Source organism: Halorubrum ezzemoulense, from assembly GCF_004126515.1.
Lineage (GTDB): Archaea > Halobacteriota > Halobacteria > Halobacteriales > Haloferacaceae > Halorubrum > Halorubrum ezzemoulense.
This window is the reverse complement of the sequence record NZ_CP034940.1, coordinates 2,724,637-2,781,509: the sequence shown is the minus strand read 5'-3', so window position 1 is coordinate 2,781,509 and position 56,873 is coordinate 2,724,637. Positions and strand designations below refer to the sequence as shown.

The following is a 56,873-nucleotide window of genomic DNA, read 5'->3' as shown; positions in this document are numbered from 1 at the left end:
GGATCTTCGTCCCCGGGCAGTTCGGTACGTTCCCTACAGCTCACTCACAGAATGGATTTCGGCCTTACCTCGGGACTGGCCTTCCCGAGGTCGAAGCCTATGCCGATCTCTTCGTTCACCGACGCCCAACCCATCGGTGGCTGTTGGACTCCCGGCCGCGAGACGCGCTGAACACCCACGACATTCGTGTTCATAGCGGACAGCCGGGGTTCGCACACGAAACGATCATGGGACGACCGGACGACGCGCGGAAACAACAACAGACGACGAAGTGGTACCTCAACGCCTACCTTCACGCCGATCGCGATGATGTTCTCCCCCTTGAACAAGAGGTACTTGATGGGCTCCAGTTCGGCGGGAAGCGCAACTATGGGTACGGAACGACTCGGTTTAAAGAAACGCAGCTTGTTGATCTCGACGCGCTTGATTACTCGCGGGTTCGTGAGAGCGAACGTTTTCGTCTCGAACTCGTGACGCCATTCGTGCTCGAATCCGAGTACCCGAACACCGTCGATGTGGACGTGCCGTGGTGGTGGAGTGTGGAACGGGACGCGTTGCGGGAACGCACCGAACAAATCGTCGAACAGCGTGACACGTACGCGCTTCGGACGATCGATCACGGGCAGGTTGTGGCATATGCGGGTGACCGCCCGGTCGAGACTGCCAAGAAGGGTGTCCTTCGTGTGGGCAGCCACTCGAAGTACGGGTTCGGTGAGCTGCGAGTCGTGCCCGCTGACACCAGCAACTAGAGCTCGTGTGTGACGGGGGTATTGCGGTGTCGTTGGAACTCGTGGAGGCGAGAGAAAATCCGAACTCTCCTACCGAAACGTCCCTCCTGAGAGGACGGACGATCCCCCCGGTAGCTAGACCAATACGCGAGGTCTCACTGGGAGTTGTCGATGGTCTGCTGATAGACGTGTTCAGCCTGCTCGGCAACTCGATCCCAGTCGCATTTCTTGGCGTGTGTCACGGGCGATGTCGGTGGGCGGCTGCCCTCTAGTGTGGCATCAAGCTTCCGTGTAAGCGATGTGACTGTGGGTTCAATGAGAAAACCCGCGTCACCGATCACCTCGTCGGCAGCTGAGTCGGGGTGATCGGCCGCGATCACGGTACAGTCTGCCGCCATCGCCTCGGCAAAAGTTAACCCAAACCCTTCCCGCGTACTTGGAGAGACGAAGACGTCCGCGGCTCGCATGTGACCGAGTACATCCTCATAGTCGTCGAGAAAGCCGAGGAAGTCGACACGGTCGGCATGCGTGAGCGAGTTACGTTTCGTTTCGAGCCGATCTCGTTCAGGACCGTCACCGATGATTCCGAGGGTGACATCGTGCTCGGCAGCGATGTCATCGAACGCATCAAACAGGACGTCCACATTCTTATGCTCGATGAGCCGGCCCGCAAAGAGCACGTCATAGCGCTCCTGTGGGAGTGGCGCCGTTGTGATCTGCGCAACGTCGATCCCGTTCGGAATGATCTCGATGGTTTCGCGGGCAGGGCCGATGTCGGCCAGATTATCCGCGGTGATCGACGACACCGCTATCGGCTGTTGCGGTACTCGTGCGGTGACGCGCTCGGTGATTTTTCCAAAGGGCGCGAGGTGTCCGAGGTACTCCTCCCAGTAGTCGCCCCACACCTCGTGCCAGGTCGTGACGAGGGGCGTGTCCGTCCGGAGGCTCGCGAGCTTCGTCGAGAGGACCGGGAAGTACGGGAAGACGCTGGCGACGACCACGTCGTGTTCGTTGTTCCGGAGCCGCCTGCGAAGGGGCGGCAGCGCCCGGGCCGCGAAGTCGACCGCCTCGGTGATGGAGCGCCGGTCCTCGGCGTAGAGGTCCGCCTCGGGCGCGACCGCGCGGAGCGTCATCCCCTCGTGGGCGATCTCCCTCGGCCCGTCCCAGAAGTGCCGACCGTACACGGTGACCTCGTGGCCCCGATCGGCGAGGCGCGTGCCGATCTCGTGGATGCGCTTTTCGGCGCCTCCCGTTATGTACGGATATACAACATTACTCACAAAGGCTATACGCATTATAATATTAGTGTATTTATTATTATAATAATGTTCCGATCTTATATGTGAATATAATTAGTATGTTTATTTACAGAATCTAAACTCCCCGAAACTATATCGGTGATTCTATGTGAAATGAGTCTGTATTGGACAAGTGATGGCAAGTCATATGAAAATTGTTCATTTCTATGATGGTCATGAAAAAACGTACAGGGGACGGGGTTCGGTTCCAACCGTTGTATGGAACATAGCAAAAGGAGTGTCTGATATCGGTCATGACGTTTCTATTATTGAGCGTAAGTGGGACAAACTAAGTTCTAAAACTATCAAAGATGGAGTTAATTTTCATAGATTAAATTTGTCTATAGGGTCAGATGAACCTTGGATAGATATACCATATGAAATGGTAGGTACACTTAAAGGAACTATTCGTCTAATATTTAGCCGGTTAGAATTTGCATTGAAAATAAAACCAATATTAGAACGGTTAGATCCGGATATAATTCATTGTCATTTACCCTTTGCTGCAAATTTAATTACCCTATTTTTCCCAAAATTTCGACATAAAATAATATACACTGCTCATCTTGGAGAAACCAATAAACGGGTGACTGAGCCGATGTTTTCACCAGATGTTTTCTTAGCAAAACGATCTAGTATTACAACAGTTTTGAATGAGAAAATGAAAGGTGCTTTTGAAGAAAGTGGTGTGGACGAACAAAAATTGCGTATAGTTCCAAATGGTGTTGACATAGACCAGTTTATGTCTAAAAAGGACTACAATAATGAGAAGCCACTTGTGCTATTTGTTGGAACAGTAACCCCCAGAAAACGAGTTATAGATCTTGTCGAAGCAGCCTCCAGAACCAAAGATATTGATTCAAAATTTATCATCGCGGGAAAAACAGACATTGATGAAGAATATTATTCTAAAGTAAAACAAAAAATATTAAAATATGGTTTAGAGGACCGATTTGAATTTACTGGATTTGTATCTAATGAGCACATTCAAAAATTATACTCTAAAGCAGATATTTTTGTTTTACCCTCACAAGAAGAGGGTTTTGGGATGGTTGTAACAGAAGCAATGGCTGCAGAGACACCAGTAATTGGAACACATGTAGGTGGCATTCCTCTTCAAATCAATAATGGAGTAAATGGGTTTTTATATGACCCTGGCGATGTCAATGCCCTCTCGAGCAGTTTACGGGAACTCCTTTTAAATCCAAGTATGCGTAGAAAATTAGGGGAAAGAGGACGTGCGATCGCAGTTCAAAATTTCTCTTGGGAATCGATATCAAGGAAGTTTGAGAATATATATCAGGAAATATCAGATAGTACTGAATAATAAACAGATCTTCTTAGAGTTAAAATATTCCAAGAAAGACGTAATAGACGAATATTTTCATTTTGCTGAGACATAATCAAGATCTTAGTAGTACTATACAGATGTCCATCTGGAATACTTAAAAGAACTACGTGGAGTACCAGATAAATTTTCTCAAGATTATTACTAATAGCCTTCTTACAAGCTATTTATATCCTAATGCTTGGAGGTGTTCGTCAAGGTCTGGATCATCAGCCGGTTCTTTTTCAGCAATATTGACACTATGTGTTTTATTGTCTGTTGCACTTGTTACAACCCAAGGAACTTTTTTCAACTGGGGATGTGGGAAACCTGCAGCATGACCGATCCCAAATGAAAATAATTCTCCGTGATCTGCAGTTATTACAACTTTTTCGGCATCCAAGTTCTGCAAGAGTAACTCTACAGAATCTAAAACGTACCGGAGATTGTCCAGATATGAGTCCCATACTTTATCTTTTGAAACGCCATCTCGTATTGCCCAGAACGGGGTTTTTTCGTAATCCCTCATTTTGCCTTCATTGAGGGCATGATAAAGATATGGTGCGTGAGGCTGCATATAGTGGACAATCAGCCGTTCCTGGTTTCGTTCACGGCCTGCTTTAATAGCATGGTTAGTAAGGTCCTCTGCAAATGGAGCTGCGCCGAACTCATTATTTTCTGATAACTGCCAAAGTTCTTCTAAATGGTGAAAATCGTTAGCATCGACAAGGTCTCTCCGAAGTAATTTATTGAATTTTTTATTAGACCGTATATATGTATCTTGCGTCACCGTAAATGACATATAGTCAACTGGATCTTCTTTAAGCCAGCGTGTGAATCCATTCCCAGAAATATATGTGGTATTCTGAATCTGGTCAAGGTATTTCTCAGTAAAGGTCTTTAGGAGCCATTCTTTTGACGTACTCCCGACAGACCATTTAGCCTCAACATCTTCTATAAGATCATATTCATCAGAGACGGCTCTAAGTACATCAACTCTGCATGCGTCAAGCACAATTAGCGTATCCCAGTTAGTCTCAAAAATATTCTTCCCTAACGGAGATCTCGTTGTTACCCACATCCAAGAAAGAAGATATATCGAATACATTTGTCGTGGTAATTGGTTTGTAAATATTCTTTTCTTTAATTTTTGTCTAATTCCCATACTACCGATTGCTGACTATTCGTGATAGTACTTTCCCTTTTGTAGAGTGAATTTTTGATACTGGAGATCTAAGTCAAAAAAGATATTTCCGCATCAGCGGTGGTTAACCGCGACTGAAGCGTTTTTATGGATGTAGCGAACCTGTTCCAGTGCGTTCGCCGGTATAATGGTGTTTCCTTGTTCCTGCTAACATTTTACCGAATAGACAGAACTGAAAGTATAGAGTATTAGCAGTGACTGTGCGAAAATTCTGCTTGTATAGTCAATAGTAAAACCGAGAGATCTCAATTGCTTAAAAACATATTCAGCTAACCTGACTCATTTATTTTCGTCACCGTAGTAGGGTCGCAGATAGAGGTCTGAACAGACCTCCACCTGCTAGGGGGCAGTTCGTCAACATTCTGCCGGAAGAGTGTGTTAGCGACTTGTTCGATCCGTTCCAGCACGAACTTCGTCCGCAGGTAGTTGGGAATCGTGTCTGTCAATGGTGAGATTTCACTGGAGTTGCAGAGGGTGGAGATCAAGGTATCGTCAGCGGTTGTACCGAGAAGACCACATGACCTCTAATCGAATTCTATGTTGTTGTGAGAGAATATTCCTCGACAAATCGGCCGACGAAGAATTAAGTAGGTTTTCATGGGATTTCACTATCTGCTTGCTGCTGGTGTTGGTCACCTCGTCCGCAAGCAGACATCTAATTAACTAGCTTAGTGGGTACTGGATCCGGATCATAGTATCGTCAACCGTGTAATGTAATTCAAACTCAGACTAGATTCCGGATGTAAATTACTTGTGAACCATGAACTGTAGATCGAATCCAATCAAAACAAATCTCCCAGAAAATAGGATAGAATTTAAAAATAACACGACAAATTAACTTGAATACTGAGCTTCATTACCAGCTTTGCTATTGCTTCTCACTTCACAAAGTTCAATTCTCATCTGAACACTACACGTTTAACTATTGTGATCTAAAAATCAGAATAAAATTCATATACTTTCATATACGATACGAACATAATTATAATTGTCGATATAATATATCATGCTTTGAGGCAACCGATCGAAAGCTATGATTATCACGATACTGTCTTAGACGCTCTCTTAAATAGTCTTGATGTTGATCTGATTTAATTAATGATTTTATCTTTTTACTAAAATCTGATGGGTCCCCTTCCTTAGCAAGTTCGATACAATCCCAGTCTTCATTAATTGAGCAAAAACTTTCGCAATCACTTGCTACGACTGGTAACGTATAAGCAGCACACCAATTAAATATACCACTTTGATTAACACGATTTACTATACCTGACATTTCAACTGTTTTATAAGGTAATACTGCAATATCACCCGCAATAAATGCAGCGTGAAATCGTTCTTCTGGTAAATGACCTGTGATCTCTAAGTTCGACGGTGCATTCTCTCTAAGATATTCTGAATATGGAGTACTCGAAGTTGATGTACCTCCAGCAATCATGAAATTGTACTCCGGCAATTCCTCTGCTATCTCAATAAGAAGATGGTTTCCCTTTTGCTTGCTAATATATCCCGGTTGAACTATTAGTGTTGATTCTGTGTCTATTCCCAGTTTTTTTCTTGCAATCTCTTTAGACATATTATATGTCTGGGAAATCGGAGAACCGTGAGGAATTATCTGACTATCTACACTACCGGACCTAACTTGAAATCTATCCCGTGATTGTGTAGATAAAAATATAATTTCGTCAGAACTAGCTACTATCATACCATTTAGAAAAAGAATATAGTATTTTTTTATCTCTTGAAGATGTCCACTGACAAGATCGGGATTTAATCCTTCATGGATCGTAATTACAATGGGAATAGTAAATATTTTTTTTGCTATTAGAAGAGATAAAAAGAAGGGGATCATGTAAACTGCTCCTGTCCCGAATAAGCCATATTCATGCTGAATATGAACAATATCTCCCGTCTGATATGATTGAAATACAGCTCTTATATATCTCAATGGGTTTTTACTTTTGTGTGGTAAATGGACTATTTCAGTAAGTATTTTCTCTTTTGTATGTTCACTATTACGCTCAATTGACTCAGAAAGATCACGTGTATATGAACCTATTCCATTTGTTTCAGAATCTTTTGGTGCTATTATTGCAATTTTTTTCATTTTAAAATTATTTAAATTGTTCTTCTGGTTCCAATTCGTATGTCAACAAACCAACTCAGAACTATATTAGACTTACGAACAACATTGACTACCTCAATCAATTAAAAAACACTCCTATAAGAGAGAAAATGTATTCTAATTAGTTCTAATACATTCTAACGTTAGATCAACATTGAGTTACAGCTGACGAGTCTATTTCTATCGTTTGAATACAAATAGTCACCCATACCAATATTCTTCGTAGATTTTCCACTAAATCCAACTTTTAGATAGGTTTCTGATGCTGGTCCTGTAAATATCAATGAATCTTTACATTTTGAATCTATTATCCAAGAAGAGTCAGCCTTTGAGACTGTTTCTACTGAGCTGTGTTTTAACATAGCTCGATAAGGCTGGGTAGGGGTTATCGGCGTAGTACTATATTTTTCTGTCCATGCTAACGCAGCAGGATCTTGCTCTGTATATCCAAAGGCTGGCTCCCCAGCTTCAAATTGCGGATCAGCTTCGATATTTACGTGATGATATGGAAATGCAAGTAAATTCAGCAATATCAATACATATGCTATCTTATACATATAGTCTCTTGATACAGATTTGCTCAGAATAATAAAGAATAAAGGTATAATAAATACCCATGAGAAGTTCACAATTCTCCAACCTCCAAGTACAGAATTTGTTGTCCAGATAGTGACAACGATGGCAACATGGGCACAAGCAGCTAATAAAAGGAAAATTTCAATATCAGATCCGAATAGTAGTTTCTCCTTTTTCAATCTGAATAGGTAGAAAGCAATAATGAGGAATCCGATGCAATACACCTTCCAAGATCGCCATTCCAATCGAAATGTAGTATACAATGAGTCTGGTGAGAGTGTTGCTCCTCCAGCCTGGACAAAATTGGTAGATATTCCGAGTACTGGTCTAATAATTGGAGTAATACCCAAGCTAAGTGGGGTTGTATATATCAGCGACCAATAACCTAATACTATTATAAATATCGAAATGATTGGAGTTATTCGAACTTGGAGAGTGTTTTTAACAGAAACTCCCACCTTTGTTAAGAGGTCTCGACTGTGAATAGTAATGATTAGAGATATAGCAGTTATTAATAAGAGTAATGTAGACAGATGATGAGTAACTACTGTTGTTAGTGTTATAACTGGGAGAATGTATATCATTCTAACATCTGAAGTTCTGAAATAGATTAGTAAAATCCAAGCAACAAAAATAGCAAGGGGAAGACCGAGTGTTTCTTTAACAACGTACGAATGGAACTCAATAAACCACCAATTACTAAGGATAAAAATGCAGATTAAACTGGGTTTTGTTTCTGTTAGTTCCGTACACCACAAGAATAGAAATACCGAGAGAATTCCAACAAGTGAAATAGCAATTAAATCAAATGAATATCTGATATTGAGTCCCAGTATTTCAGAAAAGAGTGCAAAAAAATGCCAAGAGCCCCCTTGAGATATAAATTCACCTTCTGCCACAGATCTTGTGAAATAAAGAGAAGATGGTTCATCCCATCCAAATAAGAAATATGCTGGAAAGCGGTTCATTCCCGCTAATATTATTGCAAATACTGGTATAGAGATCATCTTGAGGATTTTATTATTTGCATAGAAAAAAATACCTATGAGAGAGAGAATAGGTCCAACCCCGAAGAGCAATTGTCCCGCGTGTATACCATTTACTTGTGGTACATTAAAAATGCCAGAGAGGGCAGAGAAGGCCAATCCTAAGCAGCAAAAAATAACCAATTTTTTTGTAGAACTAGTAACACTGTACATCTTGAATTTGGATCGGTGTGCCATGCTTATTAATGTACTCTCTTTCTATGGCGGGTTCAGATAAGAATGAAGAGTGAGGCGGCGTTTTGTTTTCTGAATTGCTCATGACAAAATATTCATGAATCAATAGTAATACTGTGAGGAACAAGAAGAGACACTGAGATCGTTGATGAAGCCCTGTATTCAGCTCCAATTCGCCAGGTTAATACTTTCGAATACGTTCTATTCTTGAGATATTCGGTGTCGAGTATGCTCGATCAACTGTCCATAATCGTGTTGGCAAGCCCGATCTGCACCCCCAAAGCTAGGTAGTGTCTGGGTTATATTGCAGTTGACAATGCCGTAATTCAGATTAACGATAACACGATTTGCTGAACACTGCTGCGGATCCTCAATTAAACGGGATTCTACGTATGAAAGATGGATCTACAAAAGTACATGTGTTCCCAGAAAAGTTTTTCGAATAATTCCGTGGAAATACGATATAGATGACGCGATCTTCCTAGTTGATGGTGCGGTTTCTCTTTATTGAGGCCTCTCCCAAGCACAGCCGTAATACGAATGGCATAGAAATCGGAATAGTACTAAACATATATTTTGTGAGGTGACACGACTAATGTTCCTATTTCTCAAACTGTTTCAATAATACCAAAGCAAAAACTGCTGACGAGTGGCTTATATCGTACCTTTTGCCCTGGAATCAGTTTACCTGAACACTACTCTTAGTCAAAGATTTTATTATACGGGTCTCTTCATTTGAAGTATGAACTCACCAAATATCGTATTTTTGTTATTGGACGCTGCACGTGCTGACCACTTTTCTTGCTATGGTTATCACCGAGAAACTACACCATATATTGATACGCTCGCTAAAGATGGAAGTTTTTATAATAACGCTTACTCCAATTCTATTTGGAGTCTCCCAGCATACGCATCTCTTTTTACAGGAAAATATCCCTCATCTCATGGAGCAGTAGATTGGAGCAAATCAATCGATCCTAACTCAAATATATTAGTTAATAATATTAACAAATATGGTTATGAAACCTCTGCAGTTACGACTCATTTACTCACTTGCGGTCACGGAATTGCTGACGCATTCGACCAGGCTACATGGATTAAAAATCCTAGCAGACTTCCATACCCTGACGACCCAGTTATCGAATCTATTGAAAGAGATTTATACTCCGGTAAGAGTTTGATCGATTCAATACCTAGTGCATTAAAAACTCTATATAAAGATCGTTCCTTTGAAACATTACCAAATGCTTTTTCATATACCCTTCGTGAAGTAAAATATAGAACTGGTTACTGGGAAGATGATGGTGCATCTAACATTATCGAACAATCAAAACACATTATCGATGAAGCGTCGGATCCATTTTTTCTCTTTGCTAATTTTGTTGAAACCCATGACCCTTATCGTCCTCCAAAAAAATATATTGACAAGTTTCTACCAGAATCAGTAAGTATTTCTGAGGCGAATCAGGTTGCTCAAAATAATATGGTTGATCTTTCTCTAGGCATTGATTCAATTTCTAGTCGAGAAAAAAAGATTCTGATCGCTCTTTACGATTCTGAGATTCGATATATCGATGATAAAATTAAGGAACTTTCAAACTATCTTAAAAAACAAGGAAAGCTTGATAATACTGTGTTTGTAGTTTGTTCTGATCATGGCGATCTCTTTGATGAATGGGGCCTATGGGGACATCAAGGAGCTATACACCGGAACCTTTGCCGGGTCCCTCTTATTGTCTCAGCCCCTTGGGAACAAAAAGACGAATATCATCATCCGGTTGAATTGAGACAGCTAGCAGAATACCTTCCAAAAATTGCATCAGGTAGCCAGATGTCAATACCGGAGAAAGAGGGGGCAGTTGTAGAATATCATGGTTGGGATTGTCAGATATCTAATGATCAATGGGATAAATTTGACGAAGATGAAAAGAAAAAATGGGGGACATACTCATCAAGCTACTTGACGAGAAACTGGCAGCTTCTGATTGATGCAAATGGAAATAAGAGTCTGTATTCTCGTGACGAGAAAATAGACGAAATAAATAATGATCACACCTCTAAGATTAACAAATTTGAAAATATAATTTTGGAGTCAGTTGGGAACCCGAGAGATAATCACGACACATATAGAGCGGAAGCAAATAAAAGCGAGAAAATTGAAAATATGAGTGATGAAGTTAAACAACACCTGAAAGATCTGGGTTACGCATAAAATAGACTAATCTGCTATGTAGAACATAAAGAGATAGTGTGACTCTAAAGGTAGAAGGAAGTAGAGAGTCGAATGTGACTCACGTTCTCCCACTTCGTTAAGCAATCCACGCCTCTAGCTCAAACGCTCTTGTGTAGCACATTGTTGATTTCAGAGAGTAGCTTTGATGGCGTGTTTGAGCGCTTTCGTCCGGGTTTGCGGTAGAGTTCTCGTCTGAGTTGGAACGCTCGGAGATACTGTGTGAGACGATCTTTTGAGATGCCTCGATGCGGCGAGAGCCACCGTCGCGCTAGCGACGCGTGGCTCTCGCAGGTGTTCACGTGGATCGTCTCGTCGGCGTACTCACCGTCTCCGTGAACGACGTATTCGCGGTCGAATTGATCGTCTTCTTCAAGCGGATCGTACGGCAAAATCCGTCGGTATAGACGGTGAGAGGCTCCTGCTGGCGGTCAGCCAGCAGGAGCTGAATCGTTGATTCGTCTGCGGATTTCGCCGGCACAACGTACCGCTGCTCGGTGCCACGATCCACGAGAACGAACACAGGCGGTTTGTCTTGATCATACGTTCCACGTCCGCGTCGAGAGAGGCCGCGAGCGCGACCAGCGGTCGCGCTCTCGCGGCCTTTTAGGCCGGCAGAGACGTAGAACTCGTCAATTTCGACCGGACCACGGAGCTCGAGTGACGGCGCGTCGAGCGCTTCGGTGAAGCGCTCGACACGCCTGTGGATCGTTTTGTAGGTAACTTCGATTTCGTACTGTAACTGCCTGAGACTCGTGTTAAACCGCAAAAACGCGTAGATCGAAAACAGCCACTTGCGGAGCGCAATCTTCGAATGAGCGAAGATTGTGCCGGTTTTATCGTTGAATGTGCGGCCGCAATCCTTACAGAGATACCGCTGAAACTGCCCATAGCTGCCGTTTCTGACCGTTCGGTCAGAACGGCAGCGGGGACAGGAAACACCGTCACGCCAGCGAACCTGTTGGAGCAGATCCGCTGCGACCGATTCCGACCCAAACGCATCTAGCGGAATCATTCGTGTCGGACACCGCTGACGCGGTGTCCTTGTCCTCTTCGACTCGATAGCGACAGCTCAGCAGTATCAACAATCTCCTACGGAAGAGCGTTCCCGGAAGCCGTCCGGTCTGAGGGCGTCTGATTCTTACTGCATCACGGCTGTTCGCACTACAATCACGTCCAACGCACAGTTGGAAAACAATTTAAACGACCAGCAACAGGTGCCGGAACTTCTTTTCGATTATTAAGGTGGATTCGGCCCGCTGTCCACCTTGTGCTTACTCCCGCGAGTTCCGGGAATTCGTTTTAACTGCCGTAGTTTACGACCTCGAACAGACATTCAGATAGTGATCTATGCCATCATCGGATTCAACGAAGGATGTTAATCAAGATTCCAGATACCGAACACATTGGTGCGTATCTTGGTAGATGATAGGGTAACTCCAAAGTAGAATAGAGCAGTAATTGTGATACTTATTGATAGTCCAAATACTGTGTAAAGATCAAATATCTCTTTAGTAAATAATACCAAAATAACTACAATTGCGCTATATGAAGACGTTTTAATTGAAGTTGATAAAATAGATATATTCACATACATTTTTAAATAATAATAATGTAATAGGGTATTTAGCGTATATGCAATTATAGTAGCGATGGCAGCACCGATAGCTCCATATCTAGAAATAAATATGTAATTTAAAAAGAGATTAGTAACAGTGCTATATCCACTTGCCTTTGCAGCTGCCGAGGGTAGGTTAATTGCATGTAATGCTTGTCCAACAATTGCATTAATGGATAAGAGAAATTTATGTACAGCTAAAATTGCTAATATAGATGCAGCAGCAGTATACTCTGATCCAAAGATTACAAACAGTATTTCATGAGAAATAAATATTAGCCCAACAACTGCTGGGATAGAAAGGTATAATGATGTAAACAAAGATCTGGAAGTGATTTCTTTTACTTTATCTAGTCGATCATGAGAAGATGCTTCGCTAACAGCCGGAAAAATCGTTGTACTAATTGCGTTAGCAATAATAGCAATTACCCCTGTAACTCTCCAAGCAGTCTCGTATAGCCCAACAGCCGTAGGATTAACCAGTAAGCCTAACATTGCGACATCAAGCCAACCAAATGAGAACCCGCTTACTGAGCTAATTAGATTATATTTTGAGTAATCTATAATAGAATTAAAAGAGTGTCTGTCTGGAATCGATATACCTACGTCGAGATAATATAAACCAAAGAGTAAGGCTAGAAAAGTCCCACATATATAACTAATAATAAGATATTGTATAGCGGTTCCTATTTTTATTATCAAAATGATACCTAGAAAAGCCCAAACAAATCTGTTGATAAATTTCATGCTTGCAGAAACTCCAATTTTTTTCTCTCCTTGAATAGCAAATAACACCGTTTCATACAAATTGAATATAACCACTGATAATAATACTAATGGAAAATAGTTTAGGCCAATGTAGTTGGTGACAAACTCACTAAAGATAATAAGTAATAGAGAAGAAACAAGTAACGCTATAGATTTCAGCATTAAACCAGAAGTAAATTCTTTAGAGTTTTTTCCATCTTCACTTATCCTCTTTTTAATTCCACCTTTTATGCCTAGATCAGCAAATATTGAAGTAAATATTAAAACTGATTCAAATAAATAGAAGGATCCAATGTTATCTGGTCCAAGAATTGATGCAAAATATGCTGTCGCAATGAAATAGATTATTTGACTAGCGCCTAAGGAAGTAAAAAGTTTGGACGCTTCTTTTCCGATGTTCATGCCGTTAGATGTTATACATCATGCGTTTAAGTGTTCGGTTCGCAGATAATAATCGTATCTCAAACTTGAATCTGTGGATTTATTATCGTTGAATATCTTATTCTTACATGTTAATGGAACAAGTTCAAGTAGTTCATAAATACGGAGCTCCGAGGCATTATTCTGCCCTTGAAAGCAAGTATAATGTGAACTATTTAGAATATTTGCCATCTTCAGGTGGAAGAAAGTATATTCGTGATCTTATTTCGATCTCAGACGCCTTTATTTCTGGAGAGAAAAATATAATAGCTGGGTTTGAACCTTATAGCCCCCTTGTTTATTTATTCGATAAATTAAGAAAGAATAATAATTTCATATATCATACAAGTTGGCCATTCTGGGACGATAATCGCTTACCGGTAAAAATCAAATCGAAAACAATCGAAAAAAAATGGGAAGACTTCTTATCTGAATCCACAATAGTAACAGTTACGAATTCTGCTAGGTCATCTCTCGCCTCACTAGGTATTGAAGCAGTAACAATTCCACATTCTGTAGACACAACCACATTTTTTCCCAAAAATGATAGTAATAATGGAGATCTTGATGTTCTATTTGTAGGCGTCTTAGAAGAACGAAAAGGTGTTAAAGAAATTCTGAATATCGTTGATACTGTTGAAGGAATTGACTTTACCTTTGTAGGTGATGGACCACTCTCAGGTTTAGTATCTAAATCTTCTTCTCAACACGATAATGTAACTTACCATGGGTATATTTCAGATCAAAATTGTCTTGCTTCAATATATAGAAATTGCGATATTATGGTACTACCATCAAAGAGAAAAGAACACTGGGAAGAGTTATTTGGAATTGTAATTATTGAAGCAATGGCTTCTGGTTTGCCTGTTATTGCATCAGATTGTGTTGGTCCAAAAGAGGTTGTAAAAGATGGTAGAACTGGACAATTAATATCTCAAGGAAGCCAACAAGAATTACGTACAGCGATTCAGGAATATCGAGATGATAAGGCCCAAAGAATTAACCATGGAAGAACTGCTAGAGAGTATGCCCTTAGAAAGTATAGTGAAGATGTCGTGATTTCTCAATGGTTGGATGTCATAGAATAGTTAACTGGCCTTATTTAGACATAATAGAGGTAGAATTATTGGTACTAAATTACTGTCTACGTTAACGCTACTTAACTTCTGGTCTTTCCTTTGGATAACGGCCTTTACCAGTGTGACCTTGTACACCATCAAACATCCCTGTCCAAAGAGCGATAGTTGACTTCCAATCTTTCTGTAAAAGTCTATAACACGTTAGCAAGGTGATCCACCACAAATAGAACATTAATGCCATCACTCGATTGACGCGATCCCAATGACGCTGGATAAACAATTGATAATTTCTTGCTGTGTAATATGATGCAGTTGGAGAAGTTCGACCTCCTGAGCTTGCGGATTCGTCATGATTAACATTGACTTGAGTATCTGTAATTATCTGAAAACCGTCATCTAGTACTTTGGTACAATATTCAACATCTTCAAAGTACAAAAAGTACTCTTCAGGAAGTAACCCAATTTCGTCGTAAACATTTCTATCAATCATTACTGCACAAAGAGGAACATATTCATTTTGTATAAATCTGTCGTCAATCTTTTGCTTAATTTTTGTCACACCACTGGTTATAGATCCAGCCGAATTAGCATGTGATGAGGCTCCTGTAGTCCAATTTACTAACCCCTTTCTAAACCAAATGTAATCCCCTTGTGAATCAAATATTTGGGCGCTAACGATGCCGATCTTTTCATCACTATCTAGTGTTTCAGATAGAATCCTAAGCGAATTATTCTTTTGTAACTCTGCGTCATTATTTACAAGAAATACCTGATTTGCTCCATTCCGGAATGCACTATTCATGCCTTGGTTTGCTGCTGTAGGAAAGCCTAAGTTTCTATCATTCCGGATTATATTTATATCTTGGAATTTTTCTTTGATTCTCTCGGATGAATCATCAGTTGAACCATTGTCCACGACATATATTGTTGTCTCAATATCCTGTCTTTTTATAGATAAAATACAATCTCGTGTCTGCTCATAATTGTTCCAATTAACAAGTACAACACCGACTGAGATCTGGAATGTCATGTTACTATGATCACTAACTCATCCAAGTATATCAATTGGTGCCTAGCGTAACTATCATATCTTATTTGATAAATTTCTTATAGAATCCTATTTGTAAACAAATAGATTATATTTTGTTTGAATATAAAAATTAATCATTTTGTTAATTAAATCTAATATTTGTGTATGGGTCACGATCTGGTTGATTATTTAAGTTAACAGTCGATCGCAGCTGACACCATCACGCGGAACATACGATATTCTAGACGTTAAAATAGATAGCAAATCACAATCGATAGATAATAGTCAAAAGATAGTTTCATCTAACCGAGGTGGACATATAAACCACTGTCTAACAGCGTATAATGGGAGTGATGTAGTACCTGTGTACAATATTGTTATATATTATGGACGAAAAGGCAATCACTGTTGAAATACAATCTTTGTTTACAAAATTTATATTTCTAAAATATATAAATTAAATAGAATTTAATAAATATAAACACTTATCTACGCCGTGACCGCTGCTAGCGAAATATTTATTATCCTCATTACTTTGAATATAATTGAAATGATTAGCCAAGTAGAGATCAGAGATTTGCAAGTAAATACCGACGAACGCGGCCACCTCGTCGAAGTCTTCCGTGAAGAATGGGACGAGTACGATATCGATCCGGCGATGTCCTACTACTCGATGACGTATCCGGGGATCATCCGGGCGTGGCATCGCCACCTCGAAGGACAGATCGATCACTTCGTCTGCCCGCAAGGCCGCATCAAGGTCGGCATCTACGACGATCGCGACGACTCCCCTACTCAAGACGAACTCAATACGTTCATTATCGGCGAACACAACCAACAGCTGATCCGCATTCCCGGTGACTGCTGGCACGGCTTCAAAGCGATCGGCGACGAACCGTCGCTCCTCATCAACTATCCGACTGAACTCTACGACTACGAAGAGCCGGACGAGGTGCGACTTCCATATGACACTGACGAAATACCTTTAGACTGGGAGGAACCACCTCACGAGTGAAACATGAAAGGCGTCCTACTTTCTGGCGGCACGGGCTCACGCCTCCGCCCGATCACCCACACTGGCCCCAAACAACTCGTCCCGGTCGCGAACAAGCCGGTCCTCGAATACGCCATCGACGATCTCAAAGAGGCCGGCATCACCGAGATCGGCGTCATCCTCGGGAACAAGGGCCGTGACGAGATTCAGGAACTCCTCGGCGACGGCTCGAAGTACGGCGTCGACATCACCTACATCGTCCAGGGGAACCCGCTCGGGCTCGCGCACGCCGCGGGCTGTGCCCGCGACTTCGTCGGCGACGACGACTTCGTGATGTACCTCGGGGACAACATCCTCAAGTCGGGTGTCACCGATCTCGTCGAGAGCTTCGAAGCCGGCGACTACGGCGCGGGCATCGCGCTCCAAGAGGTCGACGACCCCCAAGCGTTCGGCATCGCGGACGTCGACGACGCGGGCAACGTCACGGAGCTCATCGAGAAGCCCGACGACCCGCCGACGAACCTCGCGCTCATCGGGATGTACGTCTTCTCACCCGCAGTCTTCGACGCCATCGACGACCTCGAACCCTCGTGGCGCGGCGAACTCGAAATTACGGACGCCATCCAGGATCTGCTCGAAGACGGCTACGCTATCGACTCACACGTTGTTACCGGGTGGTGGAAGGACACCGGGAAGCCCGAGGACATCCTCCACGCGAACCGGCTCGTCCTTGAAGACAAAACCCTCGAGACTGCAGGCACGATCGAGGACAGCGCAGAGGTCGACGGCCGCATCGAACTCCACGAATCGTCGGTTATCGAGGACGGCGCGGTCGTCCGCGGCCCGATATCTATCGCGGAAGACACGGTCATCAAGGCCGGCACCTACGTCGGGCCGTACACCTCGATCGGCGCGAACTCCACACTGGAGAACGTCCACATCGAAAACAGCGTCGTCATCGGCGACTCGACGATTACGGCATCAGGCCGGATCGTCGACAGTCTCCTCGGCCGGAGCGCGAACGTCGAAAGCGCCGAGAATCTCCTTCCCGAGGGCCGTCGGCTTGTCGTCGGCGAGAACTCCCAGCTCAAACTGTAACCATGCGCATCATCACTCACTCCTGTCCGGACTGTGGCACTGTCGTCGCCGCGAACGAGCTCGAGTCCAACCGCGTGATGAAGTGTCCGGGACTCGGCTGTCAGGGAGTCCTTCGGTTCGACGACCTCCCAGAGGAGGCACGTGACCACTTCCTCGAAAACCGCGAGCGTTACGAGATCTAGCGCACGGCGTCCCAGGTTTCTTTCACATCTTCTTCGAGGGTTGGCTGTGGCCGACCGAGGCGTGACTCGACAGCATCCACGTCGAGACAAGAGTACGTCGGGCGTGTCGCATCTCGATCGATATCGTCGGTCGATCCCTCTTTGAGCAGCGCTGTATCTGCACCGAGCTGGTCGGCAAGCACCTCGCCGAACTCGTAGGGCGTGACACAGGATCGACACGCAACGTGGTACAGTTCGGTTGCACCCGCGTCGATCAAGTCGAGCAGCGTCGCAGCAGCCTGGCCCGCTCGCGTCGGCGTCACCCACTGATCAGTAAAGAGCGGGACAGAATCACCCGACACCAACTGGTCGCGAACCCACGCTGGGAAGCCGGTAAGTTCACCCGAACTCCGATCGACGCCCCACACGAACGAGAGCCGCGCAATCAGGTGGTCCCCGTCAGCTTCTTGGACCGCTCGCTCACCCGCCAGCTTCGACTCGCCGTACACTTGGACGGGATTCGGTGACGCCGCCTCGCCATACGGGTCGCGTGCGGTGCCGTCGAAGACGTAATCGGTCGAAACGTGGACGAACTCGACATCGTTGGCCGCACACTGCGCCGCCAAAACGCCCGGTGCATCGCCGTTGAGCACGTTCGCCCGCTCCAGGTTCGTTTCACAGCCGTCGACATCCGTCATCGCGGCACAGTTGACGACGAGGTCCGGATCGTGTGTCTCGAGTACCTCGTCGAACGCCTCATATTCTGCAAGATCGAACTGTGTCAGCGGAATCTCGAACTCCGGGCGTGTCGAATGATACGTGCCCATAACGGTCCAGTCGCGCTGCCGGCCGACGTGAACGACATTGCTACCGAGAAGCCCGTTCGCTCCGACGACGAGAAGACGCATAGGTCGATTTTTCAACAGAAATATAAATAGGTGCTGTTGAGGGGAGAGTAGTATGCGAATTCTCGTCACAGGCGGGGCCGGCTTTATCGGATCCAACTTCGTCCACCACGTACTCGACACCCACGAAAACGACGAAATCGTCACCTTGGACGCACTGACGTATGCGGGCTCGAAGGCGAACTTGGAGGGCGTCCTCGACGACCCTCGCCACGAGTTCGTCGAAGGGGATATCCGTGACCAAGAACTCGTCACGGACCTCGTCGCTGATGCCGACGCGATCGTTAATTTCGCCGCGGAGTCACACGTCGACCGCTCCATTGAGGGCGCAAAACCCTTCGTGAGCACAAACGTCCAGGGGACGCAGACGCTACTCGATGCGGCCAACGAGGTCGGCATCGATCGGTTCCTGCAGATTTCGACCGACGAAGTGTACGGCCAAGTGCTCGACGGCACCTTCTCAGAGGACGATCCGCTCAACCCGCGCAACCCCTACGCTGCAACGAAGGCGGGCGCAGATCTGCTCGCGAACAGCTTCCAGACGACCCACGACCTCCCCGTGGTGATCACCCGAACCAGTAACAACTTCGGTCCGCGACAACACGCTGAGAAGCTCATCCCGAAGTTCATCCAGAATGCGGCTACCGGGGAGGCTCTCCCGGTGTACGGTGACGGATCAAACGTCCGTGAGTGGATCTACGTCGAGGACAACTGCCGGGCGCTCGATCTCGTGCTTCGAGAGGGCAACATCGGCGAGGTGTACAACATCGGCAGCCACGCGGAGAAGACGAACCTCGAAGTCACCGAGGCGATCCTCGATGCCGTCGGCGCCTCCGACGATCTCATCAAATTCGTCGAGGACCGTGCCGGCCACGATCAGCGATACGCGCTCGACACCGACAAGATCGAAGCGCTGGGCTGGGAACCCCAGTACTCCTTCGAGGAGGGACTCGAACGGACCGTCGACTACTACCTCGACTGATGGCCGACACGGACAACCCGATCCCCGACGACGAATGGGAGTCGATCGTCGCGAACGTCCCGCTCGTCTCTGTCGATCTCGTGATCGAACACGACGGCGGCGTGCTCCTCGGTAAACGTGAGAACGAACCCGCGAAGGGCGAATGGTTCGTGCCCGGTGGGACGGTGTTCAAAAACGAATCTCGCACTGAGGCTGTTCACCGCGTGGCCAACGAGGAACTCGGTGCATCCGTCGTGATCGACGACTGTCTGGGCACCTATGAGCACTTCTACGAGACGGCTGATGTCGACGGTGTCGAATCAAAACACTACCTCGCGACCGCCTATCGCTGTCACTTCGAACGAGACGATCCTGAGATTGTTGGCGACGACCAACACAGCGCTTTCAAAGTCTTCCGGCCGCCGTTTGAGAATCTCCATCCGTACGTCGAACGGTATCTCGACGATCGCTAGCGCGACTCCAACTTCCCTACTCAGTCCCCGTCCGCCGCCTCCACAACCCCCTCCTCAAACTCACCTTCCAAACGTGCCTCCGCCTCCTCCCGATCTTCCGGATACCCGACATCGACGCGCCACCCGTCCAACGGAATAGCGTCGATCGTGCGCCCGCTTTGGATCAACAGGTCGATCGCGTCCGAGATCTCGTACTCGCCGCGATCCGACGGCTGCACGAGGTGACACGCGTGGAAGATCGCGGGACTAAACGTGTAGAAGCCGGTCATCACCAGATTCGACGGCGGGTCGTCGGGCTTCTCGACCACATCCGTAATCTCGCCGTACTGATTCGTATCACACACGCCGTACCGCGACGCCTCGTCCCACGGCACCTCCTCGACGAGGAACGCGGCGTCCGCCCGGTCCTCGCGCTGGCGCCGCACCACGTCCTGGAGGTTCGCGTCAAAGACGTTGTCCCCGAGGATGAGCATGAAGTCGTCGTCGATGTGCTCCTCGACCGTGAGCAGCGCGTGGGCCAGCCCCTTTTGTTCGCGCTGGTGGGCGTAGGTGATCGGGACGCCCTCGTACTCATCGCCGTAGTGGTCGATAATCACCTCCTTCAGGTAGCCGACGACGACGACGAGCTCGTCGGCGCCTAGCTCGATCAGCTGATCGAAACAGTGCGTGAGCAGGGGTTCGTCCGCGACCTCGACCATTCCCTTCGGTTTGTCCTCGGTGAGGGGGCGGAGTCGCGTTCCTTCGCCGGCCGCGAGTACGACTGCCTTCATGTCAATAGCGGAAATGGTACTCGGTGATAGGTCTTTTCACAGACGCGCACGGTGGGTGGTCGTGACCGACGCCTCGGATCGCTCTCGGCTCACTCCCGGTGGGACTGGTCCTTCGTCGGGCTGGCTCCATCGAATGATGGCCGATCACGTGTGGTCTCCAAGAGAGGATCGCGGCTGCTGCCAGTCCCCTCGTTGGCGTCATGGTCCGCGACGGGCTGGCATGTAGGACGAAAGTGTGTATTCGGGCACCGACTTAGGGACATGAACTATCGGATTGATCACACCCCTCGGCGGGCCCGGTTCCATTTTAGTCATTCCCTCGGAGCTTCCGTTTCGGGCGGTAACCCTGTCACTGTCCATGAGGGTGAGAAACCCCCTCGACAATGGGAAAAGTTGGTCCCCTGGAGGGCCCCTCAACCCCCCGGTCGGTAGGAGTTGCGTTGGGTTGCCTCGACGGTGCTGTCACTGTCATAAGGGGGCGCCGGCAGTGATCGCACCTATCAGGCCGATGGTTCGGCGGTGTCGTCAGCGGTCACGCCCGGCCAATTGACGTCATCACCCCCGCCGATCCCGTGTATCCGTGGTAGTTGTCGCCGACGTGATGCTGTAGGCGTCCTAGGCGGGCTCGTTCGGTGAGAGCCCCTTCCAACGAATAATTGGCTGGATGTATCGAGAAAGTTGGTCGGGGCACCTCCGATGTCCACACGTCCTCCCCCTCCCACCCTTTGCTGATACACCAGTTTACTCCGAATATTCGGACTTCTGCCCGGCAAAAACGCCCGGGAAGCCACGAGGCGACTCGGCCAATTCTTCGATATCCTCCCGACCAATTTTTCCGGCTCGAACGAGCGCCCCGATCTCGGCGTCAGTCAACTCCCGACCGTTCTCAAGCCGTTGGTGGAGCTTTTCGATGTCAGGGTTGTGTTCGACCGAGATCGACACGTCCGCGTTCGTCGCCCGTCCGGACGACTGGAAGAGTTTGTCGACGTTCTCCCCTTGGAGGATGCCGCGTTCGATACAAGCTTTGAGCCGGGGCTGATCCCCGTCCAATCCGAGATACGCGAAGGCGAACATCGCGGAGAGTACGTCATCTGTTTCCTCGGGGCCGAGCTCATCGAAGACCTTCTCACGCTCTGCTGGTTCGAACAGTTGGCCCAAGAGCAGGAAATCCTTGAGCCCGTTACCAACTCGTTCTCGGATCGCTTGGCGCCGGTTGGCGTCCGTCTGCGGCTGGGCGTACTCCTTCAGCCCACAGAGGTATTCTCGGTCGGTGGGAGAGAGGATACCCCTCGATCGATCCTCCAGCGTGAATACCGGGTCAGTATCATCGTTACGGTCCGTAACATCATCCACGCCGGTGAACAGTTCGTCAGCAGGATCCTCCCGGTCATCATTCATAGTTAGGCAAGAGTAGCCTAATTTCATATGTGTTTTCACTCGGTACTACTTTGTCGGACCCCGGCGAATCTATGACACGGATGGAGCAGATGTCACAGGAGATCCGAGCCAACACATCCGGTCATCGATGTACTCCGCACCCGATGGTACACGGAGAACGAGTAGCGACGAAACGAGGGAGAAGCCAATGAGTGGAACTCATAAGAAGGGAGGAAACGGAGGTTACAGGGCTGCTACCCGAGTGATAGCAACACCAGCCAACCGTCAACAGACCCCGACTTCCGACCAACTTCGATCATCGCTTGGCACCCTATGTTGGCCGGGATCCGCGGCCAATTATCGGGGCCAGACACAGGTAGACTACCCAGCAGACTCTGATGGGGCTGTTCGGGGAAAACGGACTACAGGTACCCGGATGGGACTCCGGGCGACGACATGCCCACCCCGGCCAATATCCGATACAATTGGTCGGGCCCCGGGTTCGATCGTGGCTCTGGTCCACCAACTGCCGGCCAATTGTGCCCGTGAGATGCAGCGCACCACAGGGAGGCTCGAATCGTGACGGATTCGAACGAAAATCCCGACCAATTCGAGGAGAACGGTGAAGGTGACCCTGAGGTGAGGACCGACGGCGGGGAGGTCGTCCCTGAATCCGTCCAGGGAACTGAACACCAGCCCGACGGCGCTGCAACTCCAGGTGACTCCTCCCAAGACAAACCATGGGAAGCCGCCGGACCTACCCAGGCCACAGAAACAGGGACAGGCCAAAACATGTCTTCGCCCGGTAATTGGTCCACTGAGCCGGATAATTCAGCAGCCAGCACAACAGCCGATGATGTGTTCTCCGGTGCCGCCTCGGTGGACGATGTCATCGAGTTCTACCTCGAAATGAATCCGTGGGGTGTGCAGGCGAGCACGGTCAAATCATACAAGTCGCGTCTGAAGCATTTCCAAGCGTTCTGTCGGGAGACCGACATCGAGGAACTTGAAGACCTACAGCCGTCGCACATCGACCAATTCCACAACTTCCTTCGGGCCAATCCAGGACTCGGGTCGCGATCGTCAGTGAAGAGCTGTCTGGCCACGTTCAGGAAGTTCCTCCGGTACTGCGAGCGCCGAGGCGTGTTTGAGTCCGGGTTCCACAAGCTGGTCATTCTGCCGACGCTCTCGGAGAGTGACGCCGTCGACGAGACGATCCTCCCCCATGAAGACGCCGAGGAGATTCTCGCCCATCTCGCCAAGTTCAAGCCCTTCACGAAAGAGCACGTGGTCTGGGCGCTCCTCACCGAAACAGGGATCCGACAGTCCACGCTGTACGCGTTCGATCTCGACGATTATGACTCCGAGGAGCGATACATCGCAGCGGTCGATCGTGAGGAGACAGGCACACGGTTGAAGAACGGGAAGGCCGGCGAGCGTGAACTCAGTATCTCACCTGAAGCGGCAGAAGTCCTCGATGGGTACATCACGGCCAACCGAAAGAACGTGACCGACGAGCACGGCAGGGACCCACTCATCACGACGCGGAACGGCCGCCTCCAGAAGAGCTCGATCCGTCAGTACGTGTACGGCTGGTCGCGCCCATGCGCCATTGGCAAGGCGTGTCCGGTCGAGAAGGACCCAGACACCTGTGGGGCCGCGCAGACGAACAACGCCGCGTACGACTGCCCTGAGTCCGTCTCACCGCATCCCATTCGGCGGGGCTACATCACACACCTGCGGGCCAACGGTGTCCCGACCGCCGACGTGATCTCGAAACGGTGTGACGCCAACCCCGAGACGATCGAGCAGTGGTACGACCTGAGCACGAAGTCGGAGCGACGCGAGGCGCGCCGCTCCCACCTCGAGGACCTCTAGATACTGTCGAGGAACTCGCGGCGCTGTTCCATCTCCTCGAGCTCCGTCCGTTCGTCGTAGTGCTTTTCGATTACTTGCTCGGAGACGTCGGCGCGGTCCGAGATGACACGCGGCGGGACATCAGACCGAAGCCAATGGGTGATCGATCCGCGACGGAATGGGTGCGGTGAAACCGACTCCGGACAGTCTCCAATCTTCTGGTGAGACGCCGCCGCACACGACTGTTGATCGCGGCCATCGACGGGACACTCGCCGTCGTACTTGCAGGGCTGCGTGTACTTGTAGGCGTAGCCTCCGATCGTGGAGCCGTGGAGACGGCCATTCTCGGTCGAGAGAAGAGGCTCTCGGCCGTACTCGTCGACGACTTCCGGACGCTTGTAGTCGATCCAGTCGTCCAACAGCTCGGCGATGGAGTCCGACACTGCCATGTACCGGTTCGACTTCTCCTTGTTCTTGAGCGGCGTGCCGGACTCTGGCCGGTGAACGAAGTGGAGATGCTGGTCCTCCGCGTCGTAGTCCTTCAGATCGAGCGCTCGGACTGCACTCCGGCGACACATCGTGTGCCAGATCAACGCCAGCGTCACGTGTTGGGGAGAGCAGTAGTGGTACGTTTCCAGGTTGGAAAGCACCTTCTCGGCCGTCTCCGAATCGAGCTCGGTGTGTCGGACGTTTTCGTCGCCGTTGAGCACCGGCGACTGGATGCGCTGTGAGAGGTTGGCCTCCACGGCCTCGATGCCTTCGGCCCACCGAACGAAGACGCGAATGGTATCTAGATTTGACTTCTCGGTCGAGGATGCCCAGTCGGACTCCTTGCGCCGGTGGAGGTTGTACTCTTTGACGAGCCGCCCGGTGAGTTCGTTGAGGTTGTCGATGCCCCGTTCGTCGAGCCAATCGACGAAGGACGACAACCGCGATCGGTGCGCTGTGGTGGTGGCTTTGGACTGATGACTCTGGCGGTCATCGAGGTACAGTTCGAATGCTAATTTCGGGTCGATTTCTTCGAGTTCTGTCATAGTTTTGTTACTCATTTTCAGGTGAGCAAACCACCAGACAGCGGCGGTGATACGGATCGCGTTGAAGGCGAAAGTATCCTGCAGTGCATCCGACAATCTGTGCCAAAACAAATACATCTGCTAGCAATCGCTATTATACACAGACACTGACAGATTTGAGTTGCTTGGCTTCCTCGACGGCTGCGAGGATATGATCGGCCACAGGCAGTCCACCGACAAGGTGATCGCCGACGCTGGCTTTTGTATCGATCCGACGACCGACGCGATCGCCGAGCAAACCCTGTCCACCTACCAGCGCGCGATCGACGGGCGTGGTGATGAGAGAGCACGAGCTGAGAGCTCCCGCTACGCGCTCGTGGAGGCGCTGTCGGCGTCGCGATCGATGAGCGGGTAGTCGATGTGGATCGCGCCGCTGGGACCGCCCGCTTCGATGGTGAGGATCCCCAGCACTTCGAGCTGCTTCAGGTCCGAGTGCACATCAGACACGTCGCGATCGACGAGGCGGGTCGCCTCGCGCATACTCTCGGGGGTCTCTGCTGCGATCGCCCGGATGTGTTTGCTCTGGCGGAGGGATTTCACGACGATGTTGACTCCGCTCCGTCTGACGAGCGTGTGTATCGGGTCGCACTCGGGTTGTATGATCCCGCTGGAGTCACTGTAGTCGCAGAACATGCCTCATGTGCTCCAGACACTGCCCGGCGGTACCTCAAGCGGCTTGAAAATATTGGGGTCGTCGAAGCAGTGTCCGAGACGCCACTCACCTACACGCGGAACGAATCGTACTTCGAATGGCGGCGGCGAAACCGCCTCGAGAACCTTTCGTCGAGTGAGCTGCGGGACACACTCTCCGAACTTACGGCTCGGGAACGAGCGTTTCGAGACCAGTTCGGGCTCGACGCACCAGGCAAGCGGCACGAAATCGAGATTTTGTACTCTCACAGAAACGCAGGCTACTCGACGGCGCCAACAGCACCGCTGCGATGCTCAGTTCGTGAGTGCTCGACCGCGGCCCCACATAGCCTGGCCAGCTGCGATTGTGGTCTGGGCTAACTCACGAACGCCTACCAGAAGCACGTACACCACCATCCCGGTGAGACAGAGCCAGCCGATGACAAAATTGCGTAACATCGTGTGTAGCGACACCTAGACCGTGCTGTGACGTTGTTAGTTGCTTGTTACCACGACTATGAGATCGCACGTACCCTGGATCAGAACACGTACATCAACGGGGTCAACCCACCACACAGCTCAATCGCATCTCCAACACTAGGGAGGCGAACAGAAACCAACGAGAAAGAGCCAGAGATCAGCCAGCCGTCGCTGACTAGTTCACCGCACTCAAGAAGAACGACGAGAACACCAGCTGGATACCGACGACAACGGCGGTAAACGCAATAAGCGCCGCAGACGTGAACGGCACGGACCCAAACCCGCTCAGGATCCAGTCGCCGATCAACCAACTGGCATACGTGCCACCGGCCGCAAACACGAGCACGCCAGCCGTCGCGCCCCGCTCGAGCGTTGCATAGCGGGTGATCCCTGATGTGATCGGGTCTTCAGGCCGCTGGATCGGATCGCTCGCCACCGTCGCGAAGACGCCCAGCGAGCCGACCTGTGTGCCCACAATCGCTGCGAGACTCCCGGCGATCATCGAGTTCACGCCAAGTGTGATCTCGCCAAGCGCCACCCCGGTATGTGAAATCGTCATGACCGCCACCCCAAAGAGCGTCAACAGCAAGCCAGGCACCGAAAACAGATAGCCGGGCGCATTGACCAACATAAACCGAACGTGGCGCCACCCATCACGGAAACTGTCAAGCGTTTCTTCGCCCTCGCGTTCGTGATACACAATGGGCACCTCCACGATTTCGAGGTCCTTTGACCCAGCATCCATGATCATCTCGGAGGCAAACTCCATCCCGGTGGTTTCCCAGTCCATCGTCTCGTACGCCTCCCGCGTAAAGATCCGGAACCCACTGTGGGCGTCGCTTACGCCCGCGCGATAAAACGTATTCAGAAATCGGGTGAGCGCCGGATTCCCGATATACTGATGGAGCGACGGCATTGCGCCGTCTTCGATTTCACCGTCTAACCGACTACCCATCACCATATCCCCACCAGTCTCTTCGAGATGGTCTAACAGCCGGGGAATCTGTTTGAAGTCGTAGGTCGTGTCGGCATCCCCCATCGCAATATAGGTCCCTCGTGTCCGCTCGAAGGCGTACCGGTACGCATACCCGTACCCTTTGCCGTCGGGTTCGACGACAATTGCGCCCATCTCGCGAGCGATTTCGGGTGTGCGATCGGTTGAGCTGTCACTGATAATGATCTCGGTTGGTACTTGGAGCTCTTCGACCGCCGTTTTAATCCATTCAATACACGTGCGGATTCCGGCCTCCTCATTCAGTGTGGGCATCACAACAGACAACTGGGGTGTCGTGTCTGAGTGACGACCAACGAGCAATTCATCAGCGCTTAAGCTCTGATCGGATTCCAGGCTCGCCTGTTCAGTCGGTGGATGGGATGTAGTGGAGGTCATCTGCTCGAAATATGTGATTACTAACTGATTAGGGACGACATATATGAAACTTACTCAACACATGTTGATGATGAAATAGGCTCAATAGCGGTAGTTTCGACACAGTGCTGTTTCCAAATCTACATCTATCTCGCCAGTCACCATCTCATATGGATCTTTCCAACGCCACGGTTCTCGTCACTGGTGGTGCCGGCCTTGTTGGCAGTCACCTCGCAGCGACGCTTCACGACGCGGGCACAACAGTGCGGGTCGCTGATGACCTCTCGAAAGGCACGCGCGAGCGTGTCCCAGCTGACGTGACGTTCACGGAAGCCGATCTCACTGATCGCGACGATGTCGATCGGGTCATGACCGCTGACCTCGATATGGTGTTTCATTTGGCTGCGTACACGGACACCAATTTCGATGACGATCGAAAACTGTTCGAGGAGAATACGGAGATGACGTACAACCTGCTCGAAGCCATGCGCGACGCTGGCGTTGAAAACTTCGCATTCACCTCCTCTTCAACGGTGTACGGTGAGGCACCACGTCCGACCCCTGAAGACTACGCACCACTCGAGCCGATTTCAATTTACGGCTCCTCAAAGCTCGCTGATGAGGGGCTCATCTCAACGTATGCCCACTCGTATGGCATCCAGTCGTGGGTGTTCCGGTTTGCGAATATTGTTGGTCCTTACCAGCGCGGCAACGTCGTCCCAGATTTCATCGAGAAACTCACCGATGATCCCACCGAACTCGAAATCCTCGGTGATGGACGCCAAGAGAAGTCTTACATGTACGTCTCTGAGTGTGTCTCTGCCATGCAATATGTCGTCGAACACGCAGACGAGCCGCTCAACATCTATAATTTGGGCACGAAGACGACAACCTCAGTGACGGATATCGCAGACATCGTCAGCGACGAACTCGGCGTCGATCCGGAGTACACCTACACGGGTGGCGACCGTGGCTGGACCGGTGACGTGCCGAAGATGCGACTCTCGATTGAGAAGCTTGCCGCACTTGGCTGGGAGCCGGCCCGCTCAAGCGATGAAGCGGTACGGCAAGGCGCACAAGATCTGATCGCCGAAATCGTCGATTGAGGCAGAACACACTGTAGTGCGGCCACGGCGATTCTTTACAACGAGTATCAGGAAACTATTCCTCAAAGTAAGAATTATATTCTCCACTCTGTAATCCCAAGTATGGCCGAGACAGACGCTGGCGATGGACCACCACCCTTCGAGGATGTGTTCGCCAGCGATGACGTTGAACAGCGCATCTACAGCATCATCCTCCAGACCCGCGAGCCGACGCCGACAAGCGCAATCGCCGACAGCGCCGACTGTGACCCCAAGACCGCCCGGAAGTATCTGGGGTGGTTCGATGACCTTGGCATCGTTACCCGCCACGACGGCCATCCGGCCACCTACGAGCGCAACGACGCGTACTTCGAGTGGCGACACATCAACCAGCTCGCAGCCGACCACTCCGTCGAGGAGCTACAGGATCGCGTTCGCGAACTGACGACGCGCATCACCGAGTACGAGGCGACGTACGATGCCGCATCACCGGCCGCAGTCGACGCCGTTGCCGCTGCGGAGGGTATCGATGAATGGACTATCGACGCCGTGTACAGCGACCTTGCCGAATGGGCGACAGCCCGTCAGGAGCGTGACCGCTACGAACGCGCGCGCCAGCAACGCGCGGGCAGCGAGCGCGAACAGGCGTCCGAGTAGCCCGCTCGATGGTGCCACCGACAGGCGAGGGCGGGAGCCCGGCTCCCATCGATCGTCCCATCCTCGAGTTCCTCCAGACACGGCTCCAAGCGACGAGGCAGGTCTCCCGAGCGACCGTCACGGACGCTAGTGGCCATCTGGAACTCCAGGTCATCTGTGCCCCGTCGTACTACCCGGCAGCCGTCGACGGGGCGCAGTTGACAGTCCGTTGGTACACGAACGACGACTTCAAATGCCACTATCGAGAGCAGCACGCGGACCACACCTGGGAGTGCCGGTGGGACCGGCACCCGAATCCGCACAATACACGGGACCATTTCCATCCCCCGCCCACCGCTCCGACGCCCGGTGAGGACGCATCGTGGCCAGACGACTATCGTGACGTCATTACACTTGTCCTCGACGAGATCGAAGACCGGATCACAACTCTCTGGAGTGAGTAAGTTTCCAGTCCCACTCTTCGCTCATCGGTCACTCGCATCTTCACATCCATACTCTGCTGTGACGAGAAGTTTGTGTGACCTGGTTGCGATGATACCCGAGACGACAGAGGGTTGTCCCACTATAGCGCTAGCCGGAAGACAATAGACCGACACCGAATAGGATCAAGTAATGTATACAGAGTGTCCCCAAAATGGGTGTATTTATTTGTCTGATGGACTAACATTTGGTTACTTACTTATCGCGCCCGACGAGACTGTCCGATTGACCGCCCTATTCGATCTCGTCGACTGTGAGACGGCGCATCTCGATATCCTCGACGCGAGCATACCAGCCCCCGACGGTGTACTCAGCGCGGTCGTCAGAAACGACGATAGCGACCTGCCGCGCGATGTCAGCCAACTCCGGTGTTCCGAGGACGTCTGTCGCTTCCGAGTACAGAAGGTCAGTAACTGTTCCGCTCACTGTCACTTGTTCCCGCGACGCTGTGTCGATGCCCTCGACCGTCACCCGAACGGTTGCGCCGTCAGAGACGATCGGCTCCAAATCCGTGATACAGTGGCGAAGGTTGACGTATGTGATCGGCGGGTCCTCCGCTTGTGCTGAGTACACGGATTCCCACGCGTCCCAGTGGGTCGTCTGGAAGTATCGGTGAAACACGTGGGCGATCGGGAAGTTGTCCGCGATGAGTCCGTAGGAGTTGTTCAGCCACGGGGTTTGCGGCGCAAAACACGTCTTCTCTCGGTCGCTGATGAGAACAAAGGGTCCAGGCAACGTGCGGACGCGCGCCTCCGTTACTGCCCCATCGAAATCGATCGTCGCAGCGTCGAGAGACGCGCTCTCCGTCGGGGGGAGAAAGGTCAATTGCGTGTACACACCCCGATCTCGTGCGCCGGCCAGCGCGTCCCTGAGCCGGGTGAATTCCGTCGGCGTCGCCGTCAGTTGGATTTCGTTTGTCGCCTCGCTAATGAAACGATCCGCCTGCTCGTACACGGTATCCTGGCGTTTGACGATAGTTATCTGAGAATCCTCGACGCCGGGATCCTCCCAGAGGCTGTCGATCTGTTCGGCGGCCCGCGTAAACGTCTCTGCCCGCTGTTCGAGCTCGCCCGTCGCCTCGATGGGATTGAGCGCCCGTGCGTGAAGGCTGTCCTGTTCGTACGTCTCCACGTACCCTTCCGCTTCGAGCTTCCGCAACACGTCGTAGATACGCGCTCTCGGGACGCCTGCGGTATCCGCAATATCCACCGCCGGAGCAGATCCTAGCTCCAGCGTCGCGGTATACGCGTCGGCCTGATACTGTGACAGCCCGAGGTCTTGGAGTGCCGCTTGAATTTCTCGCTCGCCCATGTTCGCTTGATAGCGGTACCGCGACGAATATACTTGACTGTGGTGTTATTAACAGATGACCAACAACCACTACGGTATACACTCGCCCCCAAACTTTATTATTGATGGCTTACAGTTCTCACGTGGTGCTACGACATCCATGGATAATCATGATGGATTGAGTTCGCGCCGTGAACTGCTCAAGCGGTCGGGCAGTGTTGGTTCAGCTGCTGTGTTAGTCGCGCTCGCTGGGTGTACTGGTGATACTAACAGCGGAGATGGCGGTGGTGGTGATGACGGCGGCGGTAGCGACACCACCGGCAGTAGCGGTGATGGCGATGGCGAAGCCGAGTACGCGCCGATCGAGTTCTGGTCCAAAGAACAACAGGCTGAGCGGCGACAGGTGATCTCTCCGATCGTCGATGAGTTCGACCAAGCTGACGTCCAGGCCGAATTCTTCGACGAAGACAATATTCCCGAAGAGTTGTCAGCGGCGAGAGCCGCCGGTGATCTGCCGAACATCCTCCAAGTCCAGGCACAGACAATCCAGAACCTCGGGAGCGAGGATCTGCTCTCGACGGAGAGCGCCCAAGCCGTTATGGAATCTATTGGGATGGATGACCTCCGTGATGGGGCGCTCGACTTTATGAGCACCCCCGAGGGGGATCACTTCGCGGTGCCGCATGACGGGTGGGTCCAAGGCATTTGGTATCGCAAAAGCAAGTTCGACGAGCTCGGGCTCCCGGAGCCGACGACGTGGGAAAACATTCGGGAAGCGGCCGAGGCGCTCCATGATCCCGATAACAATCAGTACGGGATCGGGCTCGGAACTGAAAACGCCAACTTCACGCGGCAAGCGTTTACACCGTTTGCCATTTCGAACGGAGCACGCGTATTCAACGAGGACGGCGAAATCGTCTTCGACAGCCCGGAGATGGTTGAGGCGCTAGAATACTACGTCGACCTGGCGCAAAATTACGGCCATCCAGGAAAACACGTCTACGACGCGACGCGGCAGACGTACGTTAACGAGAACAGCCACATGATCATGTGGTCATCGTATATTATCGATGACCTGCTTGAGGCGGGGATGGCTGACGACACCGCTTTCGCTCCGTACGTTCGCCGCGAAACTGACGCATCCTATGGGCAGGTTACCGGGTTTGGGATAACCGCAAGCGGTGATGAAGCGGCCCAGCGCACTGCGGAGGCGTTTACCGAATACATGTTCCAACCCGACCAGTACGTCGAATGGCTCCACATGGCACCTGGTGGGATGCAGTCCGTGCGGCAGTCCGTCTCCGAATCTGACGCCTATCAGGATAACGAGGTCCTGAACGAGTGGGAAGACACCGTCGCGACGATTAGCAGCGCGCTTGACAACGTCCAGCGCTTCGGGTTCGTGAACGGACAGTCGATCCCCGCGTTCGGGCAGATCGCGAGTCAACTGATTGTCGCTGAAGCGGTCGTCAGGGTGTACGAAGGCGAGGACGCCGAAACCGTCGCGAGCGAACAGGCCGAGGCGATGCGCCAAGCGATCGAGTGACCACCTCGGCACGATCCCCACTACAGTAATGAGTGTCCAAGACCGCGTGACCTCGTTTTTTGACCGAGGAGGGACCGAACGAACGCTCGAAGAGAAAGAGGAGCTGCTGGGTTATGCGCTTATTCTCCCGTCGATACTTCTCGTCTCGATCATCATCTTGTACCCGCTGGCGTACAACGTCTACCTGAGTTTTCACGAGGTGCCACTCGCACCGGGCGAGAGCGCACTGTTCATCGGCACACAACACTACGCGGATTTACTGTCGGACCCGGCGTTCTGGGAGGCCCTGTACAATACGGTTGTGTTCACGTTCTTCAGTGATCTGCTCGCCACGGCTGGCGGGCTTTTCGCCGCACTCTTGTTGAATCGGGCATTCCGGGGACGGCGGCTGGTGCGCGGGCTCATGCTGCTCCCGTACGTTGCACCGATCATTGCTGTCGCCTTCGCGTGGCGGTGGATGCTTGATCCCTTGTTCGGAATTGTGCCGTTCATTCTCAACAATATCTTAAACCTGAACCTAGGGACGATCGACCTCCTCGGGAACAGCGATTCGGCTATCTGGACGGTCATTATTTTCGACGCCTGGCGGTACTTCCCGTTCGCGTTCCTGATGCTGATCGCACGTGTTCAAGCGATCCCCGAAGAGATGTACGAAGCGGCACGTATCGACGGTGCTAGCCGCTTTGCCCAATTTAAGGATATCACCCTGCCGGAGCTCAAATACATCCTCGCGACGGTCTTCTTACTGCGGTGGATCTGGAACTTCAACAAGTTCGCCGACGTGTGGCTGCTGACGCGTGAGGTAGAAACGCTGCCGATCTTCACGTATCAAACCGCGTTCGCAAACTTCGAGCTCGGACTCGGGGCCGCGATCTCAATGGTCCTGTTCGTGTTTTTGATCAGCTTCGTGCTGATCTACGTCAACACGGTGTTAGAGTGGTAAGATGAGCACCAACACGATCACCCAATCGATCCGTGAATCGTACCTGACAACCAGCCGGGCGTTTAGCCGGCTGTTCGGCTCACAAGAGATCAGCAGTAGTCGCTTAGAACGCGTTGCCTTTTATACGAGTATTGTTCTCGTGTTGTTTATCGCGTTATTTCCCTTCTACATCATGCTCAAAACGAGTGTGACGCCGGACGCGAACATCTACTCACAGGAACCGCAGCTGGTCCCGAACGAAATGACACTGGAACATTATCGGGTGCTGTTTTCGCCCGAGACGTTCCCGTTCATCACGTATTTCAGAAACAGTTTACTCGTCTCAACGGTCACCGCTGGCCTCTCCGTTGTGGTCGCCACGCTCGGTGGGTACAGTTTTGCCCGCCTCGAGTACCGCGGACGAGGGCTCACCTCACGGCTGGTACTCGTCGTGTACATGTTCTCAGGGATTCTGCTCGTGGTGCCGCTCTTTCAGGTCATGACGTGGCTCGGACTTGTCGACACCTTACCGAGCCTCCTTATCACCTATCTCGTCCAGACGTTGCCGCTGTCGCTGTACATGCTCGGCAACTACTTCCGAAGTGTGCCGGAAGAAATTGAGGAAGCGGCACTCATGGACGGGTACTCCAGACTGGAAGTCATCTACCGGATCACGATCCCGCTGTCGGCACCCGCGATCGTGGCCGTGTTTATCTACGCGTTCATGATCGCCTGGAACGAGTACCTCTTCGCGAGTGTCCTCTTGCGGTCACAGGGGCTATTTACGCTCCCAATTGGGCTTGAGGCGCTCAACCAGGCCTTCGAGAATGTCTGGGGCCAGCTCATGGCCGCGTCAATTCTCACCAGCATTCCGGTTGTCGTACTGTTCTTGTACCTCGAAAAGTACCTCGTCGAAGGGCTCACCTTCGGCGCTGTGGAGGGCTGACGATGAGCAACGACACGTCCCGCGGATCCGGACTTGCCACGGGTGACACGACAGCCGGTCGGACTGAGCTGGTCGATGTGAAAAAAGCGTACGGCGACACCGTCGCGGTCGACGGCGTCTCCGTAACCATCGAACCAGGGGAACTCCTCGTGCTCCTCGGACCCTCTGGCTGTGGCAAGACCACGACGCTGCGGATGATCGCCGGACTTGAAACCCCGACTGCTGGCACGATCCGGATCGACGGGGAAGACGAGACCCGGACACTCCCGAAAAACCGGGATCTGTCGATGGTGTTCCAGTCGTACGCCCTCTACCCGCACAAAACGGTGCGAGAAAATCTGGCGTTCCCGCTCGCGAAGATGGACCTGTCCGCCGCCGAACGAGACGACCAGATTCAGGAGGTTGCCGAGCTGCTTGAGATAGAGGAGTTACTGGACAAACAGCCGGGACAACTGAGTGGTGGCCAGCGGCAACGCGTTGCTGTTGGTCGGACGATCGTGCGGGAACCGCGGCTCTTCCTGATGGATGAACCGTTGTCGAATCTCGATGCGAAGCTCCGCGTCCAAACCCGTAGCGAAATTCGGGAGCTCCAACAGCGGCTTGAGACGACGACCGTGTACGTGACTCACGATCAGGAGGAAGCGATGAGTATCGGTGACCGACTCGCGATCATGCGCGACGGACAAATCGAACAGATCGGGAGCCCACGAGAGGTGTACCATCACCCGGTGAACGAATTTATTGCCGGATTTATCGGTGATCCGCAGATCAACTTCATCGATCGTGATGGCGATCACGGGCTGTTCGACGCGATCGACCCGCCGAGAACTGCGGTACGAGCCGGGGTTCGCCCTGAAGCCGTATCAATCGCACCCGAACGTAACCAGCCTGTCACCTTCGAGGCGCTGATTACACTGGTCGAGCCGGTTGGCCACAGTTACGAGCTTACACTCGACGTTGACGGGGTGACGTTAACGGCGCTCATCGAGCGGTTGCCAGCTGGGGTTGATACGGGTGAGACGGTGGCATTCGGGTTTGACCCGGCTGACGTGTACTGGTTCGACGACCGTGGCGCGACGATCTCGGAGGGGTGAGTACGGATGGCTCACGTCGAACTCGCTGACGTCAGCAAAGTCTACGACGACGCACAGGGAACGGAGACGGCCGTCGATAGCGTCTCGATATCCGTCGCTGATGGTGAGTTCCTCACTATCGTTGGCCCCTCTGGCTGTGGGAAATCCACCACGCTCCGTATGCTCGCCGGGCTTGAACCCGTCACAGAGGGCGCGGTTGTGATCGACGGTCGCGAAGTTCAGCACCTCGTGCCGAGCGAGCGGAACGTGGCCATGGTGTTCCAGAACTTCGCGCTCTACACCAAAATGACGGCGCGAGAAAACATCGGCTACGGGCTCAAACACTCCACGCAGCTGTCTCGGCCCGAACGACAGGACCGGATCGAAGAGATGGCCCAGCTGCTTGGCATCAGCGACCATCTTGATGATAAGCCCGCCGAACTCAGTGGCGGACAGAAACAACGCGTGGCGCTTGGCCGGGCGCTCGTTCGGCAGCCGGACGTGTTTCTACTGGACGAGCCGCTGTCGAATCTTGACGCCAAGCTCCGGTCGGAGATGCGGACTGAGCTCCAACGCATCCACGATCAGCTGGGCGTAACGACCATTTACGTGACACATGACCAGAAAGAGGCGATGACGATGTCCGATCGCATCGCCGTCATGAACGACGGCCGCGTCCAGCAGATCGCGACGGCTGAATCCGCCTACGATCGGCCGGCGAACGAATTTGTCGGGACATTCCTCGGCAATCCGTCGATGAACACCACGGAAGTAACCATCGAGCGCCGCGACGGGACGGCCACACTGCGGACAGCTGCCGGCAACGTGTTGACGACGGTGCCCGCGGAAACGGTCCCGACCGGGGTTTCGAGAGCTACCGTTGGTATCCGCCCCGAAGATCTGGAACTACGGTCTGCTGACGATGGGTCGGCGAAGGTAGCCGTCACCGAATTCCAAGGCAACACCAACTACGTTCACCTGACGGTCGAAGACAAGTCTCTCACGGCCCGGCTCACGACCGATCAGACGTTCGAGCGGGACGAACAGGTCGCGCTTGCGATTGACGCACCGGACCTGTATCTCTTCGACACCGAGACCGGTGAAACCCTCAAAACACGCGACCGTGCGACGCATACAGACGGCGGGCGATCATAATGCGAGACGAAACTCCGGAGGATCTGTCGTCGCTCGCAGAGACGTCGGCTCCGGGCGAGCAGTTCTACCGACGTACCGGTGCGCGGCTCACCGCGCCGCCCGCCCCGTCCGTCGATCGGGTGTCACAGTCTCCCGCGGCGCTCCACGCCGGCTATCACGCATTTGATCTCGCACACACACTCATGCTCCGTGAGCAGGGACTACTCCCACCAGATGTCGGCCGCCGGATATTGGAGGGTCTTTTGACACTCGAAGACGAGACCGGTGACCCAGTTCCCGCACGCGAATCGATCGGTCGCGGAGCCCACTCCGGCGAAGCCCATCTCATCGACGAGTACGGCGAAGCCGTCGGTGGCTGGCTTCATACCGGGCGGAGCTCGCATGATCTCTCGGCCGTCGCAACTCGGTACGTGTTGCGTGACCGACTCCTAACGGTCGGGTCCAAGCTTGTCGACTTGATTGAGACGTACGCCGCCCGTGCCAGCTCATACACCGCCGTGCCGATGCCCACGTACACGGGACTCCAACGCGCTCAGGTCGGGACAATCGGGTACCGGCTCTGCTCACAGGCATTCCCGCTCACGCGTGACCTCGGCCGACTCATTACCTGCTATGACCGGCTCAACCGAAGCCCGGCCGGTGCGGCCGCGGGGACGACGACCGATTTTACGATCGACCGCAAGCGGGTCGCATCCTTGCTCGGGTTCGACGCTGTTCTCCAAAACGCTGAGGATATCGACAACAGTGTAGATCACCTGCTCGAGGTTGGCTTCACTATCGCGACAAGCGCCGCAACCGTCGGCCGGGCAGCTGATACGTTCTTCTTGTGGTTTAGCGATGAGTGGGGGATCGTCGACCTCCCGGACGAACTCTGCGGCACGAGCAGTATTATGCCGCAAAAAAAGAATCCGCACAGTATCCAGGCCGTTCAACGAGGGACGAACGAACTCATCGGTGAGGCTATCCAGCAGTTCATCGCTGTGAAGAACCTGTCCGGTGGTGTCCAATACGACCCTGCTCTCTTGCGTCGATTCACCGAGACGCTCGACACGTTACGTGCCGTTGTCGATGGTGCGACGTTTAATACTGATAGGGCCCGTGCCCTGGTGGCGGCTGACTGGGCGCTTGCCACCGACCTCGCGGCGCTTTTGACGAAGCAGTGCGGGATTCCGTGGCGGAGCGCCCACCAGATTGTCGCCGTTCTCGTCCGCGAATACGAAGCGACCGACCGGAGTCTCACGGACGTGGCCGCCGCAGATCTGGAAACCATCGCAGAGGCTTATCTCGGTGACCGGCCAACCGTCCCGACGACGGCTCTGGAGACACTCTGTGACCCGGCACAGGCGCCTGCCCGTCGTGCTGGTATCATCGGGAGTCCAGCGCCTGAGCAGGTTGCTGACCAACTCGAAACGCTTCGCACACGAGCGGAGATGTATCGCGATCAACTCACTGAGAGACGGGTGGCGTTGGATCACGCACACGCGGCTCGCCGCTCGGACATTCGGTCAGTGATAGACGCATGATCTCAGAACCGGACACGACGCACGCGTCACGGACGTGTCTCGTCACAGCAACCGGCCGCACGGGCTCCAGAGCCAGCCACGCAGTCTCACACACACGCTCACGATGCCATTCACCGTAATTGACGGCGTTGACTCAGTTGAACAGACTACACGAGGTGTCGTCGTTGAGTGTCAATTAATCCGCTATGAACTGCCCCAAACGCGCCAGCGTGAACACCTTCGCGAGGCCGTTGAACGCACCGTTCCGATCGAGATAAGCTTCCTTCGGCCAGACGTCTTCCAATTCGAGCTCACGGCCACCCCCGAGACGCCCACTTCCGGGAGTGAGCACGTCGACGCCGATGCTATCACTACTGATGTGGACCTAACGGTGACACGTGAGGACGGCGAGATCTTCCTTGAAACGGCCGCGCTCACCGTCCGAATCGGGACCGATCCGTGGTCGTTCAGCGTCATCGATGGCACCGGTCGTACTGTATTTAAAGAACACCGGCCGCTCGCAGCCAAAAAGAACCATCCGGAGGTTTGGCCGCTGGGGTTCGAGGAGGCCCAGACGAGCGAGTGGCTGTACTCAGTGGAGAAGACGGGCATCGGATTCGACATCCAGCCAGACGAACACTACTACGGGCTTGGTGAGCAGTTTACCGCCCTCGATAAGCGGGGACAAGCAACCGAGGCATGGGTCTCACAACCACATAGCACCGACAACGATCGGAGTTACAAAAACGTCCCATTCTACCTGTCATCGTACGGGTACGGCCTCTTCGTCGATACAGACACCAAGACCGAGTTCAGTTTCGGCGGCGGCACACAATCTGCGGTCAGCGGCGAGATCACGGCTCACAGCGACACCCTCCGGTTTTTGTTCGTGAGCGGGCCAGACTTCGAAGAGATCCTAAAGACGTATACGGCCGTCACCGGTCGTCCGTCGGTGCCACCCAAGTGGAGCTTTGGTCTCTGGGCGTCGCGGTATTCGTACGAAACGCAAGCGGAAGTTGAGCAGGTTACCCGCCGGCTTCGCGAAGCAGAGATTCCCTGTGATGGCATCCACCTCGATATCAGTTGGATGCGTGAGGGCTGTATTAGCGATCTCGAGTGGGATAGAGCCGCATTCCCGGATCCGGAGGAATTGATCGACACGCTCCACGAGCGCGGGTACCGGCTGATGTTGATCGAGGAACCGTATCTTACAGCCGGCTCGGAAGCGTTTCAGACGGCCCTCGAGAACGGGTATCTCGTTTCAGATTCGTCTGGCCAGCCGTATCTGCTCGACCGGTTGGTCGTGAGTAAACACCGCGGCGGGATTCTCGACTTTACCAATCCGGCGGCAGTCGAGTGGTGGCAGCAAAAACATCGTGACTTACTCGAGATGGGTGTCGATGGGTTTTGGACGGACTTCGGGGAATACCTCCCCGACGATGCGATCCTTTCAAACGGCACGTCTGGCAGTCAGACGCGAAACCGATATCCTGATCTCTACCAACAGACCGTCGCTGACGCGATGGCAGCGCACGGGCGGACACCGTTGCTGTGGAGCCGGGCCGGGTGGATGGGGACGCAGCGAATGCCTGTTCACTGGGGCGGAGACTCGGACACGACGTTCAGTTCACTGGCAGCCACGCTGCGCGGTGGACTGAGTCTCGCGTTGTCCGGGTACGGCTTCTGGAGTCATGATATCGGCGGCTTTAGCGGAACTCCTTCGTCAGAGCTGTACATCCGGTGGGCGCAGTTCGGCTTACTTTCAAGCCATGCGCGGTTCCATGGCACTACGCCGCGGGAACCGTGGGAGTTCGGTGACGAGGGGCTCGCAATCTTTCGAAAGTTTGCTCGCCTCCGCTATCGGCTCCTGCCGTATCTGTACACGCATGCGGTGATCACCTCCAGGACAGGACTTCCGCTGATGCGGCCGTTGGTGTTACACTACGCAGATGATCCGGCGACACGAACCATCGAAACACAGTATCTCCTCGGCCGTGACCTGCTTGTTGCGCCTGTGCTCACGGCTGACGGCTCTGTTGAGGTGTACCTGCCAGATGGGGAGTGGATTGACTTCTGGTCGGACACACGCTACGAGGGACGACAAACGCTTCAGTTGGACGTGCCACTTGAGGAAGTTCCGCTATTCGTTCGGGCAGGAAGCATCATTCCCTCGCGAGAAGCCACGCAGACCGTCCAACCTGGGCCTCCCGAGCAACTGGTACTAACAGCGCGACTCTCAAATGGGGAGGCCAGTGGCCGGTATTACAACGAGTCAACTGAGACGATGACAGCAGTGACAGTCTCAGCGGATTCTGCCGTGGAACTTACTGTTGATGGCCAGCTCCCAAATTCGACGGTGATAGTCACCGGGGTACAAACGACGCCCACCAACGTCCGTATCACCGACATAACAGACAACACCGAAACCGTACTCAACGCCGACGCATGGTCACATGACGGGGACACACTGACAATAGAGATTGGTCCGATACCTCGCTAGCCGCTGCCCAGCGGCAGGTTTCTCTTATACTGTGTTGAACCACCCTGCGACCCACCGAGCGAAAGTGGGTTGGCTTCATGCTGCCGAGCAAGATTTTTGATAGCGTCGTCAGAAGGACTGGTATGGCTCGGCTGGGCACGCAATCGACGAGCGCGGACCGGCAGTTCGCGGTCGCGTGGGTGGGGATGGGGATCATCATGTCGGCGGCTGTCGCGACGATCGATGTACTCCCGCTTCCGTTAGAAGCCGTGTACGTGTTCGCTGCTGGCGTCATCCTCCGCGAGGCACTCGGCTTGGTGTATTGGGTACTCCAAGAGTGACTCCCTCCTCGCGCTGAGGCGCCGGGGTTTCCACGGCACCGCGACGCTGGGTCGGGATACTGTGCTTTACACAGCAGCTTGTCTTTTGACATCTCTTCCCGTGACTTCCTCCCCACCCTATTCGCTCGCCGCGTTCGCGGCTCGCTCCTTGAGGGTGGGGCTTCCTGTTTCCACGACGCGCTTTGCAGGAACCGAATGGGTCCCCGTAGGGAGCGCAGTCTCCGCAGGCGTTGATTCGGGACAGCCTGTCCCTACTTGCTTCAGACCGCGTACCAAGATGTTGTACGCCGCGTTCCAGTCCCGGTCGGCGGTGAACCCGCACGACGGGCACGAGTGTTCGCGGACCCAGAGCGGCTTGTCCGTCGAGACACCGCACGCCGCGCACTCCTTGGTCGTTCCCGCTGGTTCGACTGCCACGAAGTGCGTGCCTTCCCGCTCGCACTTGTATTCGAGCATCCGCAGGAACGTTCCCCACGCCGCCCCCGCGCGATTTCGGGAGTTGCCGGGAAGTTCGACCAAGCCCTTCGCGTCCAAATCTTCGACCGCCACGAGGTCGTACTCCCGGGCGTAGTAGTTCGAGAGCTTGTGGAGGAGATCGCGGCGCTTCCGGCGGAGGTCGGCGTGCCGCCGCGCGACGGTCTTGCGCTGTTCCTCCCAGTTATTCGAGCCGTGTTCTTTCCGCGAGAGGTTGCGTTGGGCGCGTTCCAGCCGCTCTCGCTCGTCGCGTAGGTCCGGCGACTCGACCGCCGTTCCGTCGGTGTCGTGGGTGTACTTCAGGATACCCACGTCGATGCCCACTACGTCGGCCAACTCGTCGGGTTTCGCGGGTGGGTTGTTCGGCGTTTCGACGCCGAGGGTGGCGAACCACTCGCCCGTTGGCTCTTGTTTCACCGTGACGGTCTTTATTTCGGCGTCGTCGGGGAGGTCGCGGTGGAAGGTGAGGGGTATCTCGCCAACCTTCGAGAGCCACAGCCGCGTCCGACCATTCGTGTTCTTGAGTTCGAAGCCGGATTGACTGTAGGTGAACGAGTGGTACTCGCCCGGTCCCTTCCAGTTGAGCGTCCCGACACGGTAGCCCTTCTCTTTGCGGCCGCGAAGCGTCGAGAGGTTGTCGTACAGTCGTTGCACGACTTTCTGTAGGACTTTCGAGTGGACTTGCTTGAGGCCGGTCCACCAGTCCTTGAGGTCCGGCAGGCGCTTCTGTTCCGAGTAGGACGACGTGTCGTCTACTCGGTTGAGTCGGTGGAGAAAGTGGTTGTAGACCTGCCGGCAGGTATCGACGGTCCACGCTAACCGTTCTTCGAGCGCGTTGGACGGCCGGATTCGATACCTGTAGTTGTAGTTCATGGCCTATTCGTCGTCGTGGTCGGGTTCGGAAACGCGAACGATTTTCACATCCGCGCCGAGCCACCGTCGCGGGACGTAGACGTGTGCGCCGTTGCCGGTGGCGCGAACGTCGCCGTCTACGACTTCGTGGCCGTTGAGTTCGAACCGTTCCATAGACGATGTATAGACGTTGTAGGGACATGAAGATACCGGACCGTTGCCCTGCGAGCCGAGTGTATCGGGTGTATGAACAGGCGATGACGGCGCTGTATCCCCTCCCTACTCGCTCCCACCGGTCGCTCGTTGAGGGAGGGGCCTTAGCGCCTATCTTCAGGTAAGTTGGCGATACCTTTAGTAGCACCCACTCACGTAGATACAACTAATAATGTCCAGTAGTACAAATGAGCCAGAGGTAGTACGTGTGTCCCAGAAGGGGCAGGCAACGATTCCGAAGCCGTTGCGGGAGAAGTTCGGCATCGAGACCCCGGGAGAGGTGTTCATCTACGAAGAAGACGACCGGATCGTCGTTGAGCCGGTCCCGACGCTCGAGGAGCTACACGGTATCCACGCTGGCGACCACGAACCGGGAGAGGTGATCGCGATGGTGCGTGAGATGGACGAAGAAGAACGCCGCCGAGAGAAAGAAGAAGTACAGGATCTCGTCGAGCGGCACGGGGGCGAGCAATAAATGGTGGAGTACGTTTTTGATACTGAACCGCTCATTGCCTTTCTCTACAACGAGGAGGGTCACGAAGCTGTTAACGAAATTCTCAACGATATTGAGGCTGGCCGAGTAGACGGCGTTCTCGCGGAGGTGAACGCAACAGAGCTTCTCTACAAGGTCGCCCGGATAGAGGGTGACGGCACCGCGACATCGGACACGCTGCGGTCGGGAGACCGGGATATCCGGGCGCTCAAGCGCCGCGGGGTGAGCATCAAACGTGCTGATTGGCACACTGCGGGGGTCATCAAAGCTGACGGGAGTATCTCGCTGGGAGACGCATACGCCGTGGCGTTGGCGCACGACCGGGATGCGACACTCCTTGTCGGTGGGGACGACGATTTCAACTCACTCCCGGTCGACGTCACGGTTCAACAGTTCCGCGACCACGGGGTGTGATCGATGACCACCGACGCGTTCGAGGAGGCCGTCGCCGAACTCGGCGAGCGCGTGAGTGAATTCCTCGCCGAAGGAACAGAGCGGTCCGCGGAGGAGATCGAAGACGCCATCGTCCGTGCCTGTGAACTTGCCGCCGATCACGAACTGCAGGGCATCTACAACGTCGGCACCGAAGCAAGCTACTCGTTCAACGAGATGATTGAGTTGATCAACGACGAGCTTGGGACCAACATCGAGCCAAAATATATCGAGAATCCGCTTGCCGAGTACGTTCACGACACGATGGCGGACTACTCAAAGCTCCATGAGGCCACTGGGTGGGAGCCAACGATCAGCTTCGAAGAGGGCGTGTCGCGGGTGTGTGAATCGTACCAGTGACATCCTCCTCGCCGTAAACAGTAGTTGCTGATTTTCACGCTAGGCCGTGTCAAACAACAGATGGTCCAGACAGCTGAGGCGAAACCGGTCTGCCGTGCTGCGTCAACCGTGCTGTTTCCAGCGCTCAAATTCGGCGTGAAACCGTGTAGAGATACACGAAAGAGGATTTTCAAAACGAAACTCTCTCGGATTGCTTTTGATCAGGACTTCGCAAATACGGGTGGGAAAACGCTCCAACTTGATCGTGACGAGCATGTCGATATCACCGCTACGGCGCGAAATCCCCTCGCGAACACCGCGACGCGTTCGAGGACGCTGAGCGGGCGGCCGAACGGACGCGTCGCGACGGCGAGCGCCAAACACGCAAGCTCGTCGACGAACGCCGCGGTGAGACTGCCGAGTCGACTGAGGATGCCGCGGAGTCGTGAGCCGGATTCTTGCCGACGTGAACGTGCCTGAAGAGTACGTCTCCGCACTCCGTGGTGACGGTCACGATGTCGAGTACTCGCGGGAGATCGCCGCACCTGGCCCGGAAGCGACCGATGACGCGATCGTGGCGTACGCCGCGTCCGAAGGGATGGCGATCATCACGACAGATGTCCAAGGCTTTGCTGACCGAGACGCCGCGGTCCCGGTCTTCGTTGCCCCACAGGACATGAGCCAGCGATGCTTGATGCCACGACCGCGGTGAACGACCGCCAACCCATCCGGCTGCTCTCGCTCATGGACGACCACGTCGACGTCGACGTCGCCGCCAAGCGGGTAGCGGTGCTCGGCCTCGCATTCAAACCGGGTACGGACGACATCCGCAACAGCCGGGCCATCCCTGTCATCGAGGGACTCCAAGCGCGCGGCGCTGAGGTCGTCGCCTACGACCCGGTCGCGATCGAGAACATGCGCGAGCGGTTCCCCGACGTCGAGTACGTCGACACCCCTGACGCAGCACTGTTCGGGGCGGTTGCCGCCCTCGTCGTGACTGACTGGGAAGCGATCACCGGCCTCGACGAGGAGTTCGACGCCATGCGGACGCCCGTGGTCGTCGACGGCCGGCGGGCGATCGACCGCCGTGACGGGATCGTCTACGAGGGGCTGACGTGGTGACCGATCCACAGAGCGACACCGACGACACACGCGATCGATGGATCCCCGACGCCGAGTGGCGGACGATCGTCGCGAACGTTCCGCTTGTCTCGGTTGATCTCGTGATCGAACACGACGGGGGCGTCCTCCTCGGGAAACGCGCGAACGAACCCGCGAAAGGCGAGTGGTTCGTGCCCGGCGGGACGGTACACAAAAACGAACCTCGGACTGAGGCCGTCCACCGCGTGGCCACCGAAGAACTCGGCGAAGCCGTCGTGATCGATGAGTGTCTCGGAACGTACGAACATTGCTACGAGACGGCCGATGTCGACGGCGTCGACTCGAAACACTACCTCGCGACCGGCTACCGGTGTCATTTCGAACGCGACGATCCCGAGATCGGTGGCGACGACCAGCACAGCGCCTTCCAAGTCTTCCGGCCCCCGTTCGAGAATCTCCATCCGTACGTCCGGGCGTATCTCGACGATCGCTAGCCCGACGACTCCCGTCCGAGCTGTGTCGCCCGGTCGACATCGGTGGGCGTTTTCACGTTCATGCGCTCGTCGAGATGGACGGTTTCGATATCGTACCTGAAACAGCTGGTCGCTGAAGAGTGCGTGTTGATCGAGAAGGGGCAGTCCGGCTACCGCCCCCCGTTTTAAGTTAGTGGATAGCCAATCGGAAGTATGGGAATCGTCCGGGATTCAGAACACAGCGACGGTGCGCCGACAATTAATGGAACGGGGATCCGTGTGAAGGATATTGCCTCGGCGTACGAACACAGCGGCTACGATCCCGACGAAATAACGCAGCTATACCCCAATCTCAGTCTGAGTGATGTTCACCGCGCACTCGCGTACTACTATGACCACATCGATGAGTTCCGGTCGCCTTCGTCTGAACCAGCATCCGCGTAATGCGACCGGTGTACTGCGACGAGAGTATCTGGATTCCCGTCGCGGATGGCCTTCGTCGACGCGGGTGGACGATCCACACCGCCCGAGACGAAGAGACTCTCGGTGACTCCGACCGTGAACAGTTGCGGTACGCGGTCGAAAAAGACTGGCTGCTCTTGACGTTCGACGACAACTTTCTCTCACTCGTCGAAGGACGGGGGGTGGAGCACAGGGGGTTGCTCTATGTTCGACAGGCTGGGCGCCAGATCGGCGATATCGTGAAAGTCGTCGATGAGTACCTCCAGTGAACTCACCCCGGGGTCAAGCCCCGGGGCTTCCTGCTTCAACGACGCGCTTTGCACTCACAGCCTCCCGGTGAGGCGTGAGCGTAGGGAGCGCAGTCTGCACAGGCGTTGATTCGGAGCGTCCCACCCCTAACCGCTTTAACCCGCGATTGAGAATATTCTTCGCCGCGTTGAGGTCACGGTCTTCTGTATGGCCGCACGCCGGGCAGGAATGTTCGCGTACCCAGAGCGGCTTTGCCGTCTCAACACTACACACAGCGCACTCTTTGGTCGTTCCTGCTGGCTCTACTTTTTCGACGTGTGTGCCGTGGAGGTCAGCCTTGTATTCCAGCAGGTCAAGAAACCGTGACCACGCGGCATCTTGCTTATTTTTCGCGTTCTGGCTGGTTCCCAGCATCGGTTTCACATCCAAGTCTTCGACGGCCACAAAATCGTACTCTGTGACCAGCCACGTCGTGAGTTTGTGCTGGTAGTCTCGCACCTTCCGCTTGATTGCCCGTTTTGCTTGGGCTACCTTTCGCCGTTGTTTTTCCCAGTTAGCAGAGCCGTGTTTTTTCCGGTCAAGCTTCCGCTGTTCGCGTGCGTAGCGGTCGTACTCGTCGGACAGGTCGAGTGTATCAACGGACAGATTCTCCGAGGTGTGGATATAACTGGTGATGCCGAGGTCAACACCAACACAATCTTCGGGTTCAATCTCGCTGAGTGGCGGCTTCTCGGCCGTGTCTTCCACGGTGGTCACAAGTGAGACATACCACTCACCGGTTGTCTCCTTTTTCAGAATAACCTCGTCAATGTCGTCTGCTGGTGGCACGTCGCGTTCTGCTCGAATCTTGAACCAGCCAATCTTTTCGAGTCGGAGTCGCACGAATCGGTGGTCGCCCGTGTTGTTATCCACGTTGAAGCGACTGGACTGATTGTACGATACCGACCGAAATTCGCCGTTGCCTTGCCACTGCAACCGCCCAACATCGTAGCCTTCGTTTCGGCGTTCTTGCAGCGTCACAAGGTCGCTGTGAATCTGGCTGATAGCCTGTTGTGCGGCGTGTTGTGACGGTTCGGCAAACGTTGGCCACCGGTCTGTCCAGTTCTTGAGTTTGCCGTGTTGGTCGTAGTCAGATGGCTTGTCGTTGTAGTTACTGCCGTAGTAGTCACGGACAGCGTGATTGCGAATCTGTCGGAGAATGTCGATGTGCCGCCACGCTTCGCTTGCCACGTCATCGGGCAGGTACGCACGGAAGCGAAGCGTGTGCTTCATCGGTGTTAGTCAAGTTTTTCGACAGTGAGTTTCAACTGGTCGCCTTCCTCCAGATTAAGCCCGTCTCGGACTTCTTCTGGTATCGTGACGACACCACGTTGTCTGATTTTTGGATAACACTCTATCTGACTCATACTGTACTATACTGTTTCACTCATTATAATGCTGTCGGCTTCACCCTCGGGGTCAAGCCCCGAGGCAGTCGCCTCGAACCGCCTGTACAGCGTCGAAGAGATCTTCGCCGAAAAGCTCCGAGCGATCTACCAGCGCGGGGCCGCCCGTGACTACTACGACCTCTATCAGCTGCTCGAAACCGATTCGGTCGCGATCAACTTTGCCGACGTGGAGCCCGCCTTCGACTCGAAGTGTAAACACGATGGGCTCACCGTTGATCTGAACGACGGACTCCCGGACGAGCAACAAGAGACGATCCGCCACCAGTGGGAGACCACGCTGCCGGACCTGACCGGTGATCCGCCGGCGTTCGAAATGGTCTGGGAGCAGTTGGATACGGCGATCTCCCAACAGGGATCGCCGTAGGAAACGGCCGATGACGGTGTCGATGACCGATGGGTGTCGCATCCGGAGCTCTGGTGATCAACCAACAGAATGGTGTTCCGTGTAGTCTGTTGGTTAATCTCTCACGCTCTTATGTAGAAACGCGGAAAGCCCGTATAATTACACTCAGACAGTTCTAATCTGGCGATATGTCTTCCACTGAGTCAGCGTTCGGCGGGATGTTTCGGCAGCTGATCGAGCTCGGAGTTATCGAGATCAACACCGAGCCGCTCGATGCCCGCATCGAGCGGCGGCTCAAGCGGTTCTGGGAGAATACATCCTGTCCTCGCTGTGGTCACCAGAGTATTATGACGTGGGAAAAACACGACCGAGTTCGATGCCGTAATTGCGAATTTAAGCCAGTATACACCCATGGAACGCCATTTCACGAGAAGCACCTCTCCTGTGGTGAGGTGCTTCTCGCTTTCACTCTCTACGCAGATACGCTGCTGAGTATCAACCAAATTGCGCCGCTGCTCGGTCGCGCTTACAAAACCGTTCACACGGCGATTCGGGAGGCGGAAGCCGCGGTTCAGCGCGGCTTCCCCCTCACCTGGGAACTGTTTAACCAGACCATCGATGGACCGACACAGGTCGACGAATCTGGCAAAGTCTGTTCGGGGTACAAAGGTCAAGAGCCGCCGCGAAACAGCCGTTCTCGCGGCGGCTCGTCGCGCACTGGCCGATCACGCTGGCGAGGGCGTCACGGTGACCAATTGACGCTCGTCGCGGCGTGCCGCGACTCGCTTCGTGTGATTCGCGGACAGCGTGGGATCGACTACGAAGGCGATCTTGAGCCAGTGATTCAGGAAGCTGAAGACCTCTCCCAGCGGCTGGGAGAGGTCTGGACAGATGGACTCCAAGCGTACCGCGAGATGGATCGGGATCACCGAACGGTCGTCCACAAAGAGAGGTACGTATCGCCTGACGGAGTCCACATTAATCAGGCAGAATGTCTGTTTTCGCTTGTTCAACCGTGGCTGCGGAAGTTCCGCGGCCTGTCCAAGCAAGGCTTGGAGCAGGCCGCTCATACATTCGGGATCATTAGATCGCTGAATCTCACAGGCGCATCCGTCGATATCACCATTGACTGCCTTGTTATGGGGGCTTTCCGTAGTTCTACATAAGAGCGATCTCTCACAGTTGATCTCGCTGCTTGGACAGAAAGGACACGAGATCGTCAACCGCATCTACTGGCAGCTCTTCTTGTCGAAAGACACCTTTGAACGAGTCTTTGAACCCATCCCGTTGGAGTTGATCCAGCACCATCTCGATCTGTCGCTTGAGCTTCTCGGGGTCGCCACGATGGACGTGTCGCTCAATACGGCTGAAGTCCGCACGCACGCTGATCACGACCAGGTCACGGGTATCGGCCTTCCGGCCGCTGTGAAGTTTCATCGCGAACAGCAGTGCCGGTTCCGGGATTCGCCCGTCGAGGTCTTCGGCGACATCGAGTGCTTCGATCGTACTGTGTTCGTGGAGATAGCGGTATGACCACTCTGCTTCGGTCTGTCGGCATCTCATCGCATCCACGAGTGCCTCGAACTTGACGGCGTTCGCTCCGACTGATTTCGCGTACTGGATCATTCGGCCGTCGTACTCGTTCGAGACATCCTGTTCGAACTGTTTCTCGTATCCGAGGTCACGAAGAAGTGTATCGTAGTCGTCGAGTGCAGTGTCCGGGATCACGGTATCGATATCGGTCGTGAACCGTGTTTGGAACGCGGACACTGCCCAACCGCCAACGAGAACGTACGGCAGATTGGCGTCCTGTACCGCGCGGTGGGTGTCGATAAGTTCGGATTGTCGCTCGGGAAGACTCATTCCATCATCGCTGTTCGTTCGCACTTATATAGATCAAGGAGAATACCTGCGGCTTCAGCCGCAGGATGAATCCGACAACTCGGAGTCAATCTACGCTACAATAGCCACACTGAGATTTGGCAATCCGCATTTTAAAGTGACAGGCAATCCCACGTATAGGTAGGAATCAGACTGGGAACAGAGCGACTCCCGTTAGTCCTACGATGGCGGCCTGTCCGCCCCAAGCAATGAGACAGTAATCGGAACCAGTTGGGTGAACGGTCAGTTCTTATAATGAACCGATGTAGTGCCCGACTGCTGTACGCACCACAGAAAGTAACTCCAAGTCCAGCGAAGTCTGCCGGACTCCCCGAGGCAAAAACAACTCCGGGAGTCCGAACACGATAGAGGATAGGAGTACCGGGGGCTTGGCACTCCCAGCAGTCCCACCCGTCACAGTCCGTGAACCCCACACGAATTCTCACCGTGTCGGAGTTCGGTGGAACTGTAAACCTGAAATCTCCAACGCTCAGGATACCTCCGCGTTTACGCGGAAGAGAATGTCAAGCTACTCTGATGTGTCGCATCGATGTCCCTGTCGTACTCGTCGGCCATGATCTCCAAGGCGGGCTCGTACGCTGGCCGATTCTCCATCATCTGGCTGACGGCATCGTCCAACGGGATGACGGGGTTGCCGTCGACCCACTCGGCGTCGATACTATTGGTCTTCGGGTACAACACGTAGTGGATGTTCCCATCGACGTCGCTGGCGTCCGGGCGCTCGTTGATCGTCGTATCAACGCCCCACTGTTGGAAAAACGCAATCCACCGTTCGACATCACGGTCGTGTACTTCGATGAACACCGGATAGTCGTCGTGGCTCCGCGCGATCTGGAAGCCGCCGTGCGTCCAGACATACGCCGCGTCAATTTCCGTGTACACAAACTCCATCCCAGCGAAGTGGGGGATGATGTACGCGTCCTCTTGCGAGATAGTGTCGCGACTGTACAACGCAGCTATTATCTCGGCGTACTGCTGGCGCATCTCGTGGTCGACGATCTGAATTCCATTATCTGTCTTAGCGATAATATTTGCGTTATCCAACCGCTCCATCCAGTCGTACACCCATGAGTACGAGATGTCAATCTTGCTCGCGATGCGATTGATAGAATCGCCACGCTGAGCTGCTAAAACAATCTTCGCAGCTGTGGGGTCCATTAATTCGATCATTGGTATCTGGCCGCTTCTCCGTCTGGCCGGGCTCGTTCGTAGTTATCTCTATAGCGATATCAATGTATAGGACTTCCGCCTAGCCGGCTAGGTATGAGAGCTACCTACTCAACCGCGTCACGGTTACCAGCGCGTCGAACAGATCGACCGCCACGTACTGGTCTGCGTGGACGGACCACAGCTTTCGAGAGCAATGAATGAATTATACTACTATGTCAAAGTACTATTTTCCTCTAGTTCGTGTGTGCCTACATGAACGACTGACACCCACCAGCTACGTTTATAGATATCAACGAGGCAGTCGGGACGGACTGGGAGTCTAACACCACGCCATACGAGCGCGTTCGGCATGTCATTATCCATACATACAGCCCACTGTCGGCTGATACGGTCGCTGATACTGCGCGGACCGCTCCGAAGACCGCTCGAAAGTATCTGAACGTGCTCGCAGACGAGGGGTTCGTCGAGACGACACCCGGCGAGCACGGCGGTACGCGGTATCGTCGCTCGCCCGAATCACTGGTCGTGGAACAGGCGTCCGACATTCTCGAGCACGTTTCGACTGACGAACTCGTCGCACGGATTCAGGACATGCGCGAGCAACTCACAGAATATCAGGCTGAATTCGGCGTCGAGTCCCCTGAAGAGTTAGCCGTCAGCCAAACGAATCAGGTGCTCGCCGAGTCCGGGGGTCCACAAGCAGAGATCGATCCCGAGCGGATTCGTGAGTGGAAGACGCTTCGTCGGAACCTCGCGTTCGCAAATGCGGCCCTCTCGATCAGTACCGCCGAGCAGTTTGTCGACGATGATCGTCGCTCGACTGACTAGAGCAATGTCATGGTCAGAATTCGCTGCGAGTGCACCGACAGAATGTCCCAAGACGGCCGTCGAAACTAACCAAGTGATCGTGGACAGCCATGGCGACCTCGCGCATCCGGTTGGCTTGAGCCGCAGTCGTCACTGTTGTCCCGTAGTAGTGGCTCGTTCTTCGGTCATCGTAGACTGCCGCAAGTCGATCAAGCGTTCGGTCTTCGAGCGGAACCCGCCCTTTGGCCAGCTCGCAGGGGGCAGTGTGGTTCCGGAGCTCACGTTCGTCGACGCCCGTGCGTGCGAGCAGATACCCTTGGAGTGTCTGCTCGATCACGATGAAGGAGTGTTCCAAGATTGCGCCGTAGTACGCTCCGAGATCGTCGATCCCCTCGACCACCTCGAGGAGTCGACATGCTTTCTGGATCGCTACTTCACCTAGCTCGGCGTCTCGAGAGGCATTCACTTCGGGCTCGAACTTCGGCCGTCCATCGGCGTGTGCGAAGGCATCTTCGGCGGCCGCCAGCCGCTCGGCGATTCGATCCAGGTTACTCATTCGTGATCACCTCACGTTTCACGCGCTCCAAGGTCTTCGTCGAGCGGAGGGTGATCCCCTCACCGAACAATTTCTCAGGAGCAACGCGGTTGGACTGGCCCAGAATCGAGGCAGGCGTCTCGACAATGAGTTCGAATGAGTGACGCTCGGCCGAGGCCCAGTTGGTGTCCTCCGCTTCAAGCCGCTCGCGGATTGTCTCCCAATGCGTCTCGAAATCAACAGACTCGGCCTCAGCGAGAGAGATCGTCGGTGGTATCTGTAACCCCTCTAACGTCCGGGCAAGCTCGTTAGCAGCTCCTCGCGCCGCAAAGAGATCGTCGTCAACCAGTATCCAGAGATCGATGTCGGATCGTCGATCGGCGTCTCCACGGGCGACGCTGCCGAAGAGGATGATCCCAAGAACCTCCTCGAGTTCGCTCTCGAGGTACTGGCACGCGACGCGGACAGGGGTACGATACGGAACCTGAGGAATACTCTCGATCGGGTCTGTCGGAACAATAAGCCGTGTCCGATTAATCTGTACGCGGTGAGCGTTCCCGTGGGGGTCGACTTCGAGGAGGCCGGCGTCGGCGAGTGCGTCGACAGCCTGTCGCGTTGCGCGTTCGCTGAAGGGAGTGATACGCGAGAGTGCGCGAATCGAGACGTCGATATCTGGGGAGTCTGCGAGGAAATTGAGGACGTACCGGCTCGCGCCATGCTTAAACAGATTGTCTGTGCTCACGGGAACGGTGAGGGCAATTGACGCGCCACCGCCACTCGGCGGGTCACGGTGGACTACATGTAACCGACCCCACCCTACTTCGCTCAGCCTTGCGGTCTCGCTCGTTGAGGGTGGGGCTTTGATGTGGTTTTCGCCCTCGGTTGGCGCGACGGGGCGTCTTGTGCGCCCCGCCTACCGGACGCCCTTCGGGGTCGACAAACCCACCATTCAGGGCCGGGCTACTGCGGCCCGTACTGCGCGCCACTTGTGGACGCACAGCACTAACTGACAGTAAGATATGGTGTAACATAGTGGTTGCGAAAGTTCGTGTCGGCTTCCTCTCCGGCCTACTCACGTCGCGCTTCCGACTGAGCGTCGGAACCCCTCGCTCCTTGAGGCCGGAGGCTCCGCCTCGAAAACTGCTGAATTCTCAGTACTCATGCGTCGTCTTACGACGTACAAGTATTTATAATTTATATACCACTTCGTGTATATGGAGTGATACACCGGCATGATTGCGTCCGGCGCACCGCATCCATGGCAGGTATGTCAGTCGGAACGTCTTCATCCATGCTGTTGGCCCGCTCAAACGCCGAGATCGCGGAACGTCCAGTCGTTCGGCAGGTCGGCGTCAAAGCCGGTCTCTGCGACGAGGTCACGAATGCGCTGTTCGACCGTGTCGTCCAGCTCAAACGTATCGTCGAACTCCTCGCCCCAGTCATAGTACCGCGGCATCCCTGGCCAGTAATCGTCCGTCTGTAGCCCGTAGACGCAGTCACACAGATAGCGACGATACGGCATATCATCACGGGCGGGACGCGAAAACGTCCCGTCGATCGACTCGTCTCTCACTAGCGCGTCGAGCAGGTCGACCGCTGCGTACTGGTCGGCGTAGAACGCGTGTTCGAGCGTCGGAGTAACCGAGAAAATGTCTTCCGAGGCACGGGCGTGGAGACGGTCGGCCACCGAGTGGTTCGGGTGCCCGATTCCCCACCCATATGCGTGGACTTCCTCTTGTGTGGTATCGGCTGTATCGCCGGCAGCGACTGCGACGCCATCGAGATATTCGAGCGCCACAACTGGAATCGCCGACACGCCGTCGGTCAACCGCGTGCGGATCAGATTCCGTCCGACAGCATTCGCGATCGTGGGTGTCACGAGCGGCAGCTCGTCGTCGGCGGTCGGGTCGTACGCATTGATGACCTCCTCGAGGAGAGTCCACCCGGTTGCTCGTGCCGCCTCGTCAAGGGCGTCACTAACGCGCTCGTGGTACGACCAGAACACGTCTCGGTATGTCTCGCCGCCGTCGTCTTCCTCAAGCGCAGCCGAGAGTGCTGACTCGAACTCGGTGACTGCGTCGTGAAGGGCGGCTCTGTCACCACCCGAGAAGCGGTCGAGTAGGGTATCGAGTTCGGCGACGGCCGCGTTCCGTTTGTCGGCTGGCGACGAATCTGTGGATTCTGACTGTTCGAGATCAGCCGAGCCAACGGATGTTTGTGACTGGACATCCTCACAGTCGTGAAGGCGGAGACGGGTGAGCGTCTCAAACGACGCTCCGCAATCGTCGCACTCGTGGGCCGTGACATCCTCCTCGCCGTAAACGGCGAGGCTTCCCACGCATGGGGAATACCAGTTAGTCGTCGTCACCAGAACCGTCGGTTCTGGTTGGCTCACGAGACTCCGTCTCGTGAACGCTGGCAGAGGGTTCCGACTCTTCGTAGGCCGTGAGCGTCATCTGCGCTGGTACGCTCTTCTCACGGTGAGTCGTGGCGGTGTCACAACCGCTCCCATCCTGAGGCGAGTCATCGCGCTCCGCCTTGTCAAGCGGGACGCTCTCTCCCCACGGGTCAACCCGTCGTGCGATATTCGCGGAAGCGTTGATGTCGGCCTGAAACGTCGAAACGTGGCAGTCGCCGTTCGGACACCGAAACTCGGCTTGGGAGTCCCGCCGACCGATACGGTGGCACGAGTGACACGTCTGCGAGGTGTACGCCGGATTCACGTACTCGACCGGGATGCCTGCTTCCGTCGCCTTGTCCTCGATGCGCCCTTGCAGTCGGGCGAACGCCCACGAATGAAGCCGACGGTTCATGTACTTCCCGTAGTCGAGACGCTCACGGATGGACGTCAAGTCCTCCATCACCAACACGGGATTCTCGTACTGCTTTGCGTACTCGACGGCTTGCCGAGACGCTTTCTCCACGATCTCGGTGAGCGCGTTCTGGTAGTGCGAGAAGCGGTCTTCGATACGCCACTCAGATGCGTCACGCTCTTGGAGTCGTTTCAGAGTCGTGTGCATCTCTTTGCGGAGATGCTTCGCTCTGCTTCCGCTACACACGAACGGGTCAGTCGGAGAACCGTCCTTGAGGGCACAGCCCGTGATGAGGGCGGTTTCTCCGATGTCTAAGCCGATGTGCGTGGCGTCACCGTTTGTCGCTGGTTCTTCGACCGGGTACTCGACGGTGACGTGCAGTACCCAGTTCTTCCGGTGCTGTTGAAGCCGTATTTCGCCCGCCTTCGCGTCCTCCGATACGAGGTCGTGCCAGAGATCTTCCTGTTCAGGGTTGATGCGGAGCGGTATCCAGAAGTTCGTTCCCCGGCCGGGACGCGGAACCCACCACGTGAACGCGTAGTCGCGTTCTTCAGAGTGGTCGAACGTCGCGGCTTGATTCGTGAGCCGTATTGGGTGACCGTCGTCCAACTCCTTGGCGTTGTACGTCTTGCGAAGTTTCGGAACGTAGTTGCAGAGAGCGGCCTTGGCCTGATACGGGAGGTCGTAGGGCGTCACGATGTCGCTCACCGCCGACATGGTACTCGCTCCGGCGTCGAACGCTTCTTGCAGACCGTCACGGTAGGTTTTGAGCAGGTCGTTGAGTTTCGACTGCTTGTGCGCGGTGGGTGGCGCGAACGTCGCCTGCAACGTCTTCGTGACGGTCGTGGACATCGCTACTGCTCCTCCACGTACTTCATGAGTACGTCGATGCTCACTTGGCCGGTGGTGGCGAGGAAGTACCCCGGTTGCCAGAACGCCTTGTCGAGCGCCTGCCGAACCTCGGGATTCTCGTCACGGATTTTGCGGGACGTGACGCCCTTGAGCGAGTTGATGAACTTGGTGAGGTCGGTCGTTGGCTTCGCTGTGAAGAGGATATGAACGTGGTCGCTTCCGCCGTTGACGTTCTGGATGTCCACGCCGAAGTCTTCTGAGATGTTGCTGGCAATCTCACCGACCCGTTCTGCGATTTCGTCGGTGAGGAGGTCTGCGCGGTACTTCGTGACGGTCACAAAGTGATATTGGAGCGCGTGGACCGTGTGCGACCCGGTTTCGAGGTTGTACTTCATTTGGCCGTACTGATTTCTATATACCCAATTCTAATAAAGATTTGCAGTCGTGGGGTATTCGTCTTGTAACCGACGGTGGAACGTGTAGGAGTTGTCGGCTTCACGCCCGCCGTAAACGGCTGTCTCTTACCCACAAATCGAGTCGTTGTTGCGGTCAATGAATCCGACCGAAGCCTCGATATCTACAGATTTAACACTTCTATGGGACGATTTTGCTGATCTTGTTTACCACATTCAACAACCCCCCACTGCCGATATCACCGTCCGAATTAC

The 56,873-nt window shown here is 53.7% G+C and carries 56 protein-coding genes and 5 pseudogenes (1 of these 61 running past the window's edge); 35 read left to right on the top strand and 26 right to left on the bottom strand.

Annotation, left to right across the window (positions count from 1 at the left end):
• Positions 1-749: the 3' portion of a hypothetical protein gene (locus tag EO776_RS14180; RefSeq protein WP_129452488.1), read on the top strand. Its footprint begins 142 nt before the window's first position; only the last 749 of its 891 coding nucleotides appear in the window; the start codon falls outside the window, past its left edge; its stop codon occupies positions 747-749.
• A 134-nt stretch (positions 750-883) separates the two neighbouring features.
• On the opposite strand, the gene EO776_RS14175 is transcribed toward EO776_RS14180, so the two are convergent.
• A complete protein-coding gene (locus tag EO776_RS14175) occupies positions 884-2,023 on the bottom strand; it encodes a glycosyltransferase family 4 protein (RefSeq protein WP_129452487.1) in 1,140 nt (379 codons plus the stop codon).
• Between the two features lie 139 nt (positions 2,024-2,162).
• On the opposite strand from EO776_RS14175, the gene EO776_RS14170 reads away from it, so the two are divergent.
• The gene (locus tag EO776_RS14170; protein WP_246041510.1) at positions 2,163-3,353 is read left to right on the top strand and encodes a glycosyltransferase family 4 protein; all 1,191 of its coding nucleotides are present in this window, start codon (positions 2,163-2,165) and stop codon (positions 3,351-3,353) included.
• 184 nt (positions 3,354-3,537) lie between these two features.
• Here EO776_RS14170 and EO776_RS14165 read toward each other — a convergent pair whose 3' ends face one another.
• The 4 genes and pseudogenes from EO776_RS14165 to EO776_RS14155 form a co-directional block, all read right to left on the bottom strand.
• Positions 3,538-4,368 (bottom strand): sulfatase-like hydrolase/transferase, encoded by an 831-nt coding sequence (locus EO776_RS14165; RefSeq protein WP_129452485.1) that lies wholly within the window; start codon positions 4,366-4,368, stop codon positions 3,538-3,540.
• A 474-nt stretch (positions 4,369-4,842) separates the two neighbouring features.
• A pseudogene (locus tag EO776_RS19415) lies at positions 4,843-5,069 on the bottom strand (ISH3 family transposase); the annotation flags it as partial.
• Positions 5,070-5,539: 470 nt separating this feature from the next.
• Positions 5,540-6,664 (bottom strand): glycosyltransferase, encoded by a 1,125-nt coding sequence (locus EO776_RS14160; protein ID WP_129452484.1) that lies wholly within the window; start codon positions 6,662-6,664, stop codon positions 5,540-5,542.
• Between the two features lie 161 nt (positions 6,665-6,825).
• Complete coding sequence (locus tag EO776_RS14155) at positions 6,826-8,403, bottom strand: hypothetical protein (protein ID WP_129452483.1); 1,578 nt, start codon at positions 8,401-8,403, stop codon at positions 6,826-6,828.
• A 196-nt stretch (positions 8,404-8,599) separates the two neighbouring features.
• Between EO776_RS14155 and EO776_RS19785 the strand changes: the two are divergent.
• Together EO776_RS19785 and EO776_RS14150 are read left to right on the top strand one after the other, a co-directional pair.
• Positions 8,600-9,170: pseudogene (locus EO776_RS19785) on the top strand (IS6 family transposase); the annotation flags it as partial.
• Between the two features lie 50 nt (positions 9,171-9,220).
• Entirely contained in the window at positions 9,221-10,690 is a 1,470-nt protein-coding gene (locus EO776_RS14150) for a sulfatase (protein WP_129452482.1), read from the top strand.
• Positions 10,691-10,840: 150 nt separating this feature from the next.
• Here the strand turns inward: EO776_RS14150 and EO776_RS14145 are convergent.
• Positions 10,841-11,723 (bottom strand): annotated as a pseudogene (locus tag EO776_RS14145) (IS1595 family transposase).
• Between the two features lie 363 nt (positions 11,724-12,086).
• The gene (locus tag EO776_RS14140; RefSeq protein WP_100050340.1) at positions 12,087-13,496 is read right to left on the bottom strand and encodes an oligosaccharide flippase family protein; all 1,410 of its coding nucleotides are present in this window, start codon (positions 13,494-13,496) and stop codon (positions 12,087-12,089) included.
• Positions 13,497-13,609: 113 nt separating this feature from the next.
• Between EO776_RS14140 and EO776_RS14135 the strand changes: the two genes are divergently transcribed.
• Positions 13,610-14,602, top strand: coding sequence for a glycosyltransferase family 4 protein (locus tag EO776_RS14135; RefSeq protein ID WP_186279033.1), 993 nt, complete (start codon positions 13,610-13,612; stop codon positions 14,600-14,602).
• A gap of 67 nt (positions 14,603-14,669) precedes the next feature.
• On the opposite strand, the gene EO776_RS14130 is transcribed toward EO776_RS14135, so the two are convergent.
• A complete protein-coding gene (locus tag EO776_RS14130; protein WP_100050319.1) occupies positions 14,670-15,623 on the bottom strand; it encodes a glycosyltransferase family 2 protein in 954 nt (317 codons plus the stop codon).
• 550 nt (positions 15,624-16,173) lie between these two features.
• Between EO776_RS14130 and EO776_RS14125 the strand changes: the two genes are divergently transcribed.
• From EO776_RS14125 to EO776_RS14115, 3 genes are read left to right on the top strand one after another with little or no spacing between them, the layout of a single operon-like run.
• On the top strand, positions 16,174-16,638 hold the full coding sequence (locus EO776_RS14125; RefSeq protein ID WP_100050320.1) for a dTDP-4-dehydrorhamnose 3,5-epimerase family protein: 465 nt from the start codon (positions 16,174-16,176) through the stop codon (positions 16,636-16,638).
• A gap of 3 nt (positions 16,639-16,641) precedes the next feature.
• Positions 16,642-17,715 carry a glucose-1-phosphate thymidylyltransferase gene (locus tag EO776_RS14120; protein ID WP_100050321.1) on the top strand — a complete coding sequence of 358 codons (1,074 nt, stop codon included), beginning with the start codon at positions 16,642-16,644 and terminating at the stop codon, positions 17,713-17,715.
• Positions 17,716-17,717: 2 nt separating this feature from the next.
• Positions 17,718-17,897: a hypothetical protein gene (locus tag EO776_RS14115; protein ID WP_100050322.1), complete on the top strand. Its 180-nt coding sequence runs from the start codon at positions 17,718-17,720 to the stop codon at positions 17,895-17,897.
• Here EO776_RS14115 and rfbD read toward each other — a convergent pair.
• Positions 17,894-18,784: a dTDP-4-dehydrorhamnose reductase gene (gene rfbD / locus EO776_RS14110; RefSeq protein WP_100050323.1), complete on the bottom strand. Its 891-nt coding sequence runs from the start codon at positions 18,782-18,784 to the stop codon at positions 17,894-17,896. The genes EO776_RS14115 and rfbD overlap by 4 nt on opposite strands.
• A gap of 52 nt (positions 18,785-18,836) precedes the next feature.
• Here rfbD and rfbB point away from each other — a divergent pair, with 52 nt between their 5' ends.
• Both rfbB and EO776_RS14100 read left to right on the top strand, forming a co-directional pair.
• Positions 18,837-19,763, top strand: a complete 927-nt coding sequence (gene rfbB / locus EO776_RS14105; protein WP_100050324.1) for a dTDP-glucose 4,6-dehydratase — start codon at positions 18,837-18,839, stop codon at positions 19,761-19,763.
• Positions 19,763-20,215, top strand: coding sequence for a GDP-mannose mannosyl hydrolase (locus EO776_RS14100; protein ID WP_100050325.1), 453 nt, complete (start codon positions 19,763-19,765; stop codon positions 20,213-20,215). The genes rfbB and EO776_RS14100 overlap by 1 nt, the downstream gene beginning before the upstream one ends.
• Before the next feature lie 20 nt (positions 20,216-20,235).
• On the opposite strand, the gene aglF is transcribed toward EO776_RS14100, so the two are convergent.
• Both aglF and EO776_RS14090 read right to left on the bottom strand, forming a co-directional pair.
• Complete coding sequence (gene aglF, locus EO776_RS14095; RefSeq protein WP_100050326.1) at positions 20,236-20,985, bottom strand: UTP--glucose-1-phosphate uridylyltransferase AglF; 750 nt, start codon at positions 20,983-20,985, stop codon at positions 20,236-20,238.
• A 741-nt stretch (positions 20,986-21,726) separates the two neighbouring features.
• Positions 21,727-22,383, bottom strand: coding sequence for a hypothetical protein (locus EO776_RS14090; protein WP_100050327.1), 657 nt, complete (start codon positions 22,381-22,383; stop codon positions 21,727-21,729).
• 558 nt (positions 22,384-22,941) lie between these two features.
• Between EO776_RS14090 and EO776_RS14085 the strand changes: the two genes are divergently transcribed.
• Positions 22,942-24,240: a tyrosine-type recombinase/integrase gene (locus EO776_RS14085; protein ID WP_129452481.1), complete on the top strand. Its 1,299-nt coding sequence runs from the start codon at positions 22,942-22,944 to the stop codon at positions 24,238-24,240.
• Here the strand turns inward: EO776_RS14085 and EO776_RS14080 are convergent.
• Positions 24,237-25,364 (bottom strand): tyrosine-type recombinase/integrase, encoded by a 1,128-nt coding sequence (locus EO776_RS14080; protein ID WP_246041445.1) that lies wholly within the window; start codon positions 25,362-25,364, stop codon positions 24,237-24,239. The genes EO776_RS14085 and EO776_RS14080 overlap by 4 nt on opposite strands.
• Before the next feature lie 49 nt (positions 25,365-25,413).
• Between EO776_RS14080 and EO776_RS19065 the strand changes: the two genes are divergently transcribed.
• Positions 25,414-25,647: a hypothetical protein gene (locus EO776_RS19065; protein ID WP_049933156.1), complete on the top strand. Its 234-nt coding sequence runs from the start codon at positions 25,414-25,416 to the stop codon at positions 25,645-25,647.
• Here EO776_RS19065 and EO776_RS19060 read toward each other — a convergent pair.
• On the bottom strand, positions 25,599-25,925 hold the full coding sequence (locus tag EO776_RS19060) for an HVO_A0114 family putative DNA-binding protein (RefSeq protein WP_186279055.1): 327 nt from the start codon (positions 25,923-25,925) through the stop codon (positions 25,599-25,601). The genes EO776_RS19065 and EO776_RS19060 overlap by 49 nt on opposite strands.
• On the opposite strand from EO776_RS19060, the gene EO776_RS19905 reads away from it, so the two are divergent.
• Positions 25,806-26,303 (top strand): DUF7342 family protein, encoded by a 498-nt coding sequence (locus EO776_RS19905; protein WP_432508284.1) that lies wholly within the window; start codon positions 25,806-25,808, stop codon positions 26,301-26,303. The genes EO776_RS19060 and EO776_RS19905 overlap by 120 nt on opposite strands.
• Positions 26,304-26,577: 274 nt before the next feature.
• On the opposite strand, the gene EO776_RS14070 is transcribed toward EO776_RS19905, so the two are convergent.
• Positions 26,578-27,792 carry a glycosyltransferase family 2 protein gene (locus tag EO776_RS14070; RefSeq protein ID WP_100050330.1) on the bottom strand — a complete coding sequence of 405 codons (1,215 nt, stop codon included), beginning with the start codon at positions 27,790-27,792 and terminating at the stop codon, positions 26,578-26,580.
• Between the two features lie 149 nt (positions 27,793-27,941).
• On the opposite strand from EO776_RS14070, the gene EO776_RS14065 reads away from it, so the two are divergent.
• From EO776_RS14065 to EO776_RS14055, 3 genes are all read left to right on the top strand, one after another.
• The gene (locus EO776_RS14065; RefSeq protein ID WP_100050331.1) at positions 27,942-28,877 is read left to right on the top strand and encodes an NAD-dependent epimerase/dehydratase family protein; all 936 of its coding nucleotides are present in this window, start codon (positions 27,942-27,944) and stop codon (positions 28,875-28,877) included.
• A gap of 102 nt (positions 28,878-28,979) precedes the next feature.
• Positions 28,980-29,513 (top strand): DUF7342 family protein, encoded by a 534-nt coding sequence (locus EO776_RS14060; protein ID WP_100050332.1) that lies wholly within the window; start codon positions 28,980-28,982, stop codon positions 29,511-29,513.
• A gap of 8 nt (positions 29,514-29,521) precedes the next feature.
• A complete protein-coding gene (locus tag EO776_RS14055) occupies positions 29,522-29,956 on the top strand; it encodes a hypothetical protein (RefSeq protein WP_100050333.1) in 435 nt (144 codons plus the stop codon).
• 271 nt (positions 29,957-30,227) lie between these two features.
• Here the strand turns inward: EO776_RS14055 and EO776_RS14050 are convergent, their stop codons facing one another.
• Positions 30,228-31,304: a TrmB family transcriptional regulator gene (locus EO776_RS14050; protein WP_094580119.1), complete on the bottom strand. Its 1,077-nt coding sequence runs from the start codon at positions 31,302-31,304 to the stop codon at positions 30,228-30,230.
• A 55-nt stretch (positions 31,305-31,359) separates the two neighbouring features.
• Here EO776_RS14050 and EO776_RS14045 point away from each other — a divergent pair, with 55 nt between their 5' ends.
• From EO776_RS14045 to EO776_RS14010, 8 genes are all read left to right on the top strand, one after another.
• Positions 31,360-32,829, top strand: a complete 1,470-nt coding sequence (locus EO776_RS14045) for an ABC transporter substrate-binding protein (protein ID WP_100050334.1) — start codon at positions 31,360-31,362, stop codon at positions 32,827-32,829.
• 28 nt (positions 32,830-32,857) lie between these two features.
• Positions 32,858-33,772, top strand: coding sequence for a carbohydrate ABC transporter permease (locus EO776_RS14040; RefSeq protein ID WP_094519274.1), 915 nt, complete (start codon positions 32,858-32,860; stop codon positions 33,770-33,772).
• A 1-nt stretch (position 33,773) separates the two neighbouring features.
• On the top strand, positions 33,774-34,697 hold the full coding sequence (locus EO776_RS14035; protein ID WP_094519275.1) for a carbohydrate ABC transporter permease: 924 nt from the start codon (positions 33,774-33,776) through the stop codon (positions 34,695-34,697).
• Positions 34,698-34,699: 2 nt separating this feature from the next.
• Positions 34,700-35,791, top strand: a complete 1,092-nt coding sequence (locus tag EO776_RS14030; protein ID WP_094519276.1) for an ABC transporter ATP-binding protein — start codon at positions 34,700-34,702, stop codon at positions 35,789-35,791.
• A gap of 6 nt (positions 35,792-35,797) precedes the next feature.
• A complete protein-coding gene (locus EO776_RS14025) occupies positions 35,798-36,925 on the top strand; it encodes an ABC transporter ATP-binding protein (protein ID WP_089309068.1) in 1,128 nt (375 codons plus the stop codon).
• Positions 36,925-38,448, top strand: coding sequence for a lyase family protein (locus EO776_RS14020; RefSeq protein ID WP_100050335.1), 1,524 nt, complete (start codon positions 36,925-36,927; stop codon positions 38,446-38,448). The genes EO776_RS14025 and EO776_RS14020 overlap by 1 nt, the downstream gene beginning before the upstream one ends.
• Before the next feature lie 103 nt (positions 38,449-38,551).
• Positions 38,552-40,927: a glycoside hydrolase family 31 protein gene (locus EO776_RS14015; RefSeq protein ID WP_100050336.1), complete on the top strand. Its 2,376-nt coding sequence runs from the start codon at positions 38,552-38,554 to the stop codon at positions 40,925-40,927.
• 122 nt (positions 40,928-41,049) lie between these two features.
• Positions 41,050-41,247 (top strand): hypothetical protein, encoded by a 198-nt coding sequence (locus EO776_RS14010; RefSeq protein ID WP_094519279.1) that lies wholly within the window; start codon positions 41,050-41,052, stop codon positions 41,245-41,247.
• Between the two features lie 117 nt (positions 41,248-41,364).
• Here the strand turns inward: EO776_RS14010 and EO776_RS14005 are convergent, their stop codons facing one another.
• Positions 41,365-42,594 carry an RNA-guided endonuclease InsQ/TnpB family protein gene (locus tag EO776_RS14005; RefSeq protein ID WP_100050337.1) on the bottom strand — a complete coding sequence of 410 codons (1,230 nt, stop codon included), beginning with the start codon at positions 42,592-42,594 and terminating at the stop codon, positions 41,365-41,367.
• Positions 42,595-42,597: 3 nt separating this feature from the next.
• Positions 42,598-42,747: a DUF2080 family transposase-associated protein gene (locus tag EO776_RS14000; RefSeq protein WP_129452480.1), complete on the bottom strand. Its 150-nt coding sequence runs from the start codon at positions 42,745-42,747 to the stop codon at positions 42,598-42,600.
• Between the two features lie 211 nt (positions 42,748-42,958).
• Between EO776_RS14000 and EO776_RS13995 the strand changes: the two genes are divergently transcribed.
• The 8 genes and pseudogenes from EO776_RS13995 to EO776_RS13950 all read left to right on the top strand — a co-directional run bounded on the left by EO776_RS13995 (position 42,959) and on the right by EO776_RS13950 (position 46,355).
• Positions 42,959-43,261 carry an AbrB/MazE/SpoVT family DNA-binding domain-containing protein gene (locus EO776_RS13995; protein ID WP_094519282.1) on the top strand — a complete coding sequence of 101 codons (303 nt, stop codon included), beginning with the start codon at positions 42,959-42,961 and terminating at the stop codon, positions 43,259-43,261.
• Positions 43,262-43,693 (top strand): PIN domain-containing protein, encoded by a 432-nt coding sequence (locus EO776_RS13990; protein ID WP_094519284.1) that lies wholly within the window; start codon positions 43,262-43,264, stop codon positions 43,691-43,693.
• A gap of 102 nt (positions 43,694-43,795) precedes the next feature.
• A pseudogene (locus EO776_RS13985) lies at positions 43,796-44,071 on the top strand (NAD-dependent epimerase/dehydratase family protein); the annotation flags it as partial.
• Positions 44,072-44,495: 424 nt separating this feature from the next.
• On the top strand, positions 44,496-44,762 hold the full coding sequence (locus EO776_RS13970; protein ID WP_094580125.1) for a DUF5615 family PIN-like protein: 267 nt from the start codon (positions 44,496-44,498) through the stop codon (positions 44,760-44,762).
• A pseudogene (locus EO776_RS13965) lies at positions 44,723-45,172 on the top strand (UDP binding domain-containing protein); the annotation flags it as partial. The gene EO776_RS13970 and the pseudogene EO776_RS13965, both read left to right, overlap by 40 nt.
• The gene (locus EO776_RS13960) at positions 45,166-45,645 is read left to right on the top strand and encodes a GDP-mannose mannosyl hydrolase (RefSeq protein WP_099289166.1); all 480 of its coding nucleotides are present in this window, start codon (positions 45,166-45,168) and stop codon (positions 45,643-45,645) included. The pseudogene EO776_RS13965 and the gene EO776_RS13960, both read left to right, overlap by 7 nt.
• 192 nt (positions 45,646-45,837) lie before the next feature.
• Positions 45,838-46,068, top strand: a complete 231-nt coding sequence (locus EO776_RS13955) for a DUF433 domain-containing protein (protein WP_089309319.1) — start codon at positions 45,838-45,840, stop codon at positions 46,066-46,068.
• A gap of 8 nt (positions 46,069-46,076) precedes the next feature.
• On the top strand, positions 46,077-46,355 hold the full coding sequence (locus EO776_RS13950) for a DUF5615 family PIN-like protein (RefSeq protein WP_129452479.1): 279 nt from the start codon (positions 46,077-46,079) through the stop codon (positions 46,353-46,355).
• Between the two features lie 13 nt (positions 46,356-46,368).
• Here EO776_RS13950 and EO776_RS13945 read toward each other — a convergent pair whose 3' ends face one another.
• The gene (locus EO776_RS13945; protein ID WP_089309317.1) at positions 46,369-47,607 is read right to left on the bottom strand and encodes an RNA-guided endonuclease InsQ/TnpB family protein; all 1,239 of its coding nucleotides are present in this window, start codon (positions 47,605-47,607) and stop codon (positions 46,369-46,371) included.
• A 5-nt stretch (positions 47,608-47,612) separates the two neighbouring features.
• Positions 47,613-47,741, bottom strand: coding sequence for an AbrB/MazE/SpoVT family DNA-binding domain-containing protein (locus tag EO776_RS13940; protein ID WP_089309316.1), 129 nt, complete (start codon positions 47,739-47,741; stop codon positions 47,613-47,615).
• Positions 47,742-47,769: 28 nt separating this feature from the next.
• Here EO776_RS13940 and EO776_RS13935 point away from each other — a divergent pair, with 28 nt between their 5' ends.
• Complete coding sequence (locus EO776_RS13935) at positions 47,770-48,147, top strand: nucleotidyl transferase AbiEii/AbiGii toxin family protein (RefSeq protein ID WP_246041442.1); 378 nt, start codon at positions 47,770-47,772, stop codon at positions 48,145-48,147.
• Positions 48,148-48,314: 167 nt separating this feature from the next.
• Positions 48,315-49,292: an IS1595 family transposase gene (locus EO776_RS13930; protein ID WP_129452478.1), complete on the top strand. Its 978-nt coding sequence runs from the start codon at positions 48,315-48,317 to the stop codon at positions 49,290-49,292.
• Positions 49,293-49,302: 10 nt separating this feature from the next.
• Here EO776_RS13930 and EO776_RS13925 read toward each other — a convergent pair whose 3' ends face one another.
• Both EO776_RS13925 and EO776_RS13920 read right to left on the bottom strand, forming a co-directional pair.
• Positions 49,303-49,989: a hypothetical protein gene (locus EO776_RS13925; protein ID WP_089309315.1), complete on the bottom strand. Its 687-nt coding sequence runs from the start codon at positions 49,987-49,989 to the stop codon at positions 49,303-49,305.
• Between the two features lie 525 nt (positions 49,990-50,514).
• Complete coding sequence (locus tag EO776_RS13920) at positions 50,515-51,186, bottom strand: helix-turn-helix domain-containing protein (protein WP_129452477.1); 672 nt, start codon at positions 51,184-51,186, stop codon at positions 50,515-50,517.
• A 294-nt stretch (positions 51,187-51,480) separates the two neighbouring features.
• Here EO776_RS13920 and EO776_RS13915 point away from each other — a divergent pair, with 294 nt between their 5' ends.
• Positions 51,481-52,026 (top strand): DUF7342 family protein, encoded by a 546-nt coding sequence (locus EO776_RS13915; protein ID WP_394346132.1) that lies wholly within the window; start codon positions 51,481-51,483, stop codon positions 52,024-52,026.
• Between the two features lie 13 nt (positions 52,027-52,039).
• Here EO776_RS13915 and EO776_RS13910 read toward each other — a convergent pair whose 3' ends face one another.
• The 5 genes from EO776_RS13910 to tnpA form a co-directional block, all read right to left on the bottom strand.
• Positions 52,040-52,561 carry a hypothetical protein gene (locus EO776_RS13910; RefSeq protein ID WP_129452476.1) on the bottom strand — a complete coding sequence of 174 codons (522 nt, stop codon included), beginning with the start codon at positions 52,559-52,561 and terminating at the stop codon, positions 52,040-52,042.
• A complete protein-coding gene (locus tag EO776_RS13905; RefSeq protein WP_186279032.1) occupies positions 52,554-53,282 on the bottom strand; it encodes a nucleotidyltransferase domain-containing protein in 729 nt (242 codons plus the stop codon). The genes EO776_RS13910 and EO776_RS13905 overlap by 8 nt, the downstream gene beginning before the upstream one ends.
• Before the next feature lie 564 nt (positions 53,283-53,846).
• Positions 53,847-54,878: a hypothetical protein gene (locus EO776_RS13900; protein WP_094580130.1), complete on the bottom strand. Its 1,032-nt coding sequence runs from the start codon at positions 54,876-54,878 to the stop codon at positions 53,847-53,849.
• A gap of 16 nt (positions 54,879-54,894) precedes the next feature.
• Complete coding sequence (locus EO776_RS13895) at positions 54,895-56,205, bottom strand: RNA-guided endonuclease TnpB family protein (protein ID WP_129452474.1); 1,311 nt, start codon at positions 56,203-56,205, stop codon at positions 54,895-54,897.
• Positions 56,206-56,207: 2 nt separating this feature from the next.
• Entirely contained in the window at positions 56,208-56,600 is a 393-nt protein-coding gene (tnpA, locus tag EO776_RS13890; RefSeq protein WP_094580132.1) for an IS200/IS605 family transposase, read from the bottom strand.
• Between the last annotated feature and the right edge of the window lie 273 nt (positions 56,601-56,873).

Excerpts from the sequence above, each read along its gene's own strand:
- EO776_RS14175 (WP_129452487.1), bottom strand. The coding sequence starts at position 2,023 with ATGCGTATAGCCTTTGTGAGTAATGTTGTATATCCGTACATAACGGGA.
- EO776_RS14170 (WP_246041510.1), top strand. The coding sequence starts at position 2,163 with ATGGCAAGTCATATGAAAATTGTTCATTTCTATGATGGTCATGAAAAA.
- EO776_RS14160 (WP_129452484.1), bottom strand. The coding sequence starts at position 6,664 with ATGAAAAAAATTGCAATAATAGCACCAAAAGATTCTGAAACAAATGGA.
- EO776_RS14150 (WP_129452482.1), top strand. The coding sequence starts at position 9,221 with ATGAACTCACCAAATATCGTATTTTTGTTATTGGACGCTGCACGTGCT.
- EO776_RS14140 (WP_100050340.1), bottom strand. The coding sequence starts at position 13,496 with ATGAACATCGGAAAAGAAGCGTCCAAACTTTTTACTTCCTTAGGCGCT.
- EO776_RS14135 (WP_186279033.1), top strand. The coding sequence starts at position 13,610 with ATGGAACAAGTTCAAGTAGTTCATAAATACGGAGCTCCGAGGCATTAT.
- EO776_RS14130 (WP_100050319.1), bottom strand. The coding sequence starts at position 15,623 with ATGACATTCCAGATCTCAGTCGGTGTTGTACTTGTTAATTGGAACAAT.
- EO776_RS14125 (WP_100050320.1), top strand. The coding sequence starts at position 16,174 with ATGATTAGCCAAGTAGAGATCAGAGATTTGCAAGTAAATACCGACGAA.
- EO776_RS14120 (WP_100050321.1), top strand. The coding sequence starts at position 16,642 with ATGAAAGGCGTCCTACTTTCTGGCGGCACGGGCTCACGCCTCCGCCCG.
- EO776_RS14115 (WP_100050322.1), top strand. The coding sequence starts at position 17,718 with ATGCGCATCATCACTCACTCCTGTCCGGACTGTGGCACTGTCGTCGCC.
- rfbD (WP_100050323.1), bottom strand. The coding sequence starts at position 18,784 with ATGCGTCTTCTCGTCGTCGGAGCGAACGGGCTTCTCGGTAGCAATGTC.
- rfbB (WP_100050324.1), top strand. The coding sequence starts at position 18,837 with ATGCGAATTCTCGTCACAGGCGGGGCCGGCTTTATCGGATCCAACTTC.
- EO776_RS14100 (WP_100050325.1), top strand. The coding sequence starts at position 19,763 with ATGGCCGACACGGACAACCCGATCCCCGACGACGAATGGGAGTCGATC.
- aglF (WP_100050326.1), bottom strand. The coding sequence starts at position 20,985 with ATGAAGGCAGTCGTACTCGCGGCCGGCGAAGGAACGCGACTCCGCCCC.
- EO776_RS14090 (WP_100050327.1), bottom strand. The coding sequence starts at position 22,383 with ATGAATGATGACCGGGAGGATCCTGCTGACGAACTGTTCACCGGCGTG.
- EO776_RS19060 (WP_186279055.1), bottom strand. The coding sequence starts at position 25,925 with ATGTTCTGCGACTACAGTGACTCCAGCGGGATCATACAACCCGAGTGC.
- EO776_RS14070 (WP_100050330.1), bottom strand. The coding sequence starts at position 27,792 with ATGACCTCCACTACATCCCATCCACCGACTGAACAGGCGAGCCTGGAA.
- EO776_RS14065 (WP_100050331.1), top strand. The coding sequence starts at position 27,942 with ATGGATCTTTCCAACGCCACGGTTCTCGTCACTGGTGGTGCCGGCCTT.
- EO776_RS14060 (WP_100050332.1), top strand. The coding sequence starts at position 28,980 with ATGGCCGAGACAGACGCTGGCGATGGACCACCACCCTTCGAGGATGTG.
- EO776_RS14055 (WP_100050333.1), top strand. The coding sequence starts at position 29,522 with ATGGTGCCACCGACAGGCGAGGGCGGGAGCCCGGCTCCCATCGATCGT.
- EO776_RS14050 (WP_094580119.1), bottom strand. The coding sequence starts at position 31,304 with ATGGGCGAGCGAGAAATTCAAGCGGCACTCCAAGACCTCGGGCTGTCA.
- EO776_RS14045 (WP_100050334.1), top strand. The coding sequence starts at position 31,360 with ATGACCAACAACCACTACGGTATACACTCGCCCCCAAACTTTATTATT.
- EO776_RS14040 (WP_094519274.1), top strand. The coding sequence starts at position 32,858 with ATGAGTGTCCAAGACCGCGTGACCTCGTTTTTTGACCGAGGAGGGACC.
- EO776_RS14035 (WP_094519275.1), top strand. The coding sequence starts at position 33,774 with ATGAGCACCAACACGATCACCCAATCGATCCGTGAATCGTACCTGACA.
- EO776_RS14030 (WP_094519276.1), top strand. The coding sequence starts at position 34,700 with ATGAGCAACGACACGTCCCGCGGATCCGGACTTGCCACGGGTGACACG.
- EO776_RS14025 (WP_089309068.1), top strand. The coding sequence starts at position 35,798 with ATGGCTCACGTCGAACTCGCTGACGTCAGCAAAGTCTACGACGACGCA.
- EO776_RS14020 (WP_100050335.1), top strand. The coding sequence starts at position 36,925 with ATGCGAGACGAAACTCCGGAGGATCTGTCGTCGCTCGCAGAGACGTCG.
- EO776_RS14015 (WP_100050336.1), top strand. The coding sequence starts at position 38,552 with ATGCCATTCACCGTAATTGACGGCGTTGACTCAGTTGAACAGACTACA.
- EO776_RS14010 (WP_094519279.1), top strand. The coding sequence starts at position 41,050 with ATGGCTCGGCTGGGCACGCAATCGACGAGCGCGGACCGGCAGTTCGCG.
- EO776_RS14005 (WP_100050337.1), bottom strand. The coding sequence starts at position 42,594 with ATGAACTACAACTACAGGTATCGAATCCGGCCGTCCAACGCGCTCGAA.
- EO776_RS14000 (WP_129452480.1), bottom strand. The coding sequence starts at position 42,747 with ATGGAACGGTTCGAACTCAACGGCCACGAAGTCGTAGACGGCGACGTT.
- EO776_RS13995 (WP_094519282.1), top strand. The coding sequence starts at position 42,959 with ATGTCCAGTAGTACAAATGAGCCAGAGGTAGTACGTGTGTCCCAGAAG.
- EO776_RS13990 (WP_094519284.1), top strand. The coding sequence starts at position 43,262 with ATGGTGGAGTACGTTTTTGATACTGAACCGCTCATTGCCTTTCTCTAC.
- EO776_RS13955 (WP_089309319.1), top strand. The coding sequence starts at position 45,838 with ATGGGAATCGTCCGGGATTCAGAACACAGCGACGGTGCGCCGACAATT.
- EO776_RS13945 (WP_089309317.1), bottom strand. The coding sequence starts at position 47,607 with ATGAAGCACACGCTTCGCTTCCGTGCGTACCTGCCCGATGACGTGGCA.
- EO776_RS13940 (WP_089309316.1), bottom strand. The coding sequence starts at position 47,741 with ATGAGTCAGATAGAGTGTTATCCAAAAATCAGACAACGTGGTGTCGTC.
- EO776_RS13935 (WP_246041442.1), top strand. The coding sequence starts at position 47,770 with ATGCTGTCGGCTTCACCCTCGGGGTCAAGCCCCGAGGCAGTCGCCTCG.
- EO776_RS13930 (WP_129452478.1), top strand. The coding sequence starts at position 48,315 with ATGTCTTCCACTGAGTCAGCGTTCGGCGGGATGTTTCGGCAGCTGATC.
- EO776_RS13925 (WP_089309315.1), bottom strand. The coding sequence starts at position 49,989 with ATGAGTCTTCCCGAGCGACAATCCGAACTTATCGACACCCACCGCGCG.
- EO776_RS13920 (WP_129452477.1), bottom strand. The coding sequence starts at position 51,186 with ATGGACCCCACAGCTGCGAAGATTGTTTTAGCAGCTCAGCGTGGCGAT.
- EO776_RS13910 (WP_129452476.1), bottom strand. The coding sequence starts at position 52,561 with ATGAGTAACCTGGATCGAATCGCCGAGCGGCTGGCGGCCGCCGAAGAT.
- EO776_RS13895 (WP_129452474.1), bottom strand. The coding sequence starts at position 56,205 with ATGTCCACGACCGTCACGAAGACGTTGCAGGCGACGTTCGCGCCACCC.
- tnpA (WP_094580132.1), bottom strand. The coding sequence starts at position 56,600 with ATGAAGTACAACCTCGAAACCGGGTCGCACACGGTCCACGCGCTCCAA.